Origin of the sequence: Bacteroides sp. AR20 (assembly GCF_964250605.1) — a bacterium.
GTDB classification, from domain to species: Bacteria; Bacteroidota; Bacteroidia; order Bacteroidales; family Bacteroidaceae; genus Bacteroides; species Bacteroides uniformis.
The window spans coordinates 1-57671 of the sequence record NZ_CAXUGK010000021.1; the positions used below are offsets into that span (position 1 = coordinate 1).

General features: G+C 48.3%; 52 protein-coding genes (1 of these 52 running past the window's edge). 11 read left to right on the top strand and 41 right to left on the bottom strand.

Translation table 11 applies throughout. The annotated features are described in order from the left end of the window. Positions 1–95: 95 nt before the first annotated feature. The 5 genes from ACESTD_RS11785 to ACESTD_RS11805 all read right to left on the bottom strand — a co-directional run bounded on the left by ACESTD_RS11785 (position 96) and on the right by ACESTD_RS11805 (position 6654). Positions 96–524 carry a co-chaperone YbbN gene (locus ACESTD_RS11785; RefSeq protein ID WP_005826712.1) on the bottom strand — a complete coding sequence of 143 codons (429 nt, stop codon included), beginning with the start codon at positions 522–524 and terminating at the stop codon, positions 96–98. A gap of 9 nt (positions 525–533) precedes the next feature. After that, positions 534–830: a thioredoxin gene (gene trxA, locus ACESTD_RS11790; protein ID WP_005826711.1), complete on the bottom strand. Its 297-nt coding sequence runs from the start codon at positions 828–830 to the stop codon at positions 534–536. Between the two features lie 71 nt (positions 831–901). Continuing rightward, positions 902–3061, bottom strand: a complete 2160-nt coding sequence (locus tag ACESTD_RS11795) for a S46 family peptidase (RefSeq protein WP_005835994.1) — start codon at positions 3059–3061, stop codon at positions 902–904. Between the two features lie 139 nt (positions 3062–3200). Next, positions 3201–5366 carry a S46 family peptidase gene (locus ACESTD_RS11800; protein ID WP_373158904.1) on the bottom strand — a complete coding sequence of 722 codons (2166 nt, stop codon included), beginning with the start codon at positions 5364–5366 and terminating at the stop codon, positions 3201–3203. A 52-nt stretch (positions 5367–5418) separates the two neighbouring features. After that, complete coding sequence (locus ACESTD_RS11805; RefSeq protein ID WP_373158903.1) at positions 5419–6654, bottom strand: anaerobic sulfatase-maturation protein; 1236 nt, start codon at positions 6652–6654, stop codon at positions 5419–5421. Between the two features lie 133 nt (positions 6655–6787). On the opposite strand from ACESTD_RS11805, the gene ACESTD_RS11810 reads away from it, so the two are divergent. Continuing rightward, positions 6788–7537, top strand: a complete 750-nt coding sequence (locus ACESTD_RS11810; RefSeq protein ID WP_008663699.1) for a DUF4369 domain-containing protein — start codon at positions 6788–6790, stop codon at positions 7535–7537. An 83-nt stretch (positions 7538–7620) separates the two neighbouring features. Here the strand turns inward: ACESTD_RS11810 and ACESTD_RS11815 are convergent, their stop codons facing one another. The 7 genes from ACESTD_RS11815 to ACESTD_RS11845 form a co-directional block, all read right to left on the bottom strand. Beyond that, positions 7621–8379, bottom strand: a complete 759-nt coding sequence (locus tag ACESTD_RS11815) for a 1-acyl-sn-glycerol-3-phosphate acyltransferase (RefSeq protein WP_005826706.1) — start codon at positions 8377–8379, stop codon at positions 7621–7623. Positions 8380–8428: 49 nt separating this feature from the next. Next, entirely contained in the window at positions 8429–9604 is a 1176-nt protein-coding gene (locus tag ACESTD_RS11820) for a metallophosphoesterase (protein ID WP_022402079.1), read from the bottom strand. Continuing rightward, complete coding sequence (locus tag ACESTD_RS11825) at positions 9592–10218, bottom strand: hypothetical protein (protein WP_005826703.1); 627 nt, start codon at positions 10216–10218, stop codon at positions 9592–9594. The genes ACESTD_RS11820 and ACESTD_RS11825 overlap by 13 nt, the downstream gene beginning before the upstream one ends. 4 nt (positions 10219–10222) lie before the next feature. Continuing rightward, the gene (locus ACESTD_RS11830; protein WP_005826701.1) at positions 10223–10708 is read right to left on the bottom strand and encodes an RNA polymerase sigma factor; all 486 of its coding nucleotides are present in this window, start codon (positions 10706–10708) and stop codon (positions 10223–10225) included. Positions 10709–10901: 193 nt separating this feature from the next. Next, positions 10902–11816 (bottom strand): vitamin B12 dependent-methionine synthase activation domain-containing protein, encoded by a 915-nt coding sequence (locus tag ACESTD_RS11835; RefSeq protein ID WP_035448012.1) that lies wholly within the window; start codon positions 11814–11816, stop codon positions 10902–10904. A gap of 40 nt (positions 11817–11856) precedes the next feature. Beyond that, a complete protein-coding gene (locus tag ACESTD_RS11840) occupies positions 11857–13203 on the bottom strand; it encodes a dihydroorotase (protein ID WP_005836009.1) in 1347 nt (448 codons plus the stop codon). A gap of 44 nt (positions 13204–13247) precedes the next feature. Then, positions 13248–14003 carry a polyprenol monophosphomannose synthase gene (locus ACESTD_RS11845; RefSeq protein WP_005836010.1) on the bottom strand — a complete coding sequence of 252 codons (756 nt, stop codon included), beginning with the start codon at positions 14001–14003 and terminating at the stop codon, positions 13248–13250. Positions 14004–14656: 653 nt separating this feature from the next. On the opposite strand from ACESTD_RS11845, the gene mfd reads away from it, so the two are divergent. Next, positions 14657–18046, top strand: coding sequence for a transcription-repair coupling factor (mfd, locus tag ACESTD_RS11850; RefSeq protein ID WP_373158902.1), 3390 nt, complete (start codon positions 14657–14659; stop codon positions 18044–18046). 19 nt (positions 18047–18065) lie between these two features. Here the strand turns inward: mfd and ACESTD_RS11855 are convergent, their stop codons facing one another. From ACESTD_RS11855 to ACESTD_RS11885, 7 genes are all read right to left on the bottom strand, one after another. After that, positions 18066–18710, bottom strand: a complete 645-nt coding sequence (locus ACESTD_RS11855) for a hypothetical protein (RefSeq protein WP_005826687.1) — start codon at positions 18708–18710, stop codon at positions 18066–18068. A 35-nt stretch (positions 18711–18745) separates the two neighbouring features. Then, complete coding sequence (locus ACESTD_RS11860) at positions 18746–20584, bottom strand: YgiQ family radical SAM protein (RefSeq protein WP_005826685.1); 1839 nt, start codon at positions 20582–20584, stop codon at positions 18746–18748. Next, positions 20581–20799 (bottom strand): sulfurtransferase TusA family protein, encoded by a 219-nt coding sequence (locus ACESTD_RS11865; protein WP_005826683.1) that lies wholly within the window; start codon positions 20797–20799, stop codon positions 20581–20583. The genes ACESTD_RS11860 and ACESTD_RS11865 overlap by 4 nt, the downstream gene beginning before the upstream one ends. Then, a complete protein-coding gene (locus ACESTD_RS11870) occupies positions 20800–21114 on the bottom strand; it encodes a hypothetical protein (protein WP_005826681.1) in 315 nt (104 codons plus the stop codon). A gap of 116 nt (positions 21115–21230) precedes the next feature. Beyond that, on the bottom strand, positions 21231–24161 hold the full coding sequence (locus ACESTD_RS11875; RefSeq protein WP_373158901.1) for a xanthan lyase: 2931 nt from the start codon (positions 24159–24161) through the stop codon (positions 21231–21233). Positions 24162–24309: 148 nt separating this feature from the next. Continuing rightward, positions 24310–25188: a DUF4886 domain-containing protein gene (locus ACESTD_RS11880; RefSeq protein WP_120027264.1), complete on the bottom strand. Its 879-nt coding sequence runs from the start codon at positions 25186–25188 to the stop codon at positions 24310–24312. Positions 25189–25357: 169 nt separating this feature from the next. Continuing rightward, positions 25358–27349 carry a glucosamine-6-phosphate deaminase gene (locus ACESTD_RS11885; RefSeq protein WP_373158900.1) on the bottom strand — a complete coding sequence of 664 codons (1992 nt, stop codon included), beginning with the start codon at positions 27347–27349 and terminating at the stop codon, positions 25358–25360. A 492-nt stretch (positions 27350–27841) separates the two neighbouring features. Between ACESTD_RS11885 and ACESTD_RS11890 the strand changes: the two genes are divergently transcribed. Then, entirely contained in the window at positions 27842–28543 is a 702-nt protein-coding gene (locus tag ACESTD_RS11890; protein ID WP_005826670.1) for an SIMPL domain-containing protein, read from the top strand. On the opposite strand, the gene ACESTD_RS11895 is transcribed toward ACESTD_RS11890, so the two are convergent. Genes ACESTD_RS11895 through ACESTD_RS11905 form a run of 3 tightly spaced genes read right to left on the bottom strand, consistent with a single transcriptional unit; the run spans position 28515 to position 30169 of the window. Then, entirely contained in the window at positions 28515–29321 is an 807-nt protein-coding gene (locus tag ACESTD_RS11895) for an amidohydrolase (protein ID WP_009036814.1), read from the bottom strand. The genes ACESTD_RS11890 and ACESTD_RS11895 overlap by 29 nt on opposite strands. 22 nt (positions 29322–29343) lie before the next feature. Beyond that, the gene (locus tag ACESTD_RS11900; RefSeq protein ID WP_005826663.1) at positions 29344–29898 is read right to left on the bottom strand and encodes a 1-acyl-sn-glycerol-3-phosphate acyltransferase; all 555 of its coding nucleotides are present in this window, start codon (positions 29896–29898) and stop codon (positions 29344–29346) included. 1 nt (position 29899) lies between these two features. Further along, the gene (locus ACESTD_RS11905; protein ID WP_005826660.1) at positions 29900–30169 is read right to left on the bottom strand and encodes a hypothetical protein; all 270 of its coding nucleotides are present in this window, start codon (positions 30167–30169) and stop codon (positions 29900–29902) included. A 303-nt stretch (positions 30170–30472) separates the two neighbouring features. Here ACESTD_RS11905 and ACESTD_RS11910 point away from each other — a divergent pair, with 303 nt between their 5' ends. From ACESTD_RS11910 to ACESTD_RS11920, 3 genes are read left to right on the top strand one after another with little or no spacing between them, the layout of a single operon-like run. After that, the gene (locus ACESTD_RS11910) at positions 30473–31747 is read left to right on the top strand and encodes an efflux RND transporter periplasmic adaptor subunit (protein ID WP_005826657.1); all 1275 of its coding nucleotides are present in this window, start codon (positions 30473–30475) and stop codon (positions 31745–31747) included. A gap of 7 nt (positions 31748–31754) precedes the next feature. Further along, a complete protein-coding gene (locus ACESTD_RS11915; RefSeq protein ID WP_005826654.1) occupies positions 31755–34865 on the top strand; it encodes an efflux RND transporter permease subunit in 3111 nt (1036 codons plus the stop codon). 17 nt (positions 34866–34882) lie between these two features. Next, positions 34883–36259: an efflux transporter outer membrane subunit gene (locus ACESTD_RS11920; protein ID WP_005826651.1), complete on the top strand. Its 1377-nt coding sequence runs from the start codon at positions 34883–34885 to the stop codon at positions 36257–36259. 90 nt (positions 36260–36349) lie between these two features. On the opposite strand, the gene ACESTD_RS11925 is transcribed toward ACESTD_RS11920, so the two are convergent. Then, on the bottom strand, positions 36350–36847 hold the full coding sequence (locus ACESTD_RS11925; protein WP_005826650.1) for a cold-shock protein: 498 nt from the start codon (positions 36845–36847) through the stop codon (positions 36350–36352). Between the two features lie 79 nt (positions 36848–36926). After that, positions 36927–37232, bottom strand: a complete 306-nt coding sequence (locus ACESTD_RS11930; protein WP_005826648.1) for an RNA-binding protein — start codon at positions 37230–37232, stop codon at positions 36927–36929. A gap of 307 nt (positions 37233–37539) precedes the next feature. On the opposite strand from ACESTD_RS11930, the gene ACESTD_RS11935 reads away from it, so the two are divergent. Next, positions 37540–39186 (top strand): diphosphate--fructose-6-phosphate 1-phosphotransferase, encoded by a 1647-nt coding sequence (locus tag ACESTD_RS11935; protein WP_005826644.1) that lies wholly within the window; start codon positions 37540–37542, stop codon positions 39184–39186. Between the two features lie 69 nt (positions 39187–39255). After that, entirely contained in the window at positions 39256–40128 is an 873-nt protein-coding gene (locus ACESTD_RS11940) for a glycoside hydrolase family 25 protein (protein ID WP_005836022.1), read from the top strand. Positions 40129–40182: 54 nt separating this feature from the next. Here the strand turns inward: ACESTD_RS11940 and prmA are convergent, their stop codons facing one another. Further along, the gene (gene prmA, locus ACESTD_RS11945; protein ID WP_005836023.1) at positions 40183–41025 is read right to left on the bottom strand and encodes a 50S ribosomal protein L11 methyltransferase; all 843 of its coding nucleotides are present in this window, start codon (positions 41023–41025) and stop codon (positions 40183–40185) included. A 281-nt stretch (positions 41026–41306) separates the two neighbouring features. On the opposite strand from prmA, the gene ACESTD_RS11950 reads away from it, so the two are divergent. Both ACESTD_RS11950 and ACESTD_RS11955 read left to right on the top strand, forming a co-directional pair. Continuing rightward, a complete protein-coding gene (locus tag ACESTD_RS11950) occupies positions 41307–42689 on the top strand; it encodes a hypothetical protein (RefSeq protein ID WP_061412054.1) in 1383 nt (460 codons plus the stop codon). A gap of 36 nt (positions 42690–42725) precedes the next feature. Next, on the top strand, positions 42726–44384 hold the full coding sequence (locus ACESTD_RS11955; RefSeq protein WP_005826631.1) for an OmpP1/FadL family transporter: 1659 nt from the start codon (positions 42726–42728) through the stop codon (positions 44382–44384). 111 nt (positions 44385–44495) lie between these two features. Here the strand turns inward: ACESTD_RS11955 and ACESTD_RS11960 are convergent, their stop codons facing one another. The 6 genes from ACESTD_RS11960 to ACESTD_RS11985 all read right to left on the bottom strand — a co-directional run bounded on the left by ACESTD_RS11960 (position 44496) and on the right by ACESTD_RS11985 (position 48027). After that, entirely contained in the window at positions 44496–45401 is a 906-nt protein-coding gene (locus ACESTD_RS11960) for an outer membrane beta-barrel protein (RefSeq protein ID WP_005826629.1), read from the bottom strand. Between the two features lie 20 nt (positions 45402–45421). Beyond that, positions 45422–45892, bottom strand: coding sequence for a DUF4252 domain-containing protein (locus ACESTD_RS11965; protein ID WP_005826627.1), 471 nt, complete (start codon positions 45890–45892; stop codon positions 45422–45424). A 12-nt stretch (positions 45893–45904) separates the two neighbouring features. Beyond that, positions 45905–46363, bottom strand: a complete 459-nt coding sequence (locus ACESTD_RS11970) for a hypothetical protein (RefSeq protein WP_005826626.1) — start codon at positions 46361–46363, stop codon at positions 45905–45907. Then, a complete protein-coding gene (locus ACESTD_RS11975; RefSeq protein WP_005836025.1) occupies positions 46360–46884 on the bottom strand; it encodes an RNA polymerase sigma factor in 525 nt (174 codons plus the stop codon). Before ACESTD_RS11975 ends, ACESTD_RS11970 begins: the two co-directional genes overlap by 4 nt. A 124-nt stretch (positions 46885–47008) precedes the next feature. Then, positions 47009–47566: an NADH peroxidase gene (locus ACESTD_RS11980; RefSeq protein ID WP_005836026.1), complete on the bottom strand. Its 558-nt coding sequence runs from the start codon at positions 47564–47566 to the stop codon at positions 47009–47011. Between the two features lie 26 nt (positions 47567–47592). Then, positions 47593–48027 (bottom strand): Fur family transcriptional regulator, encoded by a 435-nt coding sequence (locus ACESTD_RS11985; protein WP_005826619.1) that lies wholly within the window; start codon positions 48025–48027, stop codon positions 47593–47595. A gap of 297 nt (positions 48028–48324) precedes the next feature. On the opposite strand from ACESTD_RS11985, the gene ACESTD_RS11990 reads away from it, so the two are divergent. Further along, entirely contained in the window at positions 48325–50250 is a 1926-nt protein-coding gene (locus ACESTD_RS11990; RefSeq protein ID WP_098032444.1) for an NAD(+) synthase, read from the top strand. A 273-nt stretch (positions 50251–50523) separates the two neighbouring features. On the opposite strand, the gene ACESTD_RS11995 is transcribed toward ACESTD_RS11990, so the two are convergent. The 10 genes from ACESTD_RS11995 to ACESTD_RS12040 form a co-directional block, all read right to left on the bottom strand. Then, positions 50524–51354 carry a transporter substrate-binding domain-containing protein gene (locus tag ACESTD_RS11995; protein ID WP_044467289.1) on the bottom strand — a complete coding sequence of 277 codons (831 nt, stop codon included), beginning with the start codon at positions 51352–51354 and terminating at the stop codon, positions 50524–50526. A gap of 11 nt (positions 51355–51365) precedes the next feature. Further along, positions 51366–53576 (bottom strand): putative porin, encoded by a 2211-nt coding sequence (locus tag ACESTD_RS12000; RefSeq protein ID WP_044467288.1) that lies wholly within the window; start codon positions 53574–53576, stop codon positions 51366–51368. Positions 53577–53830: 254 nt separating this feature from the next. Beyond that, entirely contained in the window at positions 53831–54376 is a 546-nt protein-coding gene (locus ACESTD_RS12005) for a 2-oxoacid:acceptor oxidoreductase family protein (protein WP_005826606.1), read from the bottom strand. A 22-nt stretch (positions 54377–54398) separates the two neighbouring features. Then, on the bottom strand, positions 54399–55160 hold the full coding sequence (locus tag ACESTD_RS12010) for a thiamine pyrophosphate-dependent enzyme (protein ID WP_005826605.1): 762 nt from the start codon (positions 55158–55160) through the stop codon (positions 54399–54401). An 11-nt stretch (positions 55161–55171) separates the two neighbouring features. Beyond that, positions 55172–55345, bottom strand: coding sequence for a hypothetical protein (locus ACESTD_RS12015; RefSeq protein WP_005826603.1), 174 nt, complete (start codon positions 55343–55345; stop codon positions 55172–55174). Then, a complete protein-coding gene (locus ACESTD_RS12020) occupies positions 55342–56427 on the bottom strand; it encodes a 3-methyl-2-oxobutanoate dehydrogenase subunit VorB (protein WP_005826601.1) in 1086 nt (361 codons plus the stop codon). Before ACESTD_RS12020 ends, ACESTD_RS12015 begins: the two co-directional genes overlap by 4 nt. Positions 56428–56446: 19 nt before the next feature. Next, positions 56447–56674 (bottom strand): ferredoxin family protein, encoded by a 228-nt coding sequence (locus tag ACESTD_RS12025; protein ID WP_373158899.1) that lies wholly within the window; start codon positions 56672–56674, stop codon positions 56447–56449. A gap of 16 nt (positions 56675–56690) precedes the next feature. Next, entirely contained in the window at positions 56691–56966 is a 276-nt protein-coding gene (locus tag ACESTD_RS12030) for a tetratricopeptide repeat protein (RefSeq protein ID WP_005826598.1), read from the bottom strand. A gap of 175 nt (positions 56967–57141) precedes the next feature. Then, positions 57142–57579 (bottom strand): ribose 5-phosphate isomerase B, encoded by a 438-nt coding sequence (gene rpiB, locus ACESTD_RS12035; protein ID WP_005826596.1) that lies wholly within the window; start codon positions 57577–57579, stop codon positions 57142–57144. A 91-nt stretch (positions 57580–57670) separates the two neighbouring features. Next, position 57671: a 1-nt sliver of a transketolase gene (locus ACESTD_RS12040; RefSeq protein WP_005836034.1), read on the bottom strand. It continues 2009 nt past the right edge of the window; a 1-nt sliver of its 2010-nt coding sequence is all that appears in the window; its start codon lies off the right edge, out of view; the stop codon is cut by the window's right edge — 1 of its three bases falls inside, at position 57671.

Sequence of the window (57671 nt, forward strand, 5' to 3'; positions counted from 1 at the left end):
CAAAGCTATTAAATAAAAAATACGGAACCCATACTGAATCCCGTATTTTACATTTACACAAAATATTTTATAGTGCCTTTTCTTTCTATTATGAACTATTCTGTTTTCAGTAAAAAGTCATCAATCGCCTTTTTGTAGGTAGCCTTATCGGCTGCTCCGCGGAAGAGCTGAGGCTCTCCATTCATAGGGATGAATACAAAAAGGGGGATGCTTGTTGCATTGAACAACGCTGCCAATTCTTTTTCTTTATCCACATTGACTTTGTAGACAACGATTTTATCGGCATACTCTTTGGCCAGTTCCTTCATAATGGGAGCCACCATGCGGCAAGGTCCGCACCAGTCGGCATATAAGTCTATGATGGCAGGCTTGTTTCCCTTGTATTTCCAGTCCTGGGATTTCTCATAGTCGAACACATCCTTGATGAACATGGCTTTGTTCATGACGATAACTTCTCCGTTTGTTTGAGCATAGGCCAGCATGCAAGAAAACACGAGGGCAACCATTGCTATAATCTTCTTCATTTCTTCTTGTTAAGAGTTTTGTTCTATAACGGCTTTCAAATCCTTACCGCTGATGACACCCGAATGGCGCCATACGGCTTCACCTTTCTTAAATACGATAAATGTCGGTACTGCTTGTATGCGGTAGCGGGCAGCAAGCTCTTCGTGCTGGTCTACATCTATTTTGGCGATACGGGCAGCATCTCCTATTTCGTTTTTGAGTTCCTCCAGTACCGGATGCATGGCCTTGCACGGGCCACACCAGGTTGCAAAGAAATCAACTAAAACGGGCTTTTCTGATTGTATCAATTCTTCAAACTTTTCCATAATTTTTTCCTTTCTGTTTTTATTTATTTGTAATGATAACAAAATAGGAGGAGGATTTGTTCGCTAAATCATTATTTAATCGTCATCTCTTCAATGAGATGCGAAGCTCCCGCGTATTTGTCGATGATGAACAAGGTGTAGCGGATGTCTACACATGCTGCTCGTTGGGAGGACGGACGGAAGGCAATGTCGCCAGTCAGACCTTCGTAATTGCGGTCAAAGCCGGTACCTATCAGTTCTCCTTTGGCATTGAACACTGGGCTGCCGGAGTTTCCACCGGTATTGTCTGTGTTGACAATGAAGCAGATGGGCATTTCGCCGTTCGGCATGGCATAACGTCCGAAATCCTTTGCCTGATACAGCTGTTTCAGTTTGGCGGGGACTACAAACTCCCAATTGTCGGGATCTTCCTTCTCCATAGCTCCTTTCAGAGTGGTGTAGTAATCATATTTCACACCGTCTGCCGGAGCGTAGGGGAGCACTTGACCGTAGGTCAGGCGCAAGGTGGAGTTGGCATCCGGATAGATGGGCTGGCCGTTGGCAAGCTTCATGTCCATCATTCCCTTTACCCATACCTTGTGGGCGGCATTGTAGTTTTTATTGGCATCCATCATGGCAATGGAGGTCTGAAGCAGGCCGTCCGTGATGGAATATTTCAGCAAGACCATCCAGTCTGTATTAATCTTGTAGAGGCTGGGCTTGCGGATGAACTTGGCAAAGTTCTCCTTGTTGCCGAAGATGGAATGTTCAAAGCAGGCGTCGATGAAAGCGTCGCTGTTGCCCTTGAAACGCTTGTCTATGATTTGGAAAATACCGATGCGTTGTTCGGCAGGGATATACTTCATGTAGATTTTCAGCATTTCCTTGCCAACAATATGTTCCACTTCGGGGAAGGGGACAGAGGCAAAGTAGCGGTCGGCTGCCTTCTGAAGGCTGTCTTTAGCTGCTGCAATCTGTTTCTTGTCCTTGTTCTTCAAGGCAGATACCAGTCCTGCGGTGCTGGGGATACGCATGAAATCGAGTCCCGTCACCAGTGCTTCCTGAATGGCTTGCTGGTGGTAGAGGGCTGGACGGCGTTGCTTTACGATGGCGCGTATCTGGTCGAATGCTTGCTGATAGCTATTGTCGTTCAGCGAGCGTCCGCGTGCCAGGAGTGCCTCTTGCTGTGCACGTTTAGTGTCCAATACGTTCAGACGGACGAGACCTTCGTTCATACCGATGGCATTTTTCCAGTAGTTGGCAGAAGATGCATACTTGCTGGCATAGTGGATGCGTACGGCATCGTCTTGCAACATTTGTTTCATCAGAGCTTTCTGGCGGACATCGCGCACGTGGTGGCGCATGAAGTTGGTGGTTTGCATACGCTCTTCCACCTCGTCGGAAATCATGTAGCGCCAGTTGCGTCCGGGGAATCCCATGACGAAGGTAAAGTCGCCCTCGCGATAGCCGTCAAGACTGATGGTGAGATGTTTCTTCACTTTTAGGGGAACGTTGTCTTTGCTGTAAGCGGCGGGTTTCCCGTCTTTGTCGGCATAAATGCGGAACATGGAGAAATCTCCCGTGTGGCGGGGCCACATCCAGTTGTCGGTGTCTGCGCCGAACTTGCCGATGGAGGAGGGGGGAGCGCCTACCATGCGGATGTCGCTATAGGTGGTCTTTACGAACAGATAGTATCTGTTTCCACCGTAGAAGGCTTTCAGTTCCAGTTTGCGGCCGGGTGTCAGGGCGATGCCTTCGGACTTGGCGAAGCGGTCGGCTACTGTTTTCAGGTATTTGGGAGACAGATAATTGGTGCCGTTCGGGTCGTCGTCGGTTTTCAGTTGTTCGTTTACGTAGTCTGTCACGTCCAGTATCCGGTCGATGTAGGTGACGGTGAGTCCCTTGCAGGGAAGCTCCTCTTCGCGGGACATAGCCCAGAAACCGTCGGTCAGGTAGTCGTGTTCCACCGAGCTGTGTTGTTGTATGGCGCCATAGCCGCAGTGGTGGTTGGTCAGTACCAGGCCTTCGGCAGAGATGACTTCGCCGGTACAGCCACCGCCGAAATGCACCACGGCATCCTTTAGGGCAATGCCGTCGGGATTGTAGATTTGGTTGGCGGGGATGAGCAGTCCGAGTTCCGTCATGGCTACTTCGTTCTGCTTTTGCAGGTCGGTGAGCATCCACATACCTTCGTCGGCGTGTGCGGCAAGGACAGAAGATGTAATGAATAATGATAATAGGATTCTTTTCATGGTGATGTGCGTTAGAAGAGCATCTGAGAGGGGGGCTATTCAGTATACGACTGAATAGGGTTAAGTATACGACTGAATGGCATTCACTATACGACTGAATGCCATTCAGTATGGGAGGTAATCTCTCAGAGGCTTTAATTTATTCTATAATGTTCATTTCTTTTATCAGATGACTGCAATTGCCCAGTTTGTCGAGGATGAAGAGCACGTAGCGTATATCCAGTGCAATGCAACGCTGCAGGTCATTGTTGAAGTTGATGTCACCGCTCAGAGATTCCCAGTTACCGTCGAAAGCAGTACCGATGAGCTGTCCTTCGCCATTGATGACGGGGCTGCCCGAGTTGCCGCCGGTGATGTCGTTCGTCGTGAGGAAGCAAACCGGCATGGTGCCGTCTGCCATGGCGTAGCGTCCGAAGTCTTTCTTTTGAATCAGTTCTTTCAGCTTGGCGGGTACCACGAATTCACGGTCTTCGGGATTCTCTTTTTCAAGGATACCGTCGGTAGTGGTATAGTAGTCGTAGTGTACGGCATCGCGTGGGCTGTATGATTTTACATTACCATAGGTCAGACGCATGGTGAAGTTGGCATCCGGATAGGAGGGGACGGGCTGTTTCATTTCACCCAAGCCACGGATGTAGGCCTTGTGGAGCAGTTCCATTCCGCTTTCCAGTTCCATGTATTGCTTTCCGAGCTCCTGCAGCTTTTCGTTCTTGGAGCGCGAGTAAGCCGTAGCAGGGTCTTTCTCGATGGCTTTCACGGTGGGCTTTGCCAGGAATTTATCCAGGTTCTTGCGGTTGGAGAGGATGGAGTTGTCGTAAATGTTGTCTACGTATGCGTTGTAGTCGCCCTTGAACTCTCCGTTGATGGTTTGGTAGAAGGAGGGCAGCTCGTCGGCGTTCAGTGCCTTGGCAAGGGCGGGCAGGATGGCTTTGGCTATGGCGCGGTCCACTTCGTGGTCGTAGTCTTTATTGTGGATACCATCGTATGCATTTTCCAACTGCTTCTTCGAAGCTTGCAGCAATGAGTCGTTCTTCTCTTCGAGCGCTTTCTTTATGTTATCCATAATAAGGTAGGTACTGCCGAATTCGATAGCACCGCGCAATGCTTCGTTGGTATAGTAGAGCTGGCGCAGCGTGGGGGTGCTTTTCTCGATGATGGCATCAATTTTCTCTACCACACCCTCGTATTCGGGTTTTCCTTGGGCAAAGGCGGCATACTTTTTCTCGATTTCGGCTTTGGCGCCCAACACGTCATTGTCGATGATTGCCTTGTTCATACCAATGGAGTTCTTCCAGTAGTTACTGCTTCCGGCAAACTTGCTGGCATACTGGATGCGGGTCTTGTCACTGGCATCCATATACTTGCGCAGCACTTCGAGGCGTACGCCGCGCATATCAATCATTGCCTGATTCACGGCGTTCATGCGTTGCTTCACTTCGCTCTGGGTGAGGTAACGTTCTGTGCTGCCGGGGAAGCCCATAATCATGGCGTAGTCACCTTCGTTCAGACCTTTGATGGAGATGGGCAGGAACTTCGGCGTTTTCAGGGGTACATTGCTTTCACTGTATTCAGCCGGCTCTCCGTTGGCATCGGCATAGATACGGAACATGGAGAAGTCGCCCGTGTGGCGCGGCCACATCCAGTTGTCGGTCTCACCGCCAAACTTACCTACCGAGGAGGGAGGAGCGGCAACCATACGCACGTCGCTGTATACCTTATAATAGAACATATAGAATTTGTTTCCTGCATAGAAGGGGAGTGCGCGCACTTCAATGCCCGGTTTACCCTTCAAATCGCTCTTCTCCAGTTCTTCCTTTGCCAGTTTGCTGAGGAACGGGGAAGTCAGTGCATCGATTTCCGTCACTTCGCCTGCCTTTATTTTAGCGTTGACAAGGTCGGTGATGTCTACAATGCGGTGCACGAAACGGAATTTCAATCCCGGGGTGGGCAGTTCTTCACTGCGGTTCATGGCCCAGAAACCATCTGTCAGATAATCGTGTTCCACGCTGCTGTGCTGCTGTATGGCACCGTATCCGCAATGGTGATTGGTCAGAATCAGTCCTTCCGGAGAGATGATTTCGCCGGTACAGCCACCGCCAAAGATACCTACAGCATCTTTCAGTGACACGCCGTTGGGATTGTAAAGGTCGTCAGCCTCCAGCTTCAGTCCTTGCTTTTTCATCATGTCGATGGAGTTCTGCTGCTTCATCAGTTGCAACAACCACATTCCTTCGTCTGCACGCGCAGAGCAGACTGTCAGTGCGGCAATGGCCGCAAGCAAACCTTTCTTAAATGTAATCTTCATATAATCAATTATTAAGTAATGTCTTTGAATTTCATTGTCATCGCTTGTGGGCTTATGGCTTTATGGCATTGTTTCTTATTGCTTCCATAATGTTTGCAGGCGGACGCTGGTTCATCAGTTCGTTCTTCATAAAGTCCATGTATGGGGCTGCGTGACTGAAGAACTTATGATATCCTGCACAAAGGTAATTCAGTCCCGGCTCTCCGTCGGCTGTACGTGCAAAACGGTTCTTTGGACATTCGCCGTTGCAGGCAAACAGCCATTCACACTCCCTGCATTGGGTGGGGAGCGATTGTTGCTTCATCAGTCCGAAGGCTTGTTGCCGTTCGCCGTACATCATCTCCATCAGTGTATTCTGATGGATGTTGCCCAGTTTATATTCGGGGAAAACAAAATGGTCGCACGCATATACGTCTCCGTTGAACTCCATGACGCCTGCATGGCCGCAAGTCTTTGCCATGGAACATACACCCGGTTGTTCGCCTATCCAGTTGGCAAGGGTAGAGTCGAATAACTGTATGTAGTAAGTACCCACGTCCTGCTTTACCCATTCGTCGAACAAGGCGCATAGGAAGTCTCCCCATTGTTCCGGCGTGACGGAAAAGTCTGCCAGCTGCGTGCTCTTTTCCTTGTCTGCCAGGGAGGCAAGATGGCGTCCGTCCCCATGAGGGGCAATGCGCTCCACGATGGGGGCAAACTGGATGTAATGGCATCCTATCTCCTTGAAGAAATTATAGAAGTCCAACGGATAGTCGGCGTTGTAGTCATTGACCACTGCCATTCCATTCCATTCCACACCGTGCTTTTTCAGCAGGTTGATGCCCTGCATCACCTTGACGAAAGAGGGCTTGCCCTGCTTGTTCTTCCGGTATTCGTCATGGAACTCCTGAGGCCCGTCTATGGAGACACCCACCAGCCAGTTGTTTTCTTTGAAAAACCGGCACCATTCATCGGTCAGCAACGTGCCGTTGGTCTGTATGCAGTTGTCTATGGTGCGTCCGTTGGCATATTTCCTTTGCAGCTCCATGGCACGTCTGTAGAAAGAGAGCGGACGCATCAGCGTCTCTCCGCCATGCCAGGTGAACAGAACCTGGGGCATGGTCTGCGAGTTGATGTACTCCTCGATGAATTTTTCCAGCAGTTCCTCGCTCATCACATGCTTGGGGTTGTCTCTATATAGTTTGGATTTCTCCAGATAATAGCAATAATCGCATGCCAGATTGCATACCGCACCTACCGGTTTCAGCATTACATAGAGCGGTTTGGCAAAAGGTGCATAGGTTGACATGTATATTTTCTCTATTTTTATGATTTATAATTGTGCAAAAATACGTAAACCGAATGAAAAATCCTTTCTTTCTATTCGGTTTATAAGGAATATTAATACCTTTGCTGGGTGTAATTCAAAAATCGTTTCTTGCATGATTAGAATGAGTGTGAACCGCATTTTACCCTTTTTGCTCCTGCTTGTGCTCTTTACTTCTTGCAACCGCAAGTATAAGATAGAGGGCAGTTCCTCGGTAACCAGCCTTGACGGAAAGATGTTGTTCCTCAAGACGCTTCGGGACGGGCAATGGGTGAACGTCGACTCGGCAGAGGTTATCCATGGGCATTTCAAGATGAAAGGCCGGGCCGATTCCGTGATGATGGTGACTCTTTATATGGACCACGAGGGCATTATGCCTTTGGTGCTGGAAGACGGCAAAATCGTGGTTTCCATCTCCAATACTCAGTTGATTGCCAAAGGGACTCCTTTGAATGACAAACTGTACGAGTTCATAGACAAGCGCAATTCCCTGGAAGTGAAGATAGAGGAGCTGGAACGGAAAGAGGCGCGTATGGTGCTGGACGGTGCCAATCTGGATGACGTGCATGGGCAGTTGGCAAAGGAAGGCGAAGCACTTGTGAAGGAGATGAACGACTACGTCCGGCAGTTCATTGTAGATAACTTTGAGAATGTGCTGGGCCCCAGTGTATTCATGATGATGTGCAGCACACTGCCCTATCCGGTGATGACTCCGCAGATTGAGGACATCATGAGAACTGCTCCCTTGTCTTTTAAAGAGAATACTTTGGTGAAGGATTTCCTTACAAAGGCGAAGGAGAACATGCAGCTGATTGAAGAGCAGAAACGCATGAAGCAAAATGCTTCTGTAGGAGGACAGAAATAAACAGGAATGAGTTGATAATGACAAACGGGAATGCCTGAATATCCTATCAAGATATTCAGGCATTCCCGTTTGTCATTATGTCTTTATCTGTCCTGGTCTTCGTTCTTCACCATCCCTTTATACTTTTCCGGCAATGCACTCTCCACCGCCGCATAAGCCTCGTTCATGCTTGCCTTGATGTTTTCTGCCCCTTTCCCTTTGGGAGGAATAGGTTCATGGATGGTCAGTATCATCCGGTGGCGGTGTATCCACTTTCCGGTGCGTGGAAGAATCTCGAACGAGCCGTCTATAGTGACGGGCACCACTTCCAGTTGCAGTTCATCTGCCAACTGGAAAGCACCTCTCTTGAAGTACCCCATGTGTCCCGTGAAGGTACGTGCCCCTTCGGGAAATACTACCAGTGACACGCCGTCTTTCAAAGATGATTCTGCCTGCCGCATGGTGGCAAGCACCTTCTTGGGGCTGGAACGGTCGACGAAGATATGTCCTGCGCTCTCGCATGCCTTGCCGACAAACGGGATTTTGCGCAGGCTCTTCTTCATCATCCATTTGAAGTTCCGTCCCAGAAATCCGTATATCAGGAATATGTCGAAGGCACCTTGGTGATTGGGCACAAACACGTAGGAAGTACGTTTATGTATTTTCTCCCTTCCATGTACCTCCACCGGAATAAGCAGTATATAGCAGATGAGCTGTGACCAGATTTTACCGGGATAGTAACCCCAGATATGCGCTCCTCCTATCAGCGAACCGATGATGGTGACCAATGCTGTAAGGATAGTCAGTACCAATAAAATGGGCAACGCAAAGCAAACCTGATAAATAATATAAAGTATCTTCATAGGTGTCGGATTTTTTATTGCTACAAAGATATACCTTTTTCTTATTTCGTCACTCTTTCTCTCTTACTAATTTTAGTACTGTAATTTCCGGCCATGCCCCGAACCGGAACGGCAGTCCTACATAGCCGATGCCAATATTTACGTACAAAGCCCTTTTGCCTTCGTAGTACATTCCTCTCCATTCCGGATAGATAAGTTCGGCAAGGGAATGTCCGAACAAGATGCCTTGCATGGCGTGGGTGTGTCCTGCAAGCATCAGTGAAATATCCGATCGGGGCAGTACCTCGCGCCTCCAGTGGGTAGGGTTATGGCTGAGCAATATTTGGAACATTCCCTCCGTGCCCTGCATGGCTTGCGGCAAGTCTGCAAATTGGGAGAAAGGAGGCTCCCCGTCGTTTTCCACACCGATGAGGGCTATGCTGTCACCTTTGTGATGAAGGATGTCATGCTCATTGTTCAGCAGTTTCCATCCCATTGCTTTCTGCTGCCGGATTAAATAGTCCAGATTGGCGATTTCTGCTTTCGGGCTTTGCCAGTGATAGTATGAGCCATAGTCATGGTTGCCGAGGATGGAGTATACTCCGTCCGGTGCGTATAGTTGGGAGAGTATTTCTTGGAAACCATCCAGTTCGTGGCTCTGCTGGTTCACGAGGTCACCGGTGAAGACAATCAGGTCCGGCTTTTGTCCGTTGACTAAATCGACCAGCTGTTTGATGGGGTCCGGATTGCCTTGCCAACTGCCGATGTGTATGTCCGATATTTGCACGATGCGGTAGCCGTCGAAACCTTCCGGAATATTTGCAGAACGGTATTCCACTTCTTTTGTATCGAAACGGGTGATGCCTGCCAGGGTACCGTAAAGGATATTGAAGAAGCTGACGACAGCCAAAACCAGTCCTATAGCGGTGAACGGGCTGCGGGGACAACGACGGATGATGAAGTGCGCCAGTACTCCCACCAGCGAGCAAAGCATGAATATGGTTTTTGGAAAGACAAACAGCATGATGGTAATTGCCAGTCTGCCTATGGCCTGCGTATGGTTTGACATCGCATTGTCGCCCGTAAGGAACATGAAGTAAACATAGCCTGCCGCTAATAGCAAGGTGGGAAGCCAATAAAGGCAGTGAAGGACTGCCTTTCTGGTTTTTCTTACTACATAAACCAAGTAAATGTAAAGGTCGGGGATGAGAAGGAAAAGGATGAAAACAAGAGTTACTCGGTGCATATATCTTTCAATTCTTCAATGTTCTTTTTAATATTGTCCAGATGTTTGTAAATCACTTTTTTGTAGAGAATATAGATAATTAGCGCGTCAAATACTACGAAAAGGGTAATCAGTAGGGCTTGTACGCTGGCTGGTGCCAGATGATATTCCATCACCCAATAGTTGAGGATATTGAAAAGGATAATCCAAATGGAGATGCCCATCACTTCATATCTGGTCCATTGGCGGAAGGTGGTCATACGGCGACTGACTTCGGCAACCCCCATTTCATCAATACGCGTGTCCTTGTTCCAGCGGTATGTTTTCCAGTCCCACCACATGCCTATGAGGATGCTTATAGCGATGAATCCCAGTAAAGCGACAATCTTGCCTTGCAGCTGCTCATTGAAGCCGAAGGTGGGCAGCAACAGCCATATAAGCAGAAGGGCTGCCAGACCTACCGCTCCCATTCCGATAGAGAAACGCTGTATGACTACGAGTCGTCCCAGACTTTTGCGGGTATTGGCCTTGTAGCCGGCAATCAGTTCGGTAATCTGCTGTTCGTCAGCAATCGGTTCTTTCTGCAACTGTTCATTCAGTGCGTTCCATGATTTCTTCAGTTCATCCAGTTCCATATATTTATTCCTCCTTATTCATTTTTTTCAATTTGTCCTTGATGCGGCTGAGTTTGGTGGCAACGTTTGTCAAGGTCAGCCCGGTGATTTCGGCAATTTCTTCGTAGCTTTTCTCTTCCAGATAGAGCAGTATGATGGACTTTTCCAATTGTCCCAGTCGGTTTATCATCCGGTAGAGCTGCCGTAGCATGGCTTGTGTCTCGTCGGTTTCTTCAGTCCGGTCGGCTTCCTGGGTGAGGGTGACGATTTCGGGGATGTTCTTTTCTTTGCGGATAAAGCTGATGCACGTGTTCAGTGCGATGCGGTAAATCCATGTGGAAATCTTACACTCCCGCCGGAACTTGGGAAATGCTTTCCATAAGTTGAGCACCACTTCCTGATACAGGTCGTTGAGGGTAGCATTGGGCGTGGTGTACAGATAGCACACCTTATATATCACGCGCTCATACTCCCGTACCACGGATACAAACTCTTGTTCTGCATTTTCCATCTTTTAGCTTCTTTCGAATTGCTTTTGCACTGTTAGTCGCATTGTGTGGCGATAAATCACAGTTCAAAAAGGATTATTTTAATGTGTTAATGTGCCTATATGCTAATGTGCCAATGACCTGCGGCATGGTAGCACAATATACATATAGCGCAGCCAATTGGCACATTAGCATATAGGCACATTAGCACATTATTCATATTGTAGTGGCTAAAAACTTCCGCATATCCCCTATTGGCATTCCCCGGCGGCGGGCGTAGTCGTCCAGCTGGTCTTCTCCAATCTTGCCCACTGAAAAGTATCGGGATGCGGGATGTGCCAGCATCATGCCGCAGACGGAGGAGTGAGGGTGCATGGCTCCATGTTCAGTCAGTGTGATACCTATCTGCTTCATGCCGAGCAGTTCGTCCAGCAGGAAATTCACGGATTGGTCGGGTAGGGAGGGGTATCCCACAGCGGGGCGGATGCCTTGGTATTTCTCGACCAGCAGATCCGGAATGGACAAGGATTCGTCGGGGGCATACCCCCAAGCCTCCTTGCGGACATATTCGTGCATCTTTTCTGTGGCGGCTTCGGCAAGGCGGTCGTTCAAGGTTTGTACAAGGAGATGTTTGTAAGGGTCGCTTTTATAAGTCTCTTCGGCCTCTTCACTGATGGTGGAGGCGAAAAGTCCTACGATGTCGGGTGTGCCCGAAGAGAGGGGACGTACAAAATCGCTCAGACAGAGAAATGGACCGCCATCGGGTTGGGGTGTCTGCTGGCGGAGCAGTGGGAAGGTTGTTCCTTCTATCAAGAGGTTATCTCCGTCTGCATTTGCCTGGCAAAGCCTGAAGATGCAATGGATGGAGATTGTTTCGTCCAGTCGGCCGAGCATTCTATTGGCTTCCTTGAAGAGCTGCATGGCTTCGGAAGCTTTGGTACGTTCCTCCTCGGGAAAGGTTGTCAGCCAAAGTGCACGGCAGGAATCGCAGCCATGGATGTTGGCAATAGCCGCAAAGCGAGGCTGGAAGCCCCAGGCATGGAAGAAATAAATCCAGTTGATGTAAGGGGTTACTTCATGAATCCGATACGAAAGCAATTCATGCCCCGGTGCCAGTATTGTCCTTTTCATCCCATTTAATCCTTAATCCCTAATCCTTAATTCCTAGCCTTCACTCCCCAAATCTCAGTTCCTCGCCACGATAAGCGTCGTCCACCATGCCGTCACTATAAACGGGATGTCCGTTGGCAAAAGTCCTTTCCACTTTCCAGTTGAAGGTATGCCCTTCCAATGGGCTCCAGCCGCATTTGCTCAAAACTTTGTCGGCTGTCACTTCCCACGGGGCATCGGGGCGTACCAGCACAAGGTCTGCCCGGTAACCTTCACGGATATAGCCGCGCTCGTTGATGCGGTAGATTTGTGCGGGAGCATGGCACATCTTTTCAACGATGGTCTCGAGTGTGAATACTCCCTCATCCACCAGTTGCAACATGCTGACAAGTGAGAACTGTATCATCGGCATGCCGGACATGGCCTTCAAGGCACCTCCTTCTTTTTCGGAGAGCAGATGGGGCGCATGGTCGGTGGCTATAACGTCTATCAGGCCGGAGTTGACGGCTGCACGCAGGGCATCGCGGTCGGCTTGCTTCTTAATGGCAGGATTGCACTTGATACGTGTGCCCAACGTGCGATAGTCACTGAGCGTGAAGAGGAGATGGGCAACGCATGCTTCGGCGGTAATATGCTTCTCGGAAAGTGAATAGTCATTGAACAGTTGCAGTTCCTTGGCTGTGGACACATGCAGAATATGCAGCCGTGCACCGGCAATCCTTGCCAGCCGTACTGCCAGTTCAGAGGATGCATAGCATGCTGCCGAAGAGCGGATGTAGGGATGCTTGCCTATGGGAATATCATTCTCTCCGGCAAACATTTCCTTATACTTGGCAATATTGTTCTTGATGGTTTCCTGGTCTTCGCAGTGGGCGGCAATCAGCATGTCTGTACCGTTGAAGATGTTCAGCAGGCTGTTCATCTTGTCTACCAGCATGTTTCCGGTACTGGAGCCCATGAATAGCTTGATACCGCAGACGCGGTGCTTGTCCAGCTTGCCGAATTCGCTGTAATTGTCGTTTGTTGCGCCGAAGTAGCAGGAATGGTTTACGATACACTTCTCGTTCAGCAAATCAAGTTTGGCGTTCAAGGCATCCAGCGTAGTGGTCACCGGATTTGTATTGGGCATATCCATGATGGAGGTCACACCACCTGCGGCAGCCGCACGGCTTTCGGTGAGGATGTCCGCTTTGTGGGTCAGCCCGGGATCGCGAAAATGTACATGGTCGTCGATGATGCCAGGCAACAGATAGCATCCGGTGGCATCTATGGTCTCGTCACAAGGGGCGGAGAGAGGTTTCCAGTTGGTCAGTACCTCTGCAATGCGCCCGTCTTCTATCACTACGGAACCTTTCACGGATTGTCCTTCGTTGACAATCGTAGCGTTATGTATCAATGTTCTTTTCATATCTTCCTAATATTTGTAGTAAACCCCTATCACTCTATCACCCATCACTTCATCTCCTTATCTACGGTAGGATATTTATGGAACCAACTGTTCCATTTCAACCGAATCACTCCGAATACGGCTTCACCAAAAATACTGCTGTTCATTTTGGAGGTGCCCAGTTCGCGATTAATGAAGATGACAGGCACTTCCTTTACCTTGAAGCCGCATTTGTAGGCGGTGAATTTCATTTCTATCTGGAAGGCGTATCCTTTGAAGCGGATGCCGTCCAGATTGATGGTCTCCAATACCCGGCGGCGGTAACATACAAATCCGGCTGTAGTGTCGTGGATGGGCAGCCCGGTGATGAAGCGCACATACTTGGAGGCAAAATAAGACATCAGTACACGTCCCATGGGCCAGTTCACTACGTTCACACCACTCACATAACGTGAACCGATGGCTACATCGGCACCCTCTTCGGAACAGGCGCGGTAGAGTCGCGGCAAGTCTTGGGGATTGTGGCTGAAGTCGGCATCCATTTCGAATACATACTCATAACCTCGTTGCAATGCCCACTTAAAGCCGGCTATGTAGGCTGTACCCAGTCCTAACTTTCCTTTGCGCTCCACCATGAAGAGGCGTTCGGGAAACTCCTGCTGCAAGGTCTTTACAATGGCAGCTGTTCCGTCGGGCGAACCGTCTTCAATGACAAGGATGTGAAAACCATGTTTCAGAGCAAAAACGGCACGGATGATATTTTCTATATTCTCCCGTTCATTGTAGGTGGGGATGATGACAATGCTGTCTGATGTTTGCATACTTATAGGTAATGGGGGTTATAACTGGGAACAAATGTAATACATTTCTTTTTTATCTGGCAGCATTTTCACACAAATCTTGATTTTGCAAAGTTCTGGCGCCACGACTCTTTCATTTATGTAGCTCCTTCTAACTCCTGACTATAAGGAATGCAGGTTAAATCAAAGAACCATATGCTTGACTTTGAACTTTAGCCTCAATCTTTAGCTATTCCCGTTTCAATCATTAACAGAAAACATTCAAACTATTAAAGAAAAACTTTCGAAGTATAAAGGATAAAGTGGGTAGATATAGGGAGAAAAAGTGCTCTTCAGTCTTGGTCTGTCTATCCCAAGCCTTGGGATAGACAGACCAACCCCTGGGATACATGTCCGCAGGCTGGGGATAAACTTTGTGTAACATAACTCCTGAATAGGGATTGTGCAGGCTGTGTTATTCATAATTGGAGGAAAAGAAGTTTCATTGCCTTCCCCGATAAATAGGGCGATACAGAAAAAAGGTGAAGGATGTGCAGGCTGACAGCAGAAAGATTATTTCAGAGAACATAGTTGCCGACAGGTCAAAGCTAAAGATTATTTGTGTATTTTTGCACCGAATTTATTTCGGTAGGATACCTTATGAGAGGCAATACCGGGGGAAAAAGCGCAAAGCAATGAATATAACTGAACTGCAACAATCTTATGCTTCCCATCCCAATGTAGAGGGGGTGTGCAGGCTTCTGAAAGATAACTCTGTCCGTCACCTATATTGCGGAGGTTTATATGCCTCTGCCGCTTCTTTGTTTTCGTCTGTATTGGTTCAGCGGGCTACTTGTCCGCTCGTTTTCATTCTGGGCGATATGGAGGAAGCCGGTTATTTCTATCATGATTTGACGCAGATATTGGGGACAGAGCAGGTATTGTTTTTTCCTTCTTCGTTCCGCCGCGCCATCAAGTACGGGCAGAAGGATGCGGCAAACGAAATACTCCGTACAGAAGTGCTGAGTCGCCTGCAAAAAGGAGAAGAGGGGCTTTGCGTGGTGACCTATCCGGATGCGCTGGCCGAAAAGGTGGTCTCTCGTAAGGAACTGGGAGAGAATACACTGAAACTGCATGCAGGCGAGAGGGTGGATATGAACTTCGTGACGGACGTATTGCGCAGCTACGGTTTCGAATATGTGGACTACGTCTACGAGCCGGGGCAGTATGCCGTTCGTGGCAGTATTATCGACGTCTTTTCCTTCTCTTCCGAATATCCCTTCCGTATAGACTTTTTCGGCGATGAGGTGGAAAGCGTCCGTACCTTCGAGGTGGAAACACAGCTCTCGAAGGAGAAGAAAGAAAGCATCGTGATAGTTCCCGACTTGAGCCATAGCCTGGAAAAAAAGGGAAGCGGCGGCATGGTGTCGTTCCTCGATTTCCTTCCGTCGGACAGCTTGCTTGCCATGCGCGATTTTCTCTGGCTACGCGAACGCATCCAGACCGTGCACGACGAATCGCTCACCCCACAGGCCATCGCCGCCCGTGAGTCGGAGGAGAATGGAGCCATCACGCTGGAAGGCAAGCTGATTGATGGTGGCGAGTTCACCCTGCGCGCCCTCGATTTCCGCCGGATGGAGTTCGGTAACAAGCCCACCGGAACGCCGGATGCTACCGTCTCGTTCCATACTACGGTACAGCCTATCTTCCATAAAAACTTCGACATGGTGGCAGAGAGTTTCCGCGAATACCTCTCCCGTCACTACACCATCTACATATGCAGCGACAGCCTGAAACAGACTGACCGCATCCGTGCCATCTTTGAGGACCGTGGAGACAACATATCCTTTACCGCCGTGGAACGGACGCTGCACGAAGGCTTTGCCGACGACACTTTGCGTATCTGCGTCTTTACCGACCATCAGCTGTTCGACCGCTTTCACAAGTATAACTTGAAGAGCGACAAGGCACGCAGCGGCAAGGTGGCCTTGAGCCTGAAGGAGCTGAACCAATTCACCCCCGGCGACTATGTGGTGCATACCGACCACGGTGTGGGGCGTTTTGCCGGACTGGTACGTATCCCCAACGGTGACACCACGCAGGAGGTGATGAAGATTGTCTATCAGAACGAAGATGTGGTGTTTGTCTCCATCCACTCTCTGCACAAGGTTTCCAAGTACAAGGGAAAGGAGGGTGAAGCGCCCCGCCTCAACAAGCTCGGCACCGGAGCCTGGGAGAAGCTGAAAGACCGCACCAAGACGAAGATAAAGGATATTGCCCGCGACTTGATAAAACTCTACTCGCAACGCCGCGAGGAGAAGGGGTTCCAATACAGTCCCGACAGCTTCCTGCAACGGGAGTTGGAAGCCTCCTTCATCTATGAGGATACCCCCGACCAAAGCAAGGCTACTTCCGACGTGAAGGTCGACATGGAGAGTGCCCGTCCGATGGACCGCCTGGTGTGCGGTGACGTGGGCTTCGGCAAGACGGAGGTGGCTGTTCGTGCCGCTTTCAAGGCTGTGGCGGACAATAAGCAGGTGGCTGTACTGGTGCCCACTACCGTACTTGCCTATCAGCATTTCCAGACCTTCAAGGAGCGCTTGAAAGGCTTGCCTTGCCGGGTGGAGTATCTGAGTCGTGCCCGCACCGCTGCTCAGGCAAAGGCTGTAGTGAAAGGGCTTGCCGAAGGGGAAGTGAATATTCTTATCGGTACCCACCGTATCCTGGGAAAAGACGTTAAGTTCAAAGACCTTGGTTTGTTGATTATTGATGAGGAGCAGAAGTTCGGCGTCTCCGTCAAGGAGAAACTCCGCCAATTGAAGGTGAATGTGGATACGCTGACCATGACGGCTACACCCATTCCCCGTACCTTGCAGTTTTCGCTGATGGGTGCGCGCGACTTGAGCGTCATCCAGACACCGCCGCCTAACCGCTATCCCATCCAGACGGAAGTGCACACCTTCAACGAGGAAATCATTGCCGACGCCGTCAATTTTGAGATGAGCCGTAACGGGCAGGTATTCTTCGTGAATAACCGTATTTCCAATCTGGTTGAGTTGAAGGCCATGATAGAGCGGCACATTCCCGACTGCCGTGTCTGTATCGGACACGGACAGATGGAGCCTGCCGAACTGGAGAAGATAATCTTTGATTTCGTCAATTACGATTACGACGTGCTGCTTGCCACTACCATCATCGAAAGTGGCATCGACATACCCAATGCCAATACCATTATTATCAACCAGGCGCAGAACTTCGGCCTCAGTGACTTGCACCAGATGCGCGGACGTGTGGGGCGGAGCAATAAAAAAGCTTTCTGTTACCTGCTGGCACCGCCTTTGTCCTCCCTTACTCCCGAAGCAAAACGACGCCTGCAAGCCATCGAGAACTTCTCCGACCTGGGCAGTGGCATCCACATTGCCATGCAGGACCTTGACATCCGTGGCGCAGGCAATATGCTCGGTGCCGAACAGAGTGGTTTCATTGCCGACCTAGGCTACGAGACGTATCAAAAGATTCTTTCCGAAGCTGTGCACGAACTGAAGACCGACGAGTTTGCCGACCTTTATGCCGAAGAACTGAAAGCAGACGGAGGCGTCATCAGTGGAGAACAGTTTGTCGACGAATGCCAGGTGGAAAGCGACCTCGAACTTCTGTTGCCTGCCGATTACGTGACTGGCAGCAGCGAGCGTATGTTGCTCTATCGCGAGTTGGACGGATTGACACTCGACAAGGATGTGGATGCTTTCCGTACCCGCCTCGAAGACCGCTTCGGTCCGATTCCTCCCGAAACGGAAGAACTGCTGCGCATCGTTCCCTTGCGACGCCTGGCTGCCCGCCTCGGCGTGGAGAAAGTCTTTCTGAAAGGTGGGCGCATGTCCCTGTTCTTCGTCTCCAATCCGGACAGCCCGTACTATCAGAGCCAGGCTTTCGGTAAGGTCATTGCCTACATGATGAAGTACACCCGGCGTTGTGACCTGCGCGAACAGAACAACAAACGGAGTATGTTGGTGAAGGATGTCAAGACGGTAGAAGAAGCTGTCTGTGTGTTGCAGGAGGTAGTGGCAATGCAGGTGGAAGAGTAAACTGTTGCCACTCCTGCCACTAACGTCCGAACTGCAAGGCGAATCCCAAATTGAAGAAAGTGATGTTGTTTTTGAACCAGCTATGGTCTACTCCGTCATCATACCCGTCTGTGTTATAAAGTCGTGCATCGGGGTTGGCAAACCAGTCTGCTGTCAGGAAATCACAGCGAATCATGCCCGAGAGTTTACGGCTGATGCGGAACTCATAGCCTGCTGCGAAAGTTATTCCACAATATCCTTTATGGAAAAGGTGTCCGTTCCGTTCACCGCGTTTATATGTCCGTTCCTGATAGTTCATATACCCGATGCCGAACGAGAGGAACAGTCCTTGATTCCCGTTGCTCCACAAGGGCCGGTATGTGATGTTGGGGCGTATGCAGTGCAGATGTGCCTTATCCGGCAGGCGTGCCATGCGTAGATAGTCATATTGAAGTCCTGCGGCAAATAGGGGCGTGATGTAGTAGCGGCCTTCTGTCATCAGGTCATATCCCACCCGGTTGCCATTCTTGCTGAAGAAGTCGTTACGGTTTCCCTCTACATGAGGTAAGGATACACCGCCACCGAAGATGATACTGTAATTTTGCGGCAGGCATTCGCTTTGTGCCAGCAGACCTGTCGCTCCGATGGGGAGTAGGGATAGGCAGAGGAGGAGGAATCGTTTCATGCAGTTGCTGTGAGTTTCTTGGAAATATCGTATTTTTATCGTTTCCCGTATAGCTTGTCTATCAAATCCGTCCGTCCTATCCGGCGCAGTTCGTTTATGATGTTCCTGCGCTCTTCGGGTTTGTACCAGAAGAAGAATTGGCGTTGAGCCAGTTTCTCGCGCTGCGTTTTGGCACTGAATACCGGTTCCAGCGTATAAGGATGGAAGCCCGTGTACCATGCTTCGGTGGCAACGGTCATGGGAGTAGGGGTAAAGTCTTGCACTTGTTCCAGATGGAAGTCCAGTCGCTTGGTGATGACGGCAAGTTCTGCCATATCTTCCTCCTTGCATCCGGGATGGCTGCTGATGAAATAAGGAATAAGCTGCTGGCGTAGTCCTTCTTCATGGTTAATCCTGTCGAATATCTTCTTGAACTCACCGAACTGGCTGAACGGAGGCTTGCGCATGATGTTGAGCACGCGGTCTGACGTATGCTCCGGTGCTACCTTCAGGCGACCGCTGACATGGCGGGCAATGAGCTCGCGGGTATATTCCTGCGTACTTTTGTTAGTGTTCGGGTCCTTGCTCTGGTGCAGCAGCAGGTCATAGCGTACACCGCTGCCAATGAAGGACTTCTTGATGCCGGGCAGGGCATCTACGGCATGATAGATGTCGAGCAGCGGACGGTGGTCCGTATTCAGGTTGGGGCATACCTTGGGGTAGATGCACGACGGGCGTTTGCATTTCCTGCAGACGGCCTCATCCCGTCCCTTCATGCGGTACATATTGGCCGACGGGCCTCCCAAATCGCTCAAATAACCCTTGAAGTCTGGCAGCTCCGTGATGGCTTTCACCTCTTTCAGAATGCTCTCCTTGCTGCGGCTTACGATGAATTTGCCCTGGTGTGCGGAGATGGTGCAGAAGGCACATCCTCCGAAACATCCGCGATGCAGGTTGACGGAGAACTTTATCATGTCGTATGCCGGAATACGTTTTCCCTTGTATTTGGGATGGGGTAGGCGCGTGTATGGCAAGTCGAAAGAACGGTCGAGTTCAGCTTCCGTCAAAGGGGGATAGGGAGGATTGACTACTACCGTCAGCTTGCCGCTCTTTTGCAAGATGCGGGATGCTGTATATTTGTTGCTTTCCTCCTCGATATGACGGAAGTTGGCAGCTTCTTTCTTTTTATCTTTCAGACATTCTTCATGGGAAAAGAGGGTGATATCCCCTTCTTGTACCACTACTTCCTTGTCAAGGTAAACCATTTGGGGAATATCGGCGATGAGCTTTTTGAAGCTTGGGGCGTCCATCTGTGTCTGTTGGCGTTTCAGCCTTTCCGCAAGTTCCACCACCGGTTTCTCTCCCATACCGTAGATGAGTGAGTCGGCTCCGCTGTCGAGGAGGATGCTGGGGCGTACACGGTCCTGCCAATAGTCATAGTGCGTCAGGCGGCGCATGCTTGCCTCGATGCCGCCCAGTACGACGGGGACATCGGGGAATAGCTTCTTTAATATCTGGGTATATACAATGGAAGGGTACTCCGGACGCATATCCGGACGTGCATCCGGGGTATAGGCGTCATCACTGCGCAAGCGTTTGTTGGCAGTATATTTGTTGACCATCGAATCCATACAGCCGGGACTGATGCCGAAGAACAGACGGGGACGTCCCAGTTTTTTGAAGTCGCGCAAGTCGTCGCGCCAGTTGGGTTGGGGGATGATGGCTACGCGCAATCCTTCTGCTTCGAGGATGCGGCCTATGACAGCGGCTCCAAAAGAAGGGTGATCCACGTAGGCGTCACCGCTGAAAAGTATTACATCCAATTCGTCCCAACCACGCAGTTCTACTTCTTTCTTGGTAGTAGGAAGCCAGTCTGTAAGGCGATATTCTTTCATTTGCACATTAAAAACTGTAATGTCATCCGTTCTCCGTCGTAAATCTCACGGAAGCCTATCTGCTGCTCGGAAAGATACTCTTTCATGTCATTGAAGGCAGCAGCGTCGTCCATGATGATTTCCAGCTTCTCGCCTTTTCCGGCCTCGCACATGGCCTTGATGGCAGGGATTAAAGGGCTGTAATGCTGTTGTCCGCAGGTGTCGATGGTTTTCATTTATTCTTCTTCTATGGTGTCTTGTTGGGAAAGCCATTGCAGATAGAGCTTGATGAGCTGTTGTAGTCCGAAGGCCTTCATGTTGTTGTGATAGATAACGTCGATACAGAGGTCGAGCAGATCTTTGCTGTCCTCCTCTTGCGCGGCGATGAGGGAGCGGATGTTCAGTTTCAACTTGTCGAGCACGGTTTCGTCCACAATACCGTTGCTGTCGATGAGATGGCGGAAGAGGCCGTATTTCTCGATGGTGGCAAGGTTCTCTTCAGAAACTTCTAAACTACGGGTTCCGCTGGGGTTGGCTTGTATAGTGTACATGATGTTTAATGTTTAGTGGTTAATGTTTAATGATTAATGGAAGCAAAGATAGTTTTTTCACTACAGATTACACAGATTTCCACGGATTATTTATAGGGATTGCTATTTTGTCTGTGTTAATCTGTGTAATCTGTGGTGAGAAAGCGGAGTATGGAGGCCATAATTGCATTTCTGGATGTTTCTTCCCGGATGCTTTCAAAAGGGAATCCCATGACAAAAGTGCGATAATCGTTGCCTTGATAGGCTACGGCGGCGGGTGTGTTGCTGATGGCATAGGTCATGACTGGAAAAGCGGGAGACATGGGCAGGATGCAATCAGGGGAAGTGACCGGATAGCTTTGCTCATTCGGCAGGCGGGGAAGGGTGAAGGTATGCCCCAGTCCCCGGACAGCGATTTTGTCCCCGTCTGTTTTCAGAGAGTTGCCATGCCGGTACTTCAAGATATTCTGAATAAATTCTTTATTGCCCTGCGAGCTGTCCATATCGCTGCCTACATAGGCACCGCTGACCAGGAGATGACCTCCCGACTGGCAATAGGAAGTCAGTATGCGCTGCATGGGCGAGGAGAATGTTTTGTAGTAGGTATTGCGTGCCGGATTGCTGGAATTGTCTTCTTTCTCAAGTCCGAGGATATAGTCCACTATCGGATAATCCTCTAATGAGAGGATGCCCTTTTCCACAGCCTCGTCGCTGCATGAGACGAAGCTGTAATTTCCGGCTGCCTGGATGGCTTTGCCATGTACGAAGGGGTAATCGAAAGTGTTTCCGATGATTTTCATGCCTTCGTATTCGTCACTGCTCTCTCCCAGACGTCGTCCTGCTTCCTTCCGGCTAAAATTCTGCTGGGCGCCGCAGAGGGAGATGTCATAGAGATAGGGTACGCCGGGATCTTGTGACAAGTCGAAGCCTGCCGCATCGGGGGTGTCTATAACGGCAGGCCCGCTGATGCGGTCGAATCCGTTGACGATAAGTATCTGTCCTTTTTCACGCTTTGCCTTGTAGGCGGCAAGAATTTCCGAAGGGAAGCTTTCGCCACCCCGGTTTACGGCGGTTACTTTAAAGGAATAGACGATGCCCGGTTCTATTTTTACGGTGTGGGATGGGGAGCTGACGCGTACGCCATTGTCAAATCCTCCACGACCGATACGTGTATATACAATGTATTCACGTGGTTTGGCAGTCGGCTCCAACGGGTCTTCCTCTCCTTGCCAGGAAAGCTCTAAAGTATTCTTCTTTTGACCGAAGCGGATGGCAAAGTGGCTGACGGGAAGGGGTTGGACAACGTAGTCTCTGCCGTGCTGGCTGCATATGTATTGCAGAATGGCTTTATAGAGCGCACGCCCGACGGTGAACTTGAAGTTAGGGTCATGTCCCAAGCGCATATCTGCGAAGTTCTGGTGCGACAACAGTTCTACGATGGTGGAAGGGACGGCGGGCAGGCGTGTTTCACTGTAGTTGCGGTTCCATAGGCTGCGGCGTGTCCAGTCTACGTTGAAGGTAGAGCGGATATCATGCTGCAACTGCGTTAGCAGAATGTCCGAAAGGTCACGGGAGGCATGGCGGTCTGTACCGGCATGCAGTCGGCCGTTGTTGAAGTTGGTGGTATAAATGCCGAGAGTGCCTATAATCTCATCTTCCTTACTGAAACCGGCATCGCTATGCAGGGCCATACTCATTTCAAAGGGGATGCCCAAACCTTCTTCCGTCGGGTTGAATAGTGATTTTCCTGCAAGGTAATTCACTGTACGGGAACGTACGTTGATGTCGTCGTTCATATCATTCTTTCCCTCATAGCCTCCATAGACGGGATAGGGCATGCCTGCCCATTGGGCAAAGTAGCGTGCGCCTTCCAGGTATCTGGGCAAGCCGCTGGTTTGTCCTCCGCGGGCAATGTTGCCCATGCCTCCTCCAAAGCGGACGGCATCGGCACAGACCACGCCTTTCTCTTTGCTTTCGTTGCTCAATACCACCATGCCATAGTCATTCCGGCCTTTGTCGAAAGTGAATGTGCCGAGGTACACCCATGTGCCGCCTCCTATTTGCTGGTTCACCTTGAACTCCGTGACGCCTCCATTGTGAAATACAAGATATTTGGCATCGCTTACGCTGCCCGGCAGTGTTTGGTAAGATACGTATACAGCATATTCTCCCGTTTCCGGAATATCGGGTACCCATTCGGCAAAAGCCTTGTCTTTCTTCTTTTCAGTTTTGGCAAAGCGTGCCGTGCCGGAGAGGAAAGGGTTTTCATTGTCCTGATAGATTCGTTTCCGTTGGGCAAATCCGGGTCGGAAGGTCTGTTTCCAACGTGCTTTCCGGCTTTTCACGTCCAGATAAAGGGAACCTTGTCCTCCATGTCCGCTCAGGCTACCGTCATTGTCTACGATGACTTCCTGCTTCTGCGTGTCCCTTTCGCGGGGAGTGAATACATTGGCTCCTGCATTCTCTAGCATGGGCAGGAGGTAGGGCAGGATGAAGGATTGGGTGAACTGGTCTTCTGTAGTGCAGAACAGCCTCGGGCGTTGCCATCCCCATTTGTCCTTGTCATTGATATAATATTTCCCGTGGCTTTGCCAAAGGGCGATGTGGCGTCCTTCCAGTCCGCGGGTGATGTCGTAGGGGCGCGAGGTACGGGTTACCCAGGGGGTACCTTTGTATTCCAGGTGGCTGAACAGACGTGCCTTGTCTTTCTTCCCTTTCCGGTAGAGGTTGGGGATAAGCTCTTCGATGCTCTTCCCGTCAGCAAAGACGGTGAGGTCGAAATAGTTCACCGGTCCTGGCAGGATTTGTCCCAGATGGCGGTAAATGGCATCAACGGTTTCAGGCCGTAGAGGCTGGTAGGCAAAGCGCTCGTTTGTATAGACAAGCAATTTCTTCTTCCGGAAGTCAATGCGGAAACTATCCAGCTTGCAGGTACCGATGTTGGCCGTATGGGTGGTGTATTCCCTAAAGAATGTCTGGAGGCGTTCTTCCACATTCTGCTCTAGTTCTTGTGCCGGAAGGAGGAATCCACACAAGAGCCATATGCCGGTTAGGATAAGTTTTTTCATACTGATGAAATATTGAAGTTGCCAATATCTGCTTTTACCAGACGGTGGTGCGTGCAAAAGTACATAAAAGAAAGCTTCACTGATGAGCGGGTTACTTTCTTTTTATTATTTTGCAGACATATAAGTAAGTCTTAAGAATTAAAAAGCATTAATCGGCAATCTTTTTCAGTTCTGTCAGTTCCGTAACTTTGTCCGGATAGAGGATGGCGTTGTGCGCAGCCATTTGAGCTGCTTTCTTATGGATTGGGTCTATTCCTTCGGGAGAATATGGGTTTTCTGTTACATTCTGATGGGTCAATGCCTCAAACCATGTGCAGGCAGCTGTATATCTGCCTATGGTTAAGTCAAGGTGGTATCCGTCCCTATTCATATGGTCGCCGATAAAGGAGGTACGTGCATTTTGTATGGCGGTTCCCGAAGGGATAATTTTCTTGATACCCACCAGGTTGGCGGCTTTCTTTACTGCATCCACAATGCTGGTGTACATTTTCATTTGGTTCTGGTCATAGTTTTTGAATCCGGTGTGGTTGGCATTGGTAGCATAAGCCCATGTCTGGTGCATCATTAATACGGTTTCCTTTCCAATTCGTTCCCTGATATAGTTAACCAATTCAGGTAGGGAAGCTTTGTAGCTGTCATAGATACCAGACAAAGGGCTGGCCTGTTGAACACTGATATAGTCCCATTTCTCATCGGCCAGTGCTTTCTCAATAGTCATTGACCGGGTTTCTGTTTTTTCCCCGTCTTTCTCTACTTTGCGATAGGCATAGGCCGGAGCGTTGTTGCGTATGTTTTGTACGTGCCGTTCCAGTGAACATCCTCCGATAAACATATTGCCGATAATCATGGTGATACCTTCAGCTTCTCCCAGTTCGTGCAAATATTGCTCTACTGCATCTTGTGAAAAGCTGTTGCCTATTGCCAATACTTTGATGGTGTCGTTATTGGCATGGCATCCATTTGCAAACAATGTAAATGGCGTGAGTAGGAATAAAATGACAAGGATGTTGATAGCATACTTTTTCATAATGGTGTTTGTTTTTAAGTTTTGTCGTTTCGATAAATAAGTAACAAAATTATTTGATTGTTTTTATATCTGCAAGTATTCCTTGGGAATATAAGAAGGCTGAGACATGAAAAAATGAGATGCATTGCCGGAGCAATACATCTCATCCTATTGTTAATATTTTATTCGTTTATAGCGGAATGTATTCCACAAAGGCTTCCATCGCCTCATAGGAAGCAAGTCCGAGGCTGTCATACAAGGCAGCTGTTCCGCGGTTACGGTCCTCGCTGCGTTGCCAGAACAGACGTTCGTCATTGCCCAGGAACGGTGCGCTTTCCATCTGCGATTGATGCTTCAGGATAGAGTTACGCTTGGCACGCAGTTCTTCCGGGCTGATGGGCACAGCCATCTCAATGTTTTCGATTTCCCATTCGGCCCATGCACCGCGGTACATCCAGATACGGCATTCCTTCAACCATTTGGCACCTTCTTCTTTTTCCAAGTCAATGGCGGCAAATACGGCGTCCGTACAAACACGGTGTGTGCCGTGCGGGTCGGCCAGGTCGCCGGCAACGAAAATCTGATGGGGTTTCACTTCACGCAATAGGTTGCGTACAATTTCCACGTCTGCTTCGCTGATAGGATTCTTCTGTATCTTGCCCGTTTCGTAGAATGGCAGGTCAAGGAAATGACAGTGATCCAGAGGGATATTATTGTATGTACATGCAGTGCGTGCCTCGCCACAGCGAATCAGTCCCTTGATGGTCAAGATGTCGCGTGTATCCATGTCACCGTCTTTCTTCTCCTTCAAGTATTTACGGATTTCAGTATATTTGTCATTGATGACCTGGTCTTCGCTGTTGTTGAAGATTTGGTTGAACCCGTTGATGAAGTGCAGGAAGCGGATAACTTCTTCATCGCCTACGGCAATGTTACCGGAAGTTTCGTAAGCCACATGCACGTCATGTTTCTGCTCTACCAGACGACGGATGGTGCCTCCCATGGAGATAACGTCATCATCGGGATGCGGAGAAAATACGACCACACGTTTTGGATAGGGCTTTGCACGCTCAGGACGATAGGTGTCGTCAGCATTCGGCTTGCCGCCCGGCCATCCGGTGATGGTATGTTGCAGGTCATTGAATATCTTGATGTTCACGTTATAGGCTGAGCCGAACAATGCCAGCAGTTCGCTCAGACCGTTTTCGTTGTAGTCCTTGTTGGTCAGTTTCAGAATGGGTTTTCCGGTGAGTTGGCACAACCAGACGATGGCACTGCGGATGAGCTTGTCGTTCCATTCGCAGGAGGTTACCAGCCAGGGGCGTTGGATACGCGTCAAATTGGCGGCGGCAGACAAGTCGATAGCTACATGTGCATTGTTGTGAGTCTGCAGATAAGATGCAGGGATAGTATCTGTTACTGGACCTTCAACGCATTCTTTCACCTTTTGCGCTTTCTCCTCACCCCATGCCAGCAGATATATTTTCTTTGCCGAGAGGATGGTGGCTACTCCCATGGTGATGGAGCTGATGGGGGTATTTTCAATGCTACCGAACATCTTGGAAGCTTCATTGCGGGAGTCGTTGTCCAGCAATATCAGACGAGTGGTAGAGTTCAGGCGTGAACCCGGTTCATTGAAACCTATATTACCTACACGGCCAATGCCCAGCAAAGCGATGTCTAAGCCACCGAAACTTTCAATGCGCTGCTCGTAAAGACGGCAATATTCAAAGATGGCGTCTTTGGCGATGGTGCTGTCGGGGGTGAAAACATTCTGTTTGTCAATGTCCACATGGTCTATCAGCATTTCCTTCAATGCGTTGAAGTTGCTGTTGATGGCATTGGGAGCTAATGGATAATATTCGTAGAGGTTGAATATGACTACGTTGCGGAAACTTAATCCCTCTTCCTGGTGCATACGTACCAAGTCTGCATATACATTGCGCGGAGAGTTACCGCCTGCCAGTGCCAAGACACAGAAACGTCCCGCCTTTTGCTTGTCACGGATTAACTGTGCAATGTCAAGGGCAATCTGGTTGGCGCCTTCTTCCGCAGACTCATAAATATCTGTCGGGATTTTTTCCAGTCGGGTCAATACCGACCGTTCAAATGCATTCTCAGGTCTATAGTACCTGGGGGAGACTCTGTTGAGAGTGATTTGAGAGCTTAGATTGGTTTTCATAAAATTTATTATTAATAAATGATTAAGTATTGAACTGTTCTTTCAATCAACAAATATACGAAAAACAATGTTCATCCGCATATTGCTGAAGATTAATTAAGAAATACTGGTCGTCCCATATCTCATATGGGTTTTGACGGTTGTACGGAAAGTGTCTTCGGTCATTCCATAAAGTCACGGCCAACCGCCACCGTGAGTATGGATTTTACGTTGGGTCAACATAGGATTTAGGGGTTAGAATTATTAAATTAATCATGTTGTCGCTTTGACATTGTTTCGAAGGACAAAAATAGGTACTTTTTGGAGAAGATGTACTCCTTCTTTTGGGTATTTTTATTAAATACTCTAAAAAAGTTGGTGCATTTTGTATAATGTCTCGTTCGTTTGGGGTATAAGTGAGGATAATCATATAAAAATAGACCATTCATCGCACTTTTTGTCGTTTGGGTTTGTTATATTTGTGTGTGTTTATAAACTCTAAAATATCAATGTATGAAAAGCTGGAAAGTAGAAGCAGCCATCATAGCCGTGGGGCTGCTTTTGTTGGGAATCATGGTAAAAGGCGGTATCAACAATTTTGTGAATAAGGACCGTGTGGTCAGTGTGAAAGGGCTGGCCGAAATGGAAGTGCCTGCCGACAAGGTAGTCTGGCCTCTTGTCTACAAAGACATAGGTAATGACCCTGCACTGCTTTATGCCAATATGGAGAAGAAAAACGCTGCCGTCGTGAGTTTCCTTGAAAACAACGGTATTGAGAAGGAGGAAATCAGTATTGCACCGCCCGAAGTGATTGACATGCAGGCCGAACGTTACGTTGACCGCAACGTGGCCTATCGTTATAATGCCACGTCTGTCATCACTGTCACTTCCAAGAATGTGGATAGGGTGCGTAAGCTCATGTCGGGGCAGGCTGAACTCTTGAAGCAGGGTATTGCCATCACGGGAGGGGATTATAAATATAATGTGTCTTATGAATTCACCGGTCTCAACGAAGTGAAGCCCAGAATGATAGAGGAGGCCACGAAGAACGCTCGTGCTGCAGCCGAGAAGTTTGCCAAGGATTCGGACAGTGAACTGGGGAAAATCCGCAATGCCTCGCAAGGGCAGTTCTCCATAAGTGACCGCGATGCCTATACTCCTTATATAAAAAGCGTACGTGTAGTGACTACTGTGAACTATTATTTGAAGAAATAACGAACTCGTCCGCATCTTTCCAAGCGGGAAACTTTAGCCTGAACTCCTGCAGGGAGGAAAGGTTGAGGGAGGCGGTGGCAATCGCCTCTTCGTTGTCGGGCACAGTGGCAAGCACTTCCCCCTTCGGAGAGTAGACCACACTGCCGCCGCTGTGTGGAATGTCTCTGCCGTCCTTGCCGATACGGTTGACACCGCAGACATAACTGATGTTTTCCAGCGCGCGCGCTTGCAGCAGGATGTCCCAGACTTTCCGGCGGGGAATGGGCCAGTTGGCGACGTAAATCAGGAGGTCGTATTCATTGCTCGTATTGCGGCTCCAGACCGGGAAACGAAGGTCATAGCATACAAGCAGCAGTATATTCCAGCCGCGATATCGGATGATGGGACGCCGGTTGCCGGGGGTGAAATGTTCTGTCTCGTGCCCCATCCGGAAGAGGTGGCGTTTGTCGTAATAGTAAGCATTGCCTTCGGGCGTAAGGAAGAATGCGCGGTTGTAGTAGGATGGCTTTCCGCCTTCCGAGGCTGTTTCGCAGGCAATATAGCTGCCGGCAAGAGCAAGCCGGTACTCTTCGGACCATTGGCGCAGTGTTGCGATGGTTTCTCCCGTTGTGGGTTCGGCCAAGCTGGCGGTGTCCATACTAAAGCCGGTGGAGAATGTTTCCGGTAAAACAACAATCTCCGTTGTTCCACGAAGAGTTTCTAACTTCTCGCGGAGACGACGGAGATTTTCTTGTTTATTTTCCCAGACGATGTCTGTTTGCAAGATGCTTATTCGCATGGCATTAATGCTTAATACCTGATTAGATATTTCCTAAATCAAAATTTTCGGGATTTTTTCCTTTAAAGTTCTTGAAGTACAGTTTTATCTCGCGCATATCCTTTTCGATGTCTCCGGTAGGCATGACAGCCTTGGTAGAGGAGATGGTCTTGGAAGGATAATCAATCCCGATAAGCATGATGGGCACTTGTGCTTTAAGTGCTATGTAATAAAAACCTTTCTTCCAGTTGGGATTGGCTTTACGGGTTCCTTCCGGTGTAATAGCCAGGTGGAAATGCTTGCTGTTTGCAAACTTTTCGGTCATTTGGTCCACTAAGGAAGATTTACGTCCCCGGTTCACCGGAATGCCGCCAACGGCTTTGAATATCAGTCCCAGAGGAAAAAAGAACCATTCCTTTTTCATCATGAAACTGGTCTTGCGGCCGATGGCACCATAAAACAATTTACCGATAAATAAGTCCCAATTGGAAGTATGGGGTGCCGCACAAATTACACATTTGTCGTAGTCGGGCACCGTCACGTTTGTCTTCCAGCCCAGCAGGCGATAATAAATGAAGCTATAAAAGGCTTTCTTCATCTTATTTCAGTTTGCCCATTGCGTCAATAATTTCGTCTACTTTTGCATTGAAGTCAGCACGAAGTTTTTTGTAGAAACCTTTTACATTTCCTGGCTCGGTGTGGCTGATGCGGCTTATGAATTCATCTTGCATTTTCAGAATTTCAGCCATCAGTTCATCGGCTTTTTGTTTGTCTGTTCCAGGCACATATAAGCTGTTTACAAGACACTCTGTGAACAATTCACCTGCAATATAGTTTATATTCTTCTTTAGTTCTTTTCTACTTGCCATAATCTTTACGTTTAAAATGAATAATCTGAATTATTTTCGGTAAAGATAATGTTTTTCTTTGTTAGTGTAGAGCAAAAAAGGGTTTTTATGTGTTTTTAATTTAGTAGTTTTGTGGAATTATTCCACAAACTGTGGACACATTCCACAGGGAAAAATGGAGGATGCCACCATGAATAAAGAACTGCCGTCTGCTTTTCTGCTTGATATATAGTTTGTTAGACGTAATGGATGAGATGGTGATAGATTGGCATCGGATTTGCTTTAATAGAAAGAAACAGGGTTAAATTTAATATACAAACAAGCATGAGACAGTTTTTTACGAAAAAAGAATTGAAACTAAAGAAGAAGAGGTTGCTGATGATGGTTGCCTGCATGGCGGTATTGTTGGCAGGTTACGTTATTCTGACTTGGCCTAAGAAGGTGGAATCGGAAGCTCCTACCGTGATTGTGGAATCTGCGGAAAAAGGAGATGTGGAGATATATGGCGAGTACGTGGGACGTATTCGCGCTCAGCAGTTTGTAGAGGTACGTGCGCGTGTGGAAGGGTATTTGGAGAATATGCTTTTCGCAGAAGGAACATATGTCACCAAGAACCAGGTACTTTTTGTGATAAACCAGGACCAGTATAGGGCAAAGGCTGACAAAGCTCGTGCACAGTTAAAGAAGGATGAAGCGCAGGCATTGAAGGCAAAGCGCGATTTGGAGCGTATCCGCCCCCTCTATGCGCAGAACGCTGCCAGCCAGCTGGATTTGGACAATGCCCAGGCTGCTTACGAGACTGCAGAAGCCTCAGTAGCGATGAGCCAGGCCGATTTGGACCAGGCTGAATTGGAATTGGGATATACGTTGGTCCGTTCTCCGCTATCGGGACATATCAGTGAAAGAAATGTGGATTTGGGAACATTGGTCGGACCGGGAGGCAAGTCCTTGCTGGCTACGGTTGTGAAAAGTGATACGGTTCTGGTAGATTTCAGCATGACGGCATTGGATTACCTGAAAAGCAAGGAACGGAATATCGATATAGGGCGTCAGGACTCTACACGTTCCTGGCAGCCGAACATTACGATTACTTTGGCGGATAATACCGTCTATCCTTATAAGGGCTATGTGGATTTTGCCGAACCTCAGGTGGACCCTCAGACCGGAACATTCTCCGTGCGTGCCGAAATGCCGAACCCTAACAAAGTGTTGTTACCGGGGCAGTTTACAAAGGTTAAGCTATTGCTGGATGTACGTGAGGGTGCTGTCGCCGTTCCTCAAAAGGCGGTTACCATTGAGAAAGGTGGTGCATATATTTTTGTGATGCGCCGGGACTCTACGGTTGAAAAGCGTTTCATTGAACTGGGACCTGAATTTGGCAACAATTGGGTGGTTGAGCGTGGTCTGGTTGCCGGAGAACAAATTGTGACTGAAGGTTTCCACAAGCTGACTCCGGGTATGAAAGTACGTGCCCAGGCTGCCGTTCCTAAAAAGGAGGAAGAGCAGACGAGTGATTCTCTGAACAAGCAGGTTGTTTCCGAAACGAAGCAGACTACTCCGGCTGAGAATAAATCAAAGGACAACAACCCTTCAAAGTAATGATGTTATGAAAGTAAGTTTCTTTATAGACCGCCCGGTATTCTCGGCGGTGATATCGATTGTGATTGTAATTGTCGGTATCATTGGCCTGACCATGCTGCCGGTAGACCAATATCCGCAGATAACGCCTCCCGTAGTGAAAATCAGTGCTTCCTATCCGGGAGCCAGTGCATTGACTGTTTCGCAGGCGGTGGCAACCCCTATCGAGCAAGAGATAAACGGTACTCCCGGTATGCTGTACATGGAGTCCAACAGTTCTAATTCCGGAGGATTTTCAGCTACGGTCACTTTCGACGTGTCTGCCGACCCGGATTTGGCTGCCGTAGAAATACAGAACCGTGTGAAACTGGCGGAGAGCCGTTTGCCAGCCGAAGTGATTCAGAACGGTATTTCTGTGGAAAAGCAGGCTCCCAGCCAATTGATGACTATCTGTCTGACTTCCAGTGACCCGAAGTTCGACGAAATTTATTTGAGTAACTTTGCTACTATCAATGTACTCGACTTGTTGCGCCGTATCCCCGGTGTGGGACGTGTTTCCAACATCGGTAGCCGCTACTATGCCATGCAGATATGGGCGTTGCCCGACAAACTTGCCAACTTCGGACTGACGGTGCAGGATTTGCAGAATGCCCTGAAGGACCAGAACCGTGAGTCTGCTGCGGGTGTTTTGGGACAACAGCCGGTGAAGGGACTCGACATTACTATCCCTATCACTACCCAGGGACGCTTAAGTTCGGCAAAGCAGTTTGAGGACATTGTGGTCCGTGCCAATGCCAACGGTTCCATTATCCGTCTGCGCGATGTGGCGCGTGTTTCATTGGAAGCATCTTCATATAGCACGGAGAGTGGCATCAACGGTGAGAATGCTGCCGTTCTCGGTATCTATATGCTTCCCGGGGCCAATGCAATGGAAGTTGCAAAGAGCGTAAAGGCTGCTATGGAGGAAATCAGTGCAAATTTCCCTGAGGGGATGAGTTATGAGATTCCCTTCGACATGACGACTTATATTTCCGAATCCATTCACGAAGTGTACAAGACGTTGTTCGAAGCGCTGATTCTGGTGGTGCTGGTTGTATTTCTATCCTTGCAAAGTTGGCGTGCGACGGTGATACCGATTGTTGCGGTACCTATTTCCCTGATTGGTACCTTCGGTTTCATGCTTATTTTCGGTTTCTCTCTGAACATACTGACTTTGCTTGGATTGATTCTCGCCATCGGTATTGTGGTGGATGATGCCATTGTGGTGGTGGAGAATGTAGAACATCTTATGGAGACGGAGAAATTGAGCCCGTATGAAGCTACCAAAAAGGCGATGAACGGATTGGCAAGTGCCTTGATTGCCACATCGTTGGTGCTCTGTGCCGTGTTTGTGCCGGTAAGTTTCTTGAGCGGAATCACCGGACAGTTATACCGTCAGTTTACCATTACTATCGCCGTTTCCGTATTGCTTTCTACGGTAGTGGCCCTGACGCTTAGTCCCGTCATGTGTTCGCTCATATTGAAGCCCGACAGTGGAAAGAAAAAGAACATAGTTTTCCGCAAAATCAATGAATGGCTGAACTTGGGCAATCACAAATACGTGGCTGTCATTAACCGGGTCATCAGGAATCCCCGCCGCTTGATGAGTGCGTTCGGCCTGGTACTGGTTGCCATTTTCATTATCCACCGGTTGGTGCCTACCAGCTTCCTGCCGGTAGAAGACCAGGGCTATTTTAAGATAGAGTTGGAGTTGCCGGAAGGTGCTACTTTGGAGCGAACCCGTGTGGTGACCGACCGTGCCGTGCAATACTTGGAGAAGAATCCCTATGTGGCCTATGTGCAGAACGTGACGGGTAGCAGCCCCCGTGTGGGTAGCAACCAGGCACGCAGTGAGCTGACGGTTATTCTGAAACCGTGGGAAGAGCGTAAGGGGATTTCCATCGATAAGATAATGGAGAATGTGGAGAAGGATTTGAAGGAATATCCCGAATGCAAGGTCTATCTTTCCACGCCTCCGGTCATTCCGGGATTGGGTACCTCGGGAGGTTTCGAAATGCAGCTTGAGGCGCGTGGAGAGGCGACGTTTGACAACTTGGTGCAGGCGGCAGATACGCTGATGTATTATGCCCAGAAGCATAAGGAGCTGACGGGGCTTTCATCATCCTTGCAGTCTGAAATACCGCAACTTTATTTTGATGTGGACCGTGATAAGGTGAAAATGCTGGGTGTGCCCCTGGCGGATGTATTCTCTACCATGAAGGCCTATACCGGTTCAGTATATGTGAATGACTTCAATATGTTCAACCGTATATATAAGGTGTATATCCAGGCCGAGGCTCCTTATCGTGAGCATAAGGACAATATCAACTTGTTCTTTGTAAAGGCAAAAGACGGAGTGATGGTGCCGCTTACTTCCTTGGGAAATGCCTCTTATACCACCGGTCCGGGCAGTATCAAGCGTTTCAATATGTTTACCACTGCCGTCATCCGCGGTTCTGCGGCACAAGGCTACAGTTCCGGCCAGGCAATGGAGATTATGGAGCAGATTGCACGTAACCACTTGCCGGACAATATCGGTCTGGAGTGGAGTGGCCTTTCCTATCAGGAAAAGAAGGCGGGAGGACAGACGGGTCTTGTGCTTACGCTGGTATTCCTTTTCGTATTCCTCTTTTTGGCTGCGCAATATGAAAGTTGGACGGTGCCTATCGCTGTATTGCTTTCACTGCCGGTTGCCGCTTTGGGTGCCTATCTGGGCGTTGTGATATGCGGATTGGAGAATGATATTTATTTCCAGATCGGCTTGGTGATGCTGGTGGGGCTTGCGGCAAAGAATGCCATTTTGATTGTGGAGTTTGCCAAGGTGCAGGTTGACAAGGGAGGAGACTTGATACAGTCTGCCATCCATGCTGCCCAACTCCGTTTCCGGCCTATCCTGATGACTTCCCTCGCCTTTGTATTGGGAATGCTTCCTATGGTGTTGGCAAGCGGACCGGGCTCGGCGAGCCGTCAGGCCATCGGTACGGGTGTTTTCTTCGGAATGATATTTGCCATTGTATTCGGTATTGTGCTTGTACCGTTCTTCTTTGTCCTGGTATACAAGACAAAAGCCAAAGTGCAGCATAAGATTAAGAAAGACTGATTTTAAAGACAACGTTTATGAAAAGAAAGAACATATATATTATTTTGTTGCTGAGTATGTTTGCCCTTACCTCATGCAAGGTGGGCAAGAGCTATGTGCGTCCGGAGATGGCATTGCCGGATAGCCTGGCACAGCAGCAGGATAGCATGAGCATAGCCGATGAACAGTGGCAGGCAGTTTATACGGACAGCACGCTGCGTGCTTTGATAGACCGTGCTCTGGAATATAACAAAGACATGCTGATTGCAGCTTCCCGTGTCAAGGAGATGGCTGCCCAAAAACGTATCAGTGTTGCCAACCTTCTGCCGCAGCTCACCGGAAAGGTGGAGGCTGAGCGCGAGGTGGAGAATTACGGTGGTCATAGCCGTGATGTAGGCAATACTTACGAAGCCAAGGCGTTGCTCTCTTGGGAACTGGACCTTTGGGGAAACTTGAGATGGAAAAAAGTGGCTGCTGTGGCCGAATATTTGCAAAGTGTGGAGGCGCAGCGTGCGTTGCGCATGACCATCGTTGCCGAAGTGGCGCAGGCTTATTATGAGCTGGTAGCCCTTGATACGGAACTGGAGATTGTGCGCCAGACACAAAAGGCGCGTGAAGAGGGAGTGCGCTTGGCGCGTATCCGTTTTGAAGGAGGGCTGACCTCGGAGACCTCTTATCAACAGGCTCAAGTGGAGTTGGCTCGTACGGCTACTCTTGTTCCGGATTTGGAACGCCGTATCTCTCTGAAAGAAAATGATATATCCTTCCTTGTGGGGGAATTCCCTACCCGTATCAAGCGTGTCAATTTTCTGCAGGAACTGGATGTGCCGGAGTCCTTACCGGTAGGTCTGCCTTCCGATTTGTTGGAACGTCGCCCCGATGTCCGTGTGGCGGAGCAGCAGTTGAGGGCTGAACATGCCAGAGTGAAAGTTGCTTATACCAATATGTTCCCCCGTTTGGCCCTGACCGGACAATTTGGATTGGAAAGTGATGTGTTATCCAATTTCCTGGAATCTCCCTATTCCTTATTGAATGGGGCAGTCTTGGCACCACTTTTCGGTTGGGGAAAGAACCGTGCTGCATTGAATGCACAGAAGGCTTCTTTTGAAGCCGAAGTGCATAGCTATGAAAAGACAGTGCTGAATGCTTTTAAGGAAGCGAAGAATGCCATTGTAGATTTCAATAAGATAAAGGAGGTCTACCAACTGCGTGCCAAACTTGAACGTTCTGCCAAGGGATATGTGGATTTGGCACAGTTGCAATACATCAACGGCGTCATCAATTATATGGATGTGCTCGATGCCCAGCGTGGTTATTTCGATGCCCAAATAGGGGTGAGCAATGCCATCCGCGACGAACTTATTGCCATGGTAAATGTCTATAAGGCATTGGGGGGTGGCTGGCAAACCGAATGACGTGTGATTAAAGAAGACAGCAAGGGCGTGTATGTACCGAAATATTTGATGGTATATACACGCCCTTGTTCTATAATTGGCTTATTTCATCTAGGATTCTGTATTTAGAGTCTCCTTGTTTTCTTTCTTTTCCTTTGCCTTTTCTACTTCAAGAGCTACGTTTACAGCATTCATGCCTTTAAGGCCACGTTCGAGGTCGAACGTCACAATATTGTTTTCTGCTATATCTGTCAGCACATTGTTAATGTGGAAAAAGTATTTTTCGACCCCGGATAAGTCCTTGATGAAGCCGAAGCCTTTCGATTCATTGAAAAACTCGATACGTCCTCTGCGGATGACCGGTTCTTCCTTGTCTTTTTTGGGAGTTGATATGACGATTTCTTCCAGCTTTATTTCTTCTTTGGGAGTGTTTTCTGCCGGAGGAGTAGAGGTTATCATGCCGTTTTCGTCAACATAGGCAATCATATCTTCAAAGCTATTGGCTTTGTTGGATAGTTTTTTTTCTTCTTTCTTTTTTTGTTTTTCAGCTCGTCGGGCGAGTCTTTTCTTTTCATTTTCACGCTTGTCTGCGGAGATGGATTTGGCCATGTATTTTTATTTATTGAGTTATAAAAAAAGCAGGGGGCATTGCTACAACACCTCCTGCTTTTGTCAGTAGTTAAGAATATTAATATCTTCTAGAGTTGTAACCGCCTCTTCTGTCGCGATTGCCGCCATTGGAAGGTCTTTCTTCGCGGGGGCGTGCCACGTTTACCGAGATTTGTTTGTGGTCAAATTCAGCACCGTTCAATTCGTCAATGGCTTTTTGGCCTGCTGCATCGTCCGGCATTTCTACGAAACCGAAACCTCTGGATCTTCTTGTTTCTCTGTCTGTAATGATTCTTGCAGAAGAAACTTCTCCGTACTCTGAAAATAAATCGTTTAAGTCAGCGTCTGTTGTGCTGAAATTTAAACCTGAAATGTAAATGTTCATTTGAAATTTTAATTAATTGTAATTATTAAATTGGAGTATGGAGAATAATTATGGAAGAGACCGCCTAATAATAGTTGTATATTAAAAGAAGAACAATGCGATAACGACTCGTAACTCAAACTTTGCGGCAAAGATAACACAATAAATCAGTTAATTGCTTTCTTCTCCTTTTTATTTTAGGATAAAAAACGATAAATGTCATTTTATACATTATTTCGGCCTCTCGTTTGCATATCTTACGAAAAAAAGCGAAATTTGCGACGCTTTTAAACGGAACTTTACTAACACCTTTAAATAATTAAGAGAAATGACTAAAAGTGCATTGCAAATTGCAAGGGCTGCCTATCAGCCCAAACTTCCGAAAGCGCTGAAAGGAACTGTTAAGGCTGCAGAAGGCGCAGCTACTCAGTCTGTTGCTGACCAGGAAGAAATCAAGAAATTGTTCCCCAATACGTACGGAATGCCTTTGATTAAGTTTGAAACTACCGATGAGGTGGTTAACTTCCCCGCAATGAACGTGGGTGTTATCCTTTCCGGTGGACAGGCTCCTGGCGGTCACAATGTGATTTCCGGTATTTTCGACGGTATCAAGAAGCTGAACAAAGACAGCAAATTGTATGGCTTTATTCTGGGTCCTGGCGGCTTGGTTGACCATAATTATATGGAACTGACTGCTGACATCATTGATGAATACCGCAATACGGGTGGTTTTGACATCATCGGTTCGGGCCGTACCAAGCTGGAAAAGGAAGAACAGTTTGAGAAAGGTTATGAAATCCTGAAAGAACTCGGCATCAAGGCATTGGTTATCATCGGTGGCGATGACTCCAACACTAATGCTTGCGTACTGGCTGAATACTATGCTGCCAAGAATTATGGCGTGCAGGTAATAGGTTGCCCCAAGACCATCGACGGTGACTTGAAGAATGATATGATTGAAACTTCTTTCGGTTTCGATACTGCTTGCAAGACTTACTCTGAAGTAATCGGCAACATCCAACGTGACTGTAACTCTGCTCGTAAATACTGGCACTTCATCAAGTTGATGGGACGTTCCGCTTCTCATATCGCTTTGGAATGTGCATTGCAGGTTCAACCCAATATGTGTATCATCTCTGAAGAGGTTGAAGCTAAGGATATGTCTTTGGACGACATCGTGACCAGCATTGCCAAGGTCGTTGCTGAACGTGCAGCCCAGGGTAACAACTTCGGTACGGTTCTTATCCCCGAAGGATTGGTTGAATTCATCCCGGCCATGAAGCGTCTGATTGCTGAGTTGAACGACTTCCTTGCTGCCAATGCAGAAGAGTTTGCTCAAATTAAGAAATCTCACCAACGCGATTATATCATCCGTAAACTCTCTCCGGAGAATGCGGCCATCTACGCAAGCTTGCCCGAAGGCGTGGCTCGCCAGTTGTCTCTGGACCGCGACCCGCACGGAAACGTACAGGTATCTCTGATTGAAACAGAAAAGTTGCTGTCCGAAATGGTTGGCACTAAGCTGGCTCAGTGGAAAGAAGAGGGCAAGTTCGTAGGCAAGTTTGCTGCACAGCACCACTTCTTCGGTTACGAAGGACGTTGCGCTGCTCCGTCTAACTTCGACGCTGACTACTGCTACTCTTTGGGTTATGCAGCATCTGCATTGATTGCTAACGGAAAGACCGGTTACATGTCTTCTGTACGCAACACTACTGCTCCTGCCGAAGAATGGATTGCAGGCGGTGTGCCCATCACTATGATGATGAACATGGAACGTCGCCACGGTGAAATGAAGCCAGTTATCCAGAAGGCTCTGGTGAAGCTGGACGGTGCTCCGTTCAAGGCATTCGCTGCTCAGCGTGACCGTTGGGCTATGGAAACAGACTACGTTTATCCAGGCCCTATCCAGTACTTCGGTCCGACAGAAGTTTGCGACCAGGCTACGAAGACTTTGCAGCTGGAGCAGGCTAAATAAGTTGATGCATCAACAAGTTGACAATAAAACGGAGGGGCGGTTCATTCCGCCCTTTCTTTTCCTTTGCTCATGGCAACCAAGACCTCCACAAATATCCGGCGTAAAACTACTGCCGCCCGTCGTTCTTCCTCTCCGCGGAGCAAGAAGAAAATGCAGCCACGTACCATGCCCGTATGGTTGCGCAATCTTTTGGCGGTCTGTATCATTCTTGTTTTTTCTACCGGCTTTTACTGGTTTTTCATTCGTCCTTATGCTTATCGCTGGAAGCCTTGTTATGGTCAGAAAGGTTACGGTGTATGTATGCCTTGCAACTATGAGGTGCATGGCATAGACATATCCCACTATCAGGGAAAGATAGATTGGGAACTCCTGACACATAATAGAGAAGCCCAATTTCCCATTCACTTTATTTTTCTGAAAGCTACCGAAGGCGGCGATCATGGTGACGATACGTTTACGCAGAACTTCGGCCAGGCGCGTAAATACGGTTTTATCCGTGGTGCCTATCATTATTTTATCCCTAAGACCGATGCCCGCAAGCAAGCCGATTTCTTTATCCGTACCGTGCAGCTGGCAAAGGGAGACCTGCCTCCCGTACTTGATGTGGAGACTACCGGCAAGCAGTCACCGCAGGAACTTAAAACGGCAGTCAAGACTTGGCTGGATAGGGTAGAGGCGCATTACGGCGTAAAGCCTATTCTTTATACTTCCTATAAATTCAAGAAACGCTATCTCAGCGATTCCATTTTCAATGCTTATCCTTATTGGATAGCCCATTATTATGTAGATTCCGTGCGTTATGAGGGCAAGTGGCACTTTTGGCAGCACACGGATGTAGGCACTGTGCCCGGTATTGAAGAAGAGGTGGATTTGAACGTCTTTAATGGTACAATGGAGGAACTTTTGGAGCTTACGTTGAAAACTCCTTGTATAGAACGCTAAAGGTCAACTTTAGCTTCCTGATATTGACCTTTAGCTTTTTAGTATTGACCTTTATTATTTTTGGAATTTCACTGCTGCCCACCGGTTCTTCTCACGATGGTGGACAAAGTGCAGCCCGTTGCGTTCGGCTTCTTCGCGGATGACGGGAATGTCATCTATGTAGAAACCGCTCATCAACAATTCCGCTCCGGGATTCATGCGGGCTATGTAGTGCTTCATATCTGCCAGGAGGATATTGCGGTTGATGTTGGCGATAACCATATCAAAAGGACCTTTGCTTTCCAGAGAGGAGGCATCGCCTTGGGATACGGCAATATTGTCCACTCCATTCAATTCTATATTTTCGAGGGAGTTGCGCACACACCATTCATCTATGTCGATAGCTGTACAAGGGGAGGCTCCACGCATGCGTGCCAGTATGGCAAGGATGGAAGTCCCACAACCCATATCGAGCAATGCTTTGCCTTGCAGGTCACTATCCAGCAGTTCGCCTATGATGAGGCTTGTTGTCTCGTGGTGCCCTGTGCCGAATGCCATTTGCGGATTGATGACGATGTCATATTCTGCTTGTGGGACATCGTTGTGAAAAGTGCTGTGAATGACACAACGGTCTCCGATAACGATGGGCTGGAAGAAGTTCTTCTCCCATTCCTCGTTCCAGTCTTTGTCTTCGGCTTCTACGAAATTATATTCTATCTGTGTATCGGGCAGAGGGAAGTCTGCAAGTGCTTCTTTGAGTAGAGATTCGTTATACAGCTCTTTCTGTATATAGGCAGTGATACCGTCGGTCTGCTCAACAAAACTTTCAAAGCCAGCTTCACCCAAGACTCCGGAAAGTACATCGTTGACTATTTCTGTGCACGGAACAGTGCGGAATGTAAATTCTAAATATTTCATCGGAATATGATTGTTTGTTAAATGCAGAAGAAGATTTTAAAGAACAAATCTATTTCTGCGTATCTTTGTTTTCACACTGCAAAGGTAATGTAAACCGAGGGCAGAATAAAATGAACTTGTTCATTTTTTATGCGGAAGTGCCGCTTGCCTCGTCAAAAGGCGGGGTATTTAGGGAATTCCCTATAAATCTTTGGGGAAAATCTGCTGCATGGGATAAAATCCGGCGTTATCTTTGTGACGTGAAGAAATAGATAAACGTAAAATCCATAAACCAAACTAATATGAAAAAGATTGTTTTTTTATCGCTTTTTGCCTTGTGCCTCCCATGGACACTGGTGGCACAAAGTATAGATGACGACCTTTACTACACTCCTTCCAAGAATAAGGAAGAGAAAAAAGAAGAGGTGAAGCAGGAGAAGAAAGTCGCTGCTCCCGTAGAAGAGATTGTAGTAAAGTCGAATGTACCGACCACTGTCTATTCATCGCCGGGAAGCACTACTGTTGTAGTAAAAGACCGTAAGGGAAACACCCGCGATGTGGACGAATATAACCGCCGTTATGACTCCCGCGACAATGATTTCGTGATGGAGAACGATACCCTTTACATCAATGAAAAAGAAGATGACGGCCTGGACGGCGAATGGGTGAACGGTGAATTTGAAGGTTCGCAGGATGATTACGAGTATGCTACCCGTATCATCCGTTTCCGTAATCCCCGTTATGCCATCAGCATCAGCAGCCCGCTATATTGGGATGTGGTCTATGGCTTGAATTCCTGGGATTGGAACGTGTATACCGACGGATTATATGCATATGCTTTCCCTACATTCACCAACCGCTTGTGGTGGGATTGGCGCTATAACTCTTATGGTTGGGGCGGTTATCCTTACTATGGCTGGGGATGGAACAGCTGGTACGGTCCGAGCTGGAGCTTTGGCTGGGGCGGCTGGTACGGCGGTGGCTGGTGGGGACATCATCATCACCATCACTATCATCCCGGATATTATCCCGGTGGCGGTGGTCATTGGGGAGGCGGCCATTGGGGAAATGCATATACCAATAGACGTTCTTATGGTCCGAGCCGTTCTTCTTATGCCGGAAACAGAGTATCGTCCTCTACTTCTCGCCGTTCTTCTACTGTAAATGGAGGGCAGGCTGTACGTCGTAGCAGTACTACTTCCGGTCAAGTGAGACGTAGCAGTACCGGTACGTCAACCCGTCGGGTGGTAGGTACAAGAAGTTCGTCTACAGTTCGTTCAAGTTCTTCTGCAACTCGCTCAAGTGTAAACCGTTCGAGTGCGGCTTCTACCCGCCGTTCCACTTACACCCGTCCAAGCAGTACGCGTAGTAGCTCATATAATAGTAGCGTAGAAGGAGTTCGTAGCAGTCGTTCTTCCGGTGTACGCTCTTCTGTTGGAACTTCCACTCGTAGCAGGACTTCATCGACTTATAACAGAGGTTCAAGCGCCGCACCGGCACGCAGCTACTCCAATGACAACAATCGTAGTAGCAGTCGTTCATATTCTGCTCCAGTACGTTCATCCAGTAGCACCCGTTCTTCTTCCAGCTTCTCTTCAGGCAGTAGCTCACGTTCCAGTTACTCCAGTGGTGGTGGCGGTGGTGCCAGTCGTTCCAGTGGCGGCGGTGGTTCCAGAAGACGGTAAGTATAAGTATGTTTTAATCTAACAAGACTAAGAATTATGAAGAAGATAACCATGATAGCCCTTGCTATGTTTACAGCTGTAGGCGCAGGGGCACAGACAATATATGATGCAACGAATATTGCACAGAAGGAATTGAATGGAACCGCCCGTTTTGTCGGAATGGGCGGAGCTATGGGAGCATTGGGTGGTGATATTTCTACCATAGGAACCAATCCTGCCGGTATCGGTATTTATCGTAGCAATGATGCTATGCTTACCTTTGGCTATTCAATGACGGGCACAGAAAGCAATTATGTTGGTAATAAATTTGAAACGAACAAGAACCGCTGGAGTTTTGATAATGCCGGTTTTGTGATAGCTTCGAAGATAGGCAATCATACTCCTTTGCGGTATGTGAATTTTGGTTTTAATTACCACAAATCAAAGTCATTCTATAAGAATATGACGATGCAGGGGTTGATGGGAAGCATAGATAATCAATATGTATCTCAAGTGCGGAGTATGGCGCAGCAGGCTACGGATGCAGCTTATGCGTTCTATCATCGTCCTCAATATGATTACCCGGATCAAGGAGCTTATTTGGACTATGGTCGCAAGGATATTTATCAACATAATTATGCTGGATGGCTGGGGACTATGGGGTATCAAGGTGCACTTGTTCTTGAGGATATAGAAAGTGAGGACTATAATACTTATCTTCCTTATATTCCTTCCGAAGCGGATGCTTATTTCTTGTCGCGTGAGCGTGGCGGTATTGACCAATATGATTTCAATATTTCCTTCAATATAAATGACCGTTTTTACTTTGGTGTTACTCTGGGTGCTTACGATGTGGATTACAACAAATATTCTCTCTATGATGAAATGTATGCCTACAAATGGGAGGGCGACGGGCAGATTTATGAGGAAGGCTACTCTTTGGAGAGCTTTAACCGTATACACGGTTCGGGTTTCGACTTCAAATTCGGTGCCATCTTCCGGCCGATTGAGGATTCTCCGCTTCGTATAGGTTTGGCTGTGCATACTCCTACTTATTACAAACTGACTTATACTACGGGAGCGTTGCTGACTTCGGATTTGTTTTTACCGAATGAGGCTGGGGATGAAACTCTTACTCGTACCACTGTGGATACTTATTCTGCATTAGGCGGTAGAGATATGGACCGTGATTTTAAGCTGCAAACCCCGTGGGTATTTAATGCAAGTTTGGGCTATACAGTCGGTAATAATCTGGCTTTGGGAGCTGAATATGAATATGAGGACTACTCAAGCATGAAGTTCAAATATCCTGAAGGTGACGAGATGGCATGGGAAACGGGTGAGGCTGACCTCTGTATGAAGGGGGTAAGTACGCTTCGTTTAGGAGCAGAATACAAGCCGATACCTGCTTTCTCTCTGCGTGCCGGTTACAATTACAGTACTGCAGCCTATAAAAAGGATGCTATTAAGGCATTGCCTTCCAATTCTATAAATACAGATACGGATTTTGCCAATAGCAAATCGATGAATACTTTCACTTTAGGTATCGGTTATCGCTTTTCTTCGTTTTATGCGGATTTGGCTTATAAATTCGATACTTATAAATCTGATTTCTATCCGTTTTATAATGATATAAATGGCTTGGTAACACCGCCAACAACGGAAGTTACCAACACTCGCAGTAAAGTGCTATTTACATTGGGCATGCGTTTTTAGAAGAACAATTTTCATTGCAGATAACCTTTCATTGTCAATACCTTAGGGTATAAAAGAACTCCCCGGAATGTACAAATACATTTCGGGGAGTCTTGTGTTATAGGGGAGGGATTACAGATACCATGCCACGCCAAATGAATAGGGAGATACTTCCGGTCCCTTGTCTTTCTGGAATAATCCGTATGTGGAGTAGCGCAGGTAAATGCCGATATTACCATAACCGGCTTGTGCCAGCAGGTTTATGCCGACGGGCTGCACATACATACCTTTGCCTACGGTTTTCTTCTTGCCTCCGTTGATGTGTGAGAATGACTTCACGCTGTGACGTATCTCAAATTCGGGACCGGCATTGAAGAACACTTTGTTTCTTCCCACTCTTTGCTGCCATTCCATCAATACGGGTACACGGAAGAAGAAATGGCGCAGACGGCTTTTATTGTAACTGGTGTCTTCGTTGCCTGCGGTGAAGATGCTGGTTCCGTTTTCCTTCAGCAAGGCATAGTTACCGTCGATATTGAAAGAACGGTATCCCCAGCTGACTCCCAGGTTGATTCCCCAATGCGGGTTCTTCTTGAAGTTGTGATATACGGAGAGGATGTTGAAGCCGAATTCCCATGACTTGGATAAGTCGAGTCCCATCTTGTCGCTTGCTCCGAAGGAAAGGAAGTCGTTAGCCAGCCGGCTGTAGCCAATATACAGACCGGAACAGTGCGGTTCGTAAGCATTGTATCTTCTCTTTTTGGGGATGAATGGCAGGGCGTCGAGGAAAGTGCGCTTGTCTGCATCCACTTTCTCGAGATAGACTCCTTCATAAATTTGTACTTCTTTCTTTTCTCCGTCTTCCAACTGCTCTTCGTACACCTTGATGCGCATGTCTCCTTTTCCTTTCCGGATGATGATGGAGTCGCCTTGTGTCTGTACTGTAGCTTTCTGTTCAGGGTCAGTCTGTTGTTGTGCTGCCATGCGGCCGGCCGGCACAGCAAGCAGGCAGGCCAAAATCATAATTCTGGTTTTCATATCGTATATTGTTTTTAGTGTTATTCCGATTTGTAAAGCATATCCATCATTTCCTTTTCACTGAGCAGACCCTCTATGTAAATCAAAGTCCCCATGGAGTCTTTTCCTATCTTGAAAATGATGTAGCGGTTCAGCTTCTTTCCATTGCGTTCCACCTCTTTCAGTTGGTAATAAGCGCTGCGCAGCACACCGCTTTCCATTACCTCCTGCGCCTTCTTTGCGTTATCTTGCTTGTCGTGTACAATGGCCTGCTGAATTTCCCGGCGATAGGGGGATACATTCTTGAACACAAGGCTCTTGTAGGTAGTCATGCGGTAAGATTTCAGGATACTGCCGTTCAGTTCTACCCTGGTCACGTCCTTTTGCTCGCCATACTTGCTGAATAGGTCGGCTATTTGCAGTCTCTCTTGTGCATGTACAAAGGCTGGCAGGCAAATCAGCAGGGAAAAGAGGCACAGACTACGTATGCAAATCAGTATAGATGTTTTCATAACCTTGTTATATTAGTGTTGAAACAGTAAGTTGCTTAAATCTTCATCCGTGAAGCTGGCGTTCTGCAGGGCTTCTAGTGCTTTGGCTTCCACCAGTTTCTCGTCTGTATACCGCTGGCCGTCGATGACGACATAATTTTCGGGAACACCGGAAAGCGGAAATATAATCTTAGCTACCCCGAGAAGCAGGAGCAATCCGGCGGCAATGCCGCTGACAGCATAGAATGTGCGATAGAGACGGAAAGGCTTCCGCTGTGCGGGTACTTCCTTTGCCGATTCTGTTGTTACGGATTTTTCCTCTGTCGGTTCTGCCATTGAAGTTGCTTCCCGGTTCAGATAAGCGAATAGGGGGCGGTACGTTTGCAGGTGCTCCGGCACTTCCTCTTCGGTAAAGAAACGGCGCAGTTCACGCTCTTCTTCGCAGGAAGTTTCCCCTTCGAAATATTTATCCAGCAGTTCATCTATCTTCATGGCTCATTTCTCCTTTCTTTTCTTTCTTGTATGGTTCGCAGGTAAACGTCTCTCACTTTCTTCCGGGCTCTTGACAGATTGCTGCGGATGGCTTCCGGTCCGCATCCCGTGATTTCGGCGATTTCGTCCGTTTCGTATCCTTCGATGTCCTTCATCCGCATGATGGTGCGTTGAAGATTGGGCAGCGAGTCGATGATTTCGTGCATCAGACGGATTTCATCTTTGATTTCCAACAGCCGTTCCGGTGTTCCGGTGGGGGATGCCGCCTGCACTATGTCGAGGGATAGGGTGTCGTTGCGTTTGCAGCGCCACATATCTATACAGATGTTGTGCGTCAACGTCATGGCAAATGCTTCGATGCTCCGGTATTGCTCCAGTTCAAGCCTTTTGTTCCATAGCTTGAGCAGTACCTCCTGGACGGCATCTTCTGCATCCTCCGGTTCGTCGGTCAACTTCCGTGCATAGTTCAACAGCTTGGCACGGAGTGGAAGAACGGTTATTTTGAATTCTTTGAGTTCCATTTACACAGATAAGACGAATGGGAAATACAAACGTGACATTGTAAAGTGAAAAAAGTTGGAATAAAAAAAGGGACTTACTAACATTAGCAGTCCCTTTTCTTCACATTACTATAAAAGTATAGGATTATTTCTTGAAATAGCGGTTGTACAGACCTTCGAAACCTTTACCGTGACGGGCTTCGTCCTTAGCCATTTCGTGAACGGTGTCATGGATAGCGTCGAGGTTCAATGCTTTGGCACGGGTAGCGATACGCTTCTTGTCTTCGCATGCACCTGATTCTGCGTTCATTCTCTTTTCGAGGTTTGTCTTGGTGTCCCATACGCAGTCACCCAGCAGTTCAGCGAATTTAGCAGCGTGTTCTGCTTCTTCCCAAGCGTAACGCTTGAAAGCTTCTGCAACTTCAGGATAGCCTTCACGGTCTGCCTGGCGGCTCATTGCCAAGTACATACCAACTTCTGTACATTCGCCCATGAAGTGGTTGTTCAGGTCTTTAATCATTTCGTCGTCGCAACCTTTGGCTACGCCGATTACGTGTTCGTCGGCAAATACCAGCGGGCCGTCAGCTGTTGCTTCTTCAACTTCTACGAACTTGCTTGCGGGAGCTTTACACAATGGGCACTTTTCGGGAGCTGCATCTCCTTCGTATACGTAACCGCATACAGTACATCTAAATTTTTTCATTTTCTCTCAGATTTTAATTAGTTGAATTAGTTATTCTTTGTTGTTCTTAAACGTTCTTCTTCTATGCAATGTTTACAGATTCCTTTATAATAGTAGTGGATTTCCTGCACATCGTGCCCGTCCATATCCATGTCGACCACTTTCTTGATGTTGTTATTGCACATCAAGTCATAAATCTTTCCGCAACGCTTGCACAAGAAATGACCGTGCGGGCTGGTATCGGCATCATAACATGTGTTACGCTCGTCGATAGTCAGGGTTTGTGCGGCACCTTGCTCGCTCAGTAGTTTCAAGGTATTGTATACCGTTGTTTTAGACAGTGTCGGTATGGAGGGAGACAGTGCCGTATAGATTTCATCCACCGTGGGATGCGTACGATGCTCTATCAAGTAATTCATGATGGCTATGCGCTGTACTGAAGGCTTGATATTATGATTCTGCAATCGTTTTACTACATCCATATAATCTAAAGTTTCAAACTTGTAATTATTACATTTTTAATTCACTTGCAAAGATAGGAAGTTCCTATAATTCTCCAAAAGATTTTTGGAAAATTTTTAGTTGCGGTCATTAAAATTGTTTATATATGTTCCTCTTCTTGTAGGCAGGTTGCCGTATTTTTGCCATAAAAGCGAAGGCAGGATGCACCCCGGCTTCAGTCGGTTTCTCGTGCCGATATAGAGAAAACGTTTTTCTCTTATCTCTCTTAATCAGAATTTTGCCGTATCTTTGCACCGAATAAATAATATAGCATCCTTATGAATTACGGATATGTAAAAGTAGCGGCGGCTGTGCCCCGTGTCAAGGTGGCTGACTGTAAGTTCAATGCCTCAGAGATTGAAAAAGAGATTATTATAGCCGACGGGAAAGGTGTGCAAATCATTGCTTTTCCGGAGTTGTGCATTACCGGATATACTTGTGGCGACCTCTTTGCCCAGCAACTTCTGCTCGAAGAGGCGGAAATGGGGCTGATACAGATTCTGAACAATACGCGCCAGATGGATATCATTTCGATATTGGGCATGCCCGTTGCACTGAACGGTGTGTTGCTGAATGCGGCGGTTGTCATTCAGAAGGGGAGAGTGCTGGGCGTTGTCCCGAAGACTTATCTTCCCAATTATAAGGAGTTTTATGAGAAGCGCTGGTTTACTTCCGCATGTGATGTGGCAGAAAACAGTGTGCGCCTTTGCGGGCAGATTATTCCGATGGGGAGAGACCTGCTGTTCGAAACGGCAGATACCACTTTCGGAGTGGAGATATGCGAAGATTTGTGGGCACCCATACCGCCCAGTTCCACGCTGGCACTGCAAGGTGCGGAAATCTTGTTCAATCTTTCGGCCGACAATGAAGGTATCGGCAAGCACAATTATCTGCGCTCGCTTATCAGCCAGCAGTCGGCACGGTGCATTGCCGGTTATGTATTCAGCTCATGCGGTTTCGGAGAATCCACTACGGATGTGGTGTTTGCCGGCAACGGACTGATTTATGAGAACGGGACTCTGCTGGCGGCAAACGAACGCTTCTCTTTCGAAGGGCAGGTGGTCATCAGTGAAATTGATGTGGAACACTTGCGTACGGAGCGCCGGGTGAATACGACCTTCGCGGCTTGCCATGCAAATTGTGTTTCGGCCCTTCCGGTACGAATCTTTACGGAGTATGTCAACAGCAGGGATTTGAACCTGACACGTACTTTTGAACCGCATCCATTTGTTCCGCAGGGGATAGCGTTGGACGAACGCTGTGAGGAGGTATTCTCCATCCAGGTGTCCGGACTGGCGCAACGTCTGGTGCATACTAAAGCGAAAAGTGCCGTTATCGGCATTTCGGGTGGACTGGATTCTACGCTGGCGCTGCTGGTTTGCGTAAAGACTTTCGATAAGTTGGGATGGTCCCGCCAGGGTATTGTCGGTGTCACCATGCCGGGATTCGGAACGACCGACCGTACTTACACGAATGCCATCGACCTGATGAACTCCCTCGGTGTGACTGTCCGCGAAGTCAGTATCAAGGAGGCCTGCATACAGCATTTCAAAGACATAGACCATGATGTCCATGTGCACGACGTGGTTTACGAGAATGCGCAGGCACGGGAGCGTACCCAAATCTTGATGGATATTGCCAACCAGACCTGGGGAATGGTTATCGGTACGGGCGACCTTTCGGAACTTGCTTTAGGATGGGCCACTTACAACGGCGATCACATGTCGATGTACGGTGTGAATGCCAGCGTCCCCAAGACTCTGGTGAAGCACTTGGTGAAATGGGTGGCAGAGCATGATATGGACGATGCTTCACGTGCTACCTTGCTCGATATTGTGGATACTCCCATCAGCCCGGAACTGATTCCGGCAGATGAGAACGGTAATATCCAGCAGATTACCGAGGATTTGGTGGGGCCGTATGAGCTTCACGACTTCTTCCTTTATTACTTCCTGCGCTGCGGTTTCCGTCCTTCCAAGATATTTTTCCTGGCAGCACGCACATTCAAGGGGATGTATGATGAAGAAACCATCAAAAAATGGTTGCAGACTTTCTGCCGTCGTTTCTTCAACCAGCAGTTCAAGCGTTCCTGTTTGCCGGATGGTCCGAAGGTGGGCAGTATCTCTCTGAGTCCGCGCGGTGATTGGAGAATGCCGAGCGATGCTTCGTCGGAGATGTGGCTAAGGGAGGTGGAAGGACTCTAATTCTTTACTTCGGGTATGCCGTAATATCGATATGGGTATTTGATGACTGCATCTTGTTTGCATTCTTGCTGCATGTATTTTGCAGTGCGACTGCAAACGTGTTGCAGTATCACTGCATAACTGTTGCAGTCGTACTGCATATCGGTGTGCAGTGCCACTGCAACGGCTTTGCAGTGGCACTGCAAAATGTATGCAGGATTTTGCAGTAATAAGCTGTTGATTAATAACTAGTTGTAAAAGTAGGGATATGCTGCGTGTATGGAAAAGTGCAGCTTAGTTTCGTTTCCCGTAGTATCGTTTGTAGATTTTCTTGTATTCTTTTCCCTTTTTGAAACTATCCAGCCATGTGTTGAGGCTGTCCAGCAGGATAGGGGACTGTTTGCTTACTCCCCAGGAATAGAATTGCGTGAAGCTGATGGCGGTATTGATGTCTATTTGAGGAATGCTGTCGGCTGCGGTACGGGCAATGCTTTCGTCGCATACGGCATAGTCGATGTCTCCATGGGCTACCAAGGCAATCAGTTGTTCGGAACCGTACTTCTCTATTTCCTCAACGTAGATGGTGTCGCCTATCTCATTTCCCAGGTTGCGGATGCGTAGTATGGAAGGGGAGCCTTTCACTACGTGCAGTGTCTTTCCAGCCAGGTCCAGTTGGCTTTTGATGAATAATGACGAGTCGGAAATATTCTCAAGCTTGCGTTGCACCAGCACTTGCTTGTTCAGCACAATAGGGGTGGTAAGCAGCAAGGAGTCTTTCAGCTCACTGGTGGCGAGGATGCCGTAGGCAATCACGTCATATTGCCCGTCGGCCAGGCCTTCCAGCCGCTTGTTGAAGCTCATTTCCGGTGATATGGCCGCTTGCAGCCCGTGGTCGCGTGCAAAAGCTTCTATCAGCTCGTAGTGGAAACCGGACAAGGTGTCATCATCCACATAGAAGCTGATGGAGTTGTATTCCGTCGAAGCATGTATGATGCCTTCGGCAGCTATCTCGGCATAATCGCGCGGATGACCTTTCGGTTTCTCTTCTTTCTTGATGAGATAGTGGGCAATGAGAGCCGCTGCAATTCCCAGAAGTGCGTATTTGAGCAGTCTGCTTTTCGTCATACAGTCATCTGTTAGTCATAGAAATTCCATGAGACGCCAATTTTGAACAAGCGCGGATTGATGGGGTAGTGCGGCACCAGGAAGGAATTGGCGCTTCCCATACCCGCGTTGACGTGATACATCATGGCAAAGATACGCGTCCGCTTCAAGTGCAGGTTGGCATATACGTTTACGATGGGGTAACCGCCTATTTCCACCAAATCGTCCGTAGGTTGCAGATGGAACTGCTGGACGCCGGGTGCATAGGCAGGTGCGTTGTACTTGGTGAAGTAACGGACATCGGCACCCAACTGAACGGTCAGCACCTTCTTGGCGAGTTTAGCCAGTATGTAGAAGTTATGGTAGAGCGAGAGTTGGGGCAATGGAAGTACTGTTTCATTGCTCGTCTTCTGCCAGGTCACCTCATTGTCCAGGTGGAAGACACCGAGGCGGAAGTCTTGTTTCAGTGTGGCGGACAGCACTTGTATGTTGCCTCCGTTCTGTTCGGGCAGGGCGCTTTGGTTGAAGTAGGTGTAGTTCTTGATATTCTCTACGCCGGCACGGAGATTGGTTCCCCAACGGGAAATGTTCAGCTCGCCTTCCACACGCGTACGGAATTCCTTGTCCATGTTGTCGTTGTCCCAGTTGTAGTGGTTGGAGTGGTAATGGCGCATGTAGAAGGAAGGAAGCGTGTTGCTCACATAACCGCGGGCGTAGAAGTTCACCGTATCTTTCCATAGACGGAAGTTCAGGTCCAGATTGGCGTTGACGCGGAACTGCCCGATGGCTTTGTCTACCAACCCCACTTCACCGTTTACGTTGTAGTGCAGCAGTTTGCCTTCGCGCTTGGCGAGTTCGCCACCCAGGAAGATTTCCTGCTCGGTGTAGCGGATGCGGCGCATGTCGGTAAGTGTGTCCGTATTCATCAGGTCGTACCGGCTGAACTTGTGGGAGATATAAGCCGTAAGTCCGGCTTTGGCGTATTTGTTGAAACCTTCCAGCAAGGCTATTCCGAACACGTTCTTTACACTGAATGCTGTGGTGGAGTCGTTGCTGTAATTCTTGTAAAGCTTGTAGTCTTCCGGGAAGAATCCTTCGGGCTCGCTTCCCGAACGGAATTGGTGCCGCGACCGCTCTACTTTCAAGGTATGGATAAAGCTGGTGACGGGGACGAACTCTTCTTCGAAAAGTGAGTCGTTGTCTGCGGTAGAAACAGACGGCAGGCTGTCATTGGCAGCTGCAAGTGTGCTGACCGATTTTGATGCTATGCTGTCGTTTGGCAATGCTATGTCGTTGTTCGAAGCGGATATTTCGGATTCAGAGGACGGGGAGGATGAGGCTTTGGGTGCGGATACCGTCGGTTTGCCTTCTTGTGTGTTCCGTACTCTCCGCGTAAAACCAAGACGATAACGCTGTGTCAGATAGATATAAAAATCCTTGTTACGGTTGGAACTCTGTTCCAATTTGACCGGAATAGTGGTGGACTCGTACTCTTTCTTTCCTCCGGACATGTTTTCGGGACGGGTGATGTATTGGTCGTCTGCAATACCGCCGTTCTCGTTCATCTTCAGGAAAAAGTTGTTGTAGACTGCTTGTACCTGGTATTTCTCGCCGATATAGCTACCGAACAGACCTGCATTGAAGTGCGAGGTGGACTGGTTCTGGTAATAACCGCGCCCGTACAGATAGTCGATGTTGAAGCCAAATGCCAACTGCTTGTTGACGTTGACGGAGAAGTAGGACTTGAAGCGTTCTTCACCGTTCACTTTGTTGCCGGCCTTGTAGTAGGTTAGATTGGTGTAAGGCACGTTGCTGTTGGTGAAAAGCACCTGGTCGGGACGTGTGAAAAAACTGGAGAAGGGAGCCATGAAGATGGTCGGCTCGCTTTCTTCCCGTTCAAAGAACAGGCGTGAAAGGCGTGGAGAGCCTAAATTTCCCAAGTAGTTGTAATGGCCGAACATTCCTTCCACCAGATTGGTGCTCTGGAAGTTGAGGCTGGCTGTGTCGGCAGGTATGATGGTACGGTTGCCCAGTGTCTCACTTAGTTTCCACATGTAAAGCTTGGGTGGAAGACTTTGAATCTCAGTATTGGTACTGTCTTCCAGATTGTCCGGCTGGGTATTCGGGTCAATCTGGTTACCGAACCGGTCGCGATTGTTCATCGGGTTTAAGGTGTTTTGCGCCATAGCCCCCCATATCCCTATAACGGACAGAAATATATATGTCAGTACAATTCGTCTCATAATTAGGCGCAAAGATACAATAAAAAATTATTTGCTTACTGAATTCAGCCTTTTTTGCTTCTTTTAAACTGTCTTGTTTTCTGTTTTGTTCTATACTGCTTCCGGTTCTCTGCCCTTGAATCCATACTTTTTCCGGCTTGAAATGAAATAAGCCCTTGCAATAAATCAATATCACAAGGGCTTATCCGTTTTCCTTTATCTCTTATTCTGGCGTAAAGTTCCTCCTCTTATGGGGAGTGGCTTTACATAGCCTTTCATTTCATTTCCTGAATAAGTTCCATTCCTTTCTTGATAGCTTCTTCGTTCATCGGTATCAAGTGGTGGTGGCGTTCGGGCAGTGTCTTCTTCAATCCTCTGAGTACACTGTCCAGTGTAACCATCGGCTTGATTTTCAATAATCCACCCAATACAATCATGTTGAATGCCTTGGCGTTGTTCATTTCATTGGCGGCATCCATGGCGTTGATGCGGTAAACGTGGATGTCCTTACGCGTCGGCGGGTTGATGATGCCGTAACCGTCGTAGATAAGTACGCCTCCGGGTTTTACCTTGCTTTCGAATTTCTCCAATGACGGCTGGTTCAGGATGATGGCGGCATCGTACTTGCTTAAGATGGGTGAGGATATTTTCTCGTCACTTACGATGACTGTTACGTTGGCTGTACCACCACGTTGTTCCGGTCCGTAAGCCGGCATCCAAGTCACCTCTTTGCCTTCCATCAATCCGGAATATGCCAAAATCTTTCCCATGGACAATACACCTTGTCCACCGAAGCCTGCTATAATGATTTCTTCTTTCATTGTTCTTCTGTCTTTAGCATGATTATTTATCTTTCAGGTCGCCCAGCGGATAGAAGGGGAACATGTTCTCTACCATCCATTCATTGGATTTCGCAGGAGACATCTTCCAGCCGGAGTTACAGGTGGAAACGATTTCCACAAGGTTGGAACCTTTGCCTGCCATAGAGTTCTCGAATGCTTTGCGGATAGCCTTTTTCGCTTTGCGGATGGCGGGAACGGACTGTACGCTTTGGCGTGTCACGTAAGCGGTTCCTTCCAATTGTGCAGCAATATCGGCCATCTTCAGCGGATAGCCGTGCAGATGCACGTCACGTCCGTAAGGGCTGGTCGATGTCTTCATGCCTACAAGGGTAGTGGGAGCCATTTGTCCCCCGGTCATACCATAGATGGCATTGTTGATGAAGATGATGGTGATGTTTTCGCCGCGGTTCAAGGCGTGGATGGTTTCGGCAGTACCGATACAAGCCAGGTCGCCGTCTCCTTGGTAAGTGAACACCAGGCGGTCTGGCCAAAGGCGCTTGATGGCAGTGGCAAGTGCGGGCGCACGTCCATGGGCGGCTTCCTGCCAGTCGATGTCTATATAATTATAGATGAACACGGCACATCCCACGGGGGAGATGCCTATTGCTTTGTCTTCCAGTCCCATTTCTTCGATAACTTCGGCTACGAGTTTATGAACTACGCCGTGACTGCATCCCGGGCAGTAGTGCATGGGATTGTCGTTCATCAGAGTCGGTTTCTTGGCAACCAGATTCTCGGGCTTTATAATATCTTCTTTTGTCATAATCACTTCTCCTATCTGTTGGTGAACCGTATGAAAAACTCCATCAACTTGACGAATATCGCCGCGCCGCAGACGTAGATGAACAGCTTGAAGTCATCTTTTGCAGCAAAATATATAATGATAGCTGCCAGGGCAAGTACCATGAAGAGAATGTTCAGTACGTTTCTTATTTTATCAGGATTCATTTCTTAATCAGTTTTTCTTTCAATGCATCTACTATCTCATCCGGATCGGGAACAATGCCGCCGAGGCGTCCGAAATGTTCCACTTTCACTTTACCGTTCACGGCAAGGCGGACATCTTCCACCATCTGTCCAGCATTCAATTCTGTAACGAGCATACCTTTCACCTTGTCGGCATACGCGGCAATGACTTTGGTCGGGAACGGCCACAACGTGATGGGGCGGAGCATACCTACCTTTATTCCTTCTTCGCGTGCCAGCTCCATTGCTTTCTGTCCGATGCGTGCCATAGAGCCGAAGGCTACAATCAGGTAGTCGGCATCATCGCAATGAATTTCCTCGAAGCGAACCTCATTCTCTTCTATCTGCTTGTATTTGGCCTGGAAACGGATGTTGTTCTTTTCCATTTCTTCCGGTTTCAGTTCCAATGAGGTGATGACGTTGGGTTTGCGGCCATTGGTTCTGCCGGTAGTGGCCCATGGGCATTGTTCGATGACTTCCGCATCGGTGCGGCGTGGCTTTTGTACCGGGAGCACCACTTTTTCCATCATCTGGCCGATGACACCGTCGGCAAGGATGATTGCCGGATTACGGTATTTGAAGGCAAGTTCGAATGCCAGTCCTACGAAATCTGCCATTTCTTGTACGGAAGCCGGAGCAAGGGCAATCAGACGATAGTCACCGTGGCCGCCTCCTTTTACTGTCTGGAAATAGTCGGCCTGGCTCGGTTGGATGGTTCCCAGACCGGGACCGCCGCGCATAACGTTTACAATCAAGCAAGGCAGCTCGGCACCTGCCAGATAAGAGATACCTTCCTGCTTTAGGCTGACACCGGGGCTGGAGGAGGAGGTCATGACCATTTTACCACTTCCGGCACCGCCGTACACCATATTGATAGCTGCCACTTCACTTTCTGCCTGAAGAACCACCATGCCGGTCGTCTCCCAGGGTTTCAGTTCGGCAAGAGTTTCCAATACCTCCGATTGCGGAGTAATGGGATATCCGAAGTAACCGTCTGCACCGCAACGGATGGCTGCGTGGGCGATGGCTTCGTTTCCTTTCATTAATACAACTTCTTCTGCCATATTCTACTGATTTACAGATTTATTCTACTTTTATTTTATATACTGAGATACATCCGTCCGGACATACTGTGGCGCACGAGGCGCAGCCGTTACAAGTATCTTCCAATATTTGGTGGGCATAGTTATACCCTTTCACATTCACCTCCTTGGTGAGGGCTATTAAGTTGAGCGGACACGCTACCACACACAAGTTGCAGCCTTTGCAACGTTCGGTGTCTACTACGATTGCTCCTTTGATTTTTGCCATAATTTACGTTCTTTATTTATTGATTGTACATATCCTTGTTGTAGAAGTTCAGGATGTCCATAGCCATTTGATAGGCATGTTGTGCCGGGCTTTCGGGGTTCAGGTCGATGGCATACTGATAGTTGTTCAGTGCTTGTTGCCAGTTGCCTTGTTTCCGATAGGCATTTCCCCGCAGGTAGTAAGCTTCGTCTTTGCCGGGAAAGTCTGTTTGCAGTATTTCGTCAAGCTGCTGGATGGCTTGCTCTACATTTCCCTGGTTGATAAGCTCTTTTATGGTATTCAGTCGTTCCATATCTAAAAAATATCCGGGTTATCGAACCACAAAGATAGTTTTTATTTGAAGACAATGAGCATCTTCACTGTGAAAAATAAGAAAAAGGGGCAAATAAAAAGCCCGAAGTTTCTCACGATTCTATCAGAATGTCAGAGCTTCGGGCGGATATCATAAAGAATGTGATTCTACTGCTTTACAAGTGTACCGGTATCTTGTCCACTCTTCGTTGGTGGCGTCCGCCTTCGAATGGTGTACTGAAGAATTCCCTCATAATCATGTCGGCTTCTTCGGTACTGATGAATCGCCCTGGCATGACAAGCACATTGGCATCATTGTGCTGGCGTGCCAAATGGGCTATTTCTGCTGTCCAGCAGAGGGCTGCGCGGATACCCTGATGCTTGTTCAGCGTTATACTGATGCCTTCACCGCTTCCGCAGATGGCAATACCCGGATAGCACTCTCCGGCTTCAACGGCCAGAGCCAGCGGATGCGCAAAGTCGGGATAGTCGCAACTCTCGGTTGAGTAGGTCCCGAAGTCCTTGTAAGCCCAGCCTTTGGCTTCCAGCCAGCCGCGGACATATTCCTTCAATTCGAAGCCTGCATGGTCGGAACAGATTCCTATTGTTTTCATGATGGTCAGTTAATATACCAATGTGCCAATGTGCTGATGCCTGCAGCTTGTAGGGCGCGGGCAATCAGCACATCAGCACATTGGATAATGAT

Coding starts and splice junctions, on each gene's coding strand:
- ACESTD_RS11785 (WP_005826712.1), bottom strand. CDS start 524: ATGAAGAAGATTATAGCAATGGTTGCCCTCGTGTTTTCTTGCATGCTG.
- trxA (WP_005826711.1), bottom strand. CDS start 830: ATGGAAAAGTTTGAAGAATTGATACAATCAGAAAAGCCCGTTTTAGTT.
- ACESTD_RS11795 (WP_005835994.1), bottom strand. CDS start 3,061: ATGAAAAGAATCCTATTATCATTATTCATTACATCTTCTGTCCTTGCC.
- ACESTD_RS11800 (WP_373158904.1), bottom strand. CDS start 5,366: ATGAAGATTACATTTAAGAAAGGTTTGCTTGCGGCCATTGCCGCACTG.
- ACESTD_RS11805 (WP_373158903.1), bottom strand. CDS start 6,654: ATGTCAACCTATGCACCTTTTGCCAAACCGCTCTATGTAATGCTGAAA.
- ACESTD_RS11810 (WP_008663699.1), top strand. CDS start 6,788: ATGATTAGAATGAGTGTGAACCGCATTTTACCCTTTTTGCTCCTGCTT.
- ACESTD_RS11815 (WP_005826706.1), bottom strand. CDS start 8,379: ATGAAGATACTTTATATTATTTATCAGGTTTGCTTTGCGTTGCCCATT.
- ACESTD_RS11820 (WP_022402079.1), bottom strand. CDS start 9,604: ATGCACCGAGTAACTCTTGTTTTCATCCTTTTCCTTCTCATCCCCGAC.
- ACESTD_RS11825 (WP_005826703.1), bottom strand. CDS start 10,218: ATGGAACTGGATGAACTGAAGAAATCATGGAACGCACTGAATGAACAG.
- ACESTD_RS11830 (WP_005826701.1), bottom strand. CDS start 10,708: ATGGAAAATGCAGAACAAGAGTTTGTATCCGTGGTACGGGAGTATGAG.
- ACESTD_RS11835 (WP_035448012.1), bottom strand. CDS start 11,816: ATGAAAAGGACAATACTGGCACCGGGGCATGAATTGCTTTCGTATCGG.
- ACESTD_RS11840 (WP_005836009.1), bottom strand. CDS start 13,203: ATGAAAAGAACATTGATACATAACGCTACGATTGTCAACGAAGGACAA.
- ACESTD_RS11845 (WP_005836010.1), bottom strand. CDS start 14,003: ATGCAAACATCAGACAGCATTGTCATCATCCCCACCTACAATGAACGG.
- mfd (WP_373158902.1), top strand. CDS start 14,657: ATGAATATAACTGAACTGCAACAATCTTATGCTTCCCATCCCAATGTA.
- ACESTD_RS11855 (WP_005826687.1), bottom strand. CDS start 18,710: ATGAAACGATTCCTCCTCCTCTGCCTATCCCTACTCCCCATCGGAGCG.
- ACESTD_RS11860 (WP_005826685.1), bottom strand. CDS start 20,584: ATGAAAGAATATCGCCTTACAGACTGGCTTCCTACTACCAAGAAAGAA.
- ACESTD_RS11865 (WP_005826683.1), bottom strand. CDS start 20,799: ATGAAAACCATCGACACCTGCGGACAACAGCATTACAGCCCTTTAATC.
- ACESTD_RS11870 (WP_005826681.1), bottom strand. CDS start 21,114: ATGTACACTATACAAGCCAACCCCAGCGGAACCCGTAGTTTAGAAGTT.
- ACESTD_RS11875 (WP_373158901.1), bottom strand. CDS start 24,161: ATGAAAAAACTTATCCTAACCGGCATATGGCTCTTGTGTGGATTCCTC.
- ACESTD_RS11880 (WP_120027264.1), bottom strand. CDS start 25,188: ATGAAAAAGTATGCTATCAACATCCTTGTCATTTTATTCCTACTCACG.
- ACESTD_RS11885 (WP_373158900.1), bottom strand. CDS start 27,349: ATGAAAACCAATCTAAGCTCTCAAATCACTCTCAACAGAGTCTCCCCC.
- ACESTD_RS11890 (WP_005826670.1), top strand. CDS start 27,842: ATGAAAAGCTGGAAAGTAGAAGCAGCCATCATAGCCGTGGGGCTGCTT.
- ACESTD_RS11895 (WP_009036814.1), bottom strand. CDS start 29,321: ATGCGAATAAGCATCTTGCAAACAGACATCGTCTGGGAAAATAAACAA.
- ACESTD_RS11900 (WP_005826663.1), bottom strand. CDS start 29,898: ATGAAGAAAGCCTTTTATAGCTTCATTTATTATCGCCTGCTGGGCTGG.
- ACESTD_RS11905 (WP_005826660.1), bottom strand. CDS start 30,169: ATGGCAAGTAGAAAAGAACTAAAGAAGAATATAAACTATATTGCAGGT.
- ACESTD_RS11910 (WP_005826657.1), top strand. CDS start 30,473: ATGAGACAGTTTTTTACGAAAAAAGAATTGAAACTAAAGAAGAAGAGG.
- ACESTD_RS11915 (WP_005826654.1), top strand. CDS start 31,755: ATGAAAGTAAGTTTCTTTATAGACCGCCCGGTATTCTCGGCGGTGATA.
- ACESTD_RS11920 (WP_005826651.1), top strand. CDS start 34,883: ATGAAAAGAAAGAACATATATATTATTTTGTTGCTGAGTATGTTTGCC.
- ACESTD_RS11925 (WP_005826650.1), bottom strand. CDS start 36,847: ATGGCCAAATCCATCTCCGCAGACAAGCGTGAAAATGAAAAGAAAAGA.
- ACESTD_RS11930 (WP_005826648.1), bottom strand. CDS start 37,232: ATGAACATTTACATTTCAGGTTTAAATTTCAGCACAACAGACGCTGAC.
- ACESTD_RS11935 (WP_005826644.1), top strand. CDS start 37,540: ATGACTAAAAGTGCATTGCAAATTGCAAGGGCTGCCTATCAGCCCAAA.
- ACESTD_RS11940 (WP_005836022.1), top strand. CDS start 39,256: ATGGCAACCAAGACCTCCACAAATATCCGGCGTAAAACTACTGCCGCC.
- prmA (WP_005836023.1), bottom strand. CDS start 41,025: ATGAAATATTTAGAATTTACATTCCGCACTGTTCCGTGCACAGAAATA.
- ACESTD_RS11950 (WP_061412054.1), top strand. CDS start 41,307: ATGAAAAAGATTGTTTTTTTATCGCTTTTTGCCTTGTGCCTCCCATGG.
- ACESTD_RS11955 (WP_005826631.1), top strand. CDS start 42,726: ATGAAGAAGATAACCATGATAGCCCTTGCTATGTTTACAGCTGTAGGC.
- ACESTD_RS11960 (WP_005826629.1), bottom strand. CDS start 45,401: ATGAAAACCAGAATTATGATTTTGGCCTGCCTGCTTGCTGTGCCGGCC.
- ACESTD_RS11965 (WP_005826627.1), bottom strand. CDS start 45,892: ATGAAAACATCTATACTGATTTGCATACGTAGTCTGTGCCTCTTTTCC.
- ACESTD_RS11970 (WP_005826626.1), bottom strand. CDS start 46,363: ATGAAGATAGATGAACTGCTGGATAAATATTTCGAAGGGGAAACTTCC.
- ACESTD_RS11975 (WP_005836025.1), bottom strand. CDS start 46,884: ATGGAACTCAAAGAATTCAAAATAACCGTTCTTCCACTCCGTGCCAAG.
- ACESTD_RS11980 (WP_005836026.1), bottom strand. CDS start 47,566: ATGAAAAAATTTAGATGTACTGTATGCGGTTACGTATACGAAGGAGAT.
- ACESTD_RS11985 (WP_005826619.1), bottom strand. CDS start 48,027: ATGGATGTAGTAAAACGATTGCAGAATCATAATATCAAGCCTTCAGTA.
- ACESTD_RS11990 (WP_098032444.1), top strand. CDS start 48,325: ATGAATTACGGATATGTAAAAGTAGCGGCGGCTGTGCCCCGTGTCAAG.
- ACESTD_RS11995 (WP_044467289.1), bottom strand. CDS start 51,354: ATGACGAAAAGCAGACTGCTCAAATACGCACTTCTGGGAATTGCAGCG.
- ACESTD_RS12000 (WP_044467288.1), bottom strand. CDS start 53,576: ATGAGACGAATTGTACTGACATATATATTTCTGTCCGTTATAGGGATA.
- ACESTD_RS12005 (WP_005826606.1), bottom strand. CDS start 54,376: ATGAAAGAAGAAATCATTATAGCAGGCTTCGGTGGACAAGGTGTATTG.
- ACESTD_RS12010 (WP_005826605.1), bottom strand. CDS start 55,160: ATGACAAAAGAAGATATTATAAAGCCCGAGAATCTGGTTGCCAAGAAA.
- ACESTD_RS12015 (WP_005826603.1), bottom strand. CDS start 55,345: ATGAATCCTGATAAAATAAGAAACGTACTGAACATTCTCTTCATGGTA.
- ACESTD_RS12020 (WP_005826601.1), bottom strand. CDS start 56,427: ATGGCAGAAGAAGTTGTATTAATGAAAGGAAACGAAGCCATCGCCCAC.
- ACESTD_RS12025 (WP_373158899.1), bottom strand. CDS start 56,674: ATGGCAAAAATCAAAGGAGCAATCGTAGTAGACACCGAACGTTGCAAA.
- ACESTD_RS12030 (WP_005826598.1), bottom strand. CDS start 56,966: ATGGAACGACTGAATACCATAAAAGAGCTTATCAACCAGGGAAATGTA.
- rpiB (WP_005826596.1), bottom strand. CDS start 57,579: ATGAAAACAATAGGAATCTGTTCCGACCATGCAGGCTTCGAATTGAAG.